A 55209-nucleotide genomic window follows, 5' to 3' on the forward strand; every position below is an offset into this window, starting at 1 on the left:
CCCAGCTCCGCGACGACCTGCGCACTCTGACCGACCTGGGCTACGAAGGCGAGGCCGACACCGTGGTCGTCGCCTTCAAGAAACCGAAGAACGGCGTCTACGGGGCCCGCAAGATCTGGCACGAGCTGCACCGTCGCGGCGTGCGGGTGGCCCGCTGCACGGTCGAACGGTTGATGCGCCAGGCTGGGCTGCGTGGGCTGCTGCGGGACAAGTCGCCGCGGACCACCAGGCCGGCGGCCGAGACCGATCGGCCTCGTGACCTGGTCAAACGGGACTTCACCGCGGCCGGGCCGAACCAGCTGTGGGTCGCCGACCTGACCTACGTGCGTACCAGCGTGGGCTGGGTGTATGCCGCGTTCGTGCTGGACGTGTTCTCCCGGCTGATCGTCGGCTGGCAGGTGTCGACGAGCCTCTACACCGATCTGGCCCTCGACGCGTTGAAGATGGCTATCTGGCGCCGTCAGAACCACGGTGCTGACCTGCGCAAACTCGTCCACCATTCCGACCGGGGCGTCCAATATCGAGCGATCCGCTACACCCAGCGGCTCGCCGAGGCCGGCGCTGTCGCCTCGGTCGGCTCGAAGGGCGACTCGTTCGACAACGCGATGGCCGAGGCGTTCAACTCCTTGTTCAAGACCGAACTCGTCCGTAACAAGGGCCCATGGCGTGGGCTCGACGACCTGGAGATGGCCACCGTCGAGTACATCGACTGGTACAACAACCGGCGCCTGCACGGCGAACTCGGGCACGTCCCACCCGCCGAACACGAGCAACTACACGCGATGACCCAACCGGTCACCGCATCCCTGAAAACCAGCTAACCAACTCTCCATCAAACCCGGGGCTTGACAAACCGAGGGCCGCCACAAGCAAACACGCCAGCACCGCGTGAGTGCTCAGCTCGCGCCGAATCCGTTCCGCCGACGGTGCGGAATGCCCGCACTCAGACCGCCCGTTCGCATGAAAGATCAAGGTGGGGCGGGCGGGACTCGAACCCGCGACCGAGGGATTATGAGTCCCCTGCTCTAACCCACTGAGCTACCGCCCCGTACCGGCGGCGATCCTATCCTGGCTGCTCATGTCCGAGCTACCGATCTTCGTCGCGCGCGCGGTTTCGGACATTTTTCCGGATCACCGGCTGTTTCGGGGCGCGGACCGCCGGGGATGTGCCGGGTATGACCGATGTTCGCGTGCTCTCCCCCGATCGGCTCGAGCTCGGTGAGGGTGGCCGCTGGGTGGGTGACCAGGTTGTTCTGGTCGACATTCCGGCCGGGCGGCTTTTCGGTACGCCGGTGCCCCGCGGCTGCGGACCGCAGGCTCTCACGCTGCTCGCGTCGACCCCTGTGCCGCTCGCCGCTGTGGCCCCCGTACGGGATGCGCCCGGCACCTGGCTCGCCGCGGCCGGGACCGGCTTCTGGCTGCTGGCGCCCGGCGGGGTTGAGCAGTTCGCCGCCGCCACCCCGGTGACCGGGCGGGACTGGCGGATGAACGACGCCGTCGCCGATCCCGCCGGGCGGCTCTGGGCCGGCAGCATGGCCTGTGATCAGTCGCCGGGGGGCGGTGCGCTCTACCGGCTCGATCCGGACGGGCGGGTGCGGATCGTGCTTCGTGGACTGACGATCGGCAACGGGCCGGCGTTCACGCCGGACGGACGGACCATGTTTCTCTCCGACACCCCGCTGGGTCACGTCGACGTGTTTGATGTCGACCCGGCGACCGGGGAGCTCGGCGGGCGCCGGCCCTTCCTGCGGTTCGACGCTGCCGAGGGGGCACCGGACGGGCTCACCGTCGACGCCGACGGCTTCCTGTGGGTGGCGCTCTTCGGTGGCGGCGCCGTGCGGCGGTACCGGCCCGACGGGCAGCTCGACCGCATCGTGCCCGTCCCGGCTCGGCAGCCGACCAGCGTGTGCCTGGCCGGTTCGCGGTTGGTCGTCACGAGTGGCCGCGGCGGGCTCGGCGAGCCCGGCGCGGACGACGGTGCCGTGCTGGTCGCCGACGCCGGCGCCGAGGGGCTGCCGGCGCTGGGGGTCAGGCTGCCGGCGAATTAGCTGCGGCGCCGAGCGAAAGCAGGACCTCGCCGGCGGTGCGCCAGCCGCTGGCCAGGGCGCCCTGGATCGACGGGCTGTCCCGGTGGTCCCCCGCCACGAACAGGCCGTCGCCCAGCGCCACCGGCTTGCGCAGCCGCGCCTGCGGGACGTTCGCCGCGGGCAGCGCGTGCGGGATCGTCACCACGGTCAGCAGCTCCCAGTCGTCGGTCGGTACGCCGTACATCCGGGCCAGTTCCACCCGGATCACCGCCTCGGAGGCGCCGGACGGGGCCGAGACGCCCACCGACGAGGCCGCGATCAGTGACTTGCCGGCCGGGGCGTACTCGGGGGCCGCGTTGGACATCACTACCGTGTTCGCCACGATCTCGCGGCGGTCGCCGTCCAGCAGCAGGGTCGGCTCGTCGATCGGGGCGTGGTCGGCGCCGAAGTAGTACGTCGTCAGGCCGCGCATGTCCGGCGCCGGCAGCTGCGGCAGCAGCGACACCGCGGTCGTCGGGTCTGTCGCCACGATCACCGCGCGGCAGCGCAGCTCGCCGCCGTCCGTCACCACCACGCCCGGACCGACCGACAGCGTCTTGGCCCCGACCAGCAACTGCGGGTACGGCAACGGGCCCGCCACCGCGGCCGGCAGTGCGGCCATCCCGTTCGCCGGCACGCCGATCCGGCCCCGGGCGAACGAGCGCAGCACCATCGCCAGCACGTGGCTGGACGTGTCGAGGGCGCGGTCGGCGAAGACCCCGGACAGGAACGGCCGCAGCACCTCCTCGATCATCCGGTGCGACAGGCCGGCGCGGCGCAACGCCTCCTGGGTCGTCATCTCCGGCGCGTCCAGCAGCCGCCCCGCCGGCAGGGTCGCGTAGCGGGTCGCCAGCGCCGCGAACTTGAGGCGGTCGGCCAGCGAGCCGACGCCGGAGGTCAGGGTGCGGGCCGCCGAGCGGGGCTCGCGCAGCGGGTTCTCCAGGCGGTGCAGCCCCGAGCCGCGGCGCACCAGCACGCCGGAGGTGAAGTAGCGCAGGTCCAGGGCGTCAAGGTCGACCAGCGCGGGGACCCGCGGGTACGCCGTGTTCAGCACCTGGAAGCCGCGGTCGAGCCGCCAGCCGTCCACCACGTCGGTGGCCACCCGGCCGCCGATCCGGTCGGCCGCCTCGACCAGCAGCCAGTTCACCCCGGCGCGGTCCAGCCGCCGGGCAGCGGCGAGTCCGGCGAGTCCGCCGCCGACGATGACGACGTCCACCGATACGGGCTGCGACACGGGCACACCTCACTGAAGGACAAACAACGCAGACCTCAGCCTAACGGTGGTGCGGGCGCCGGGCAGGCGAAGAAATGAATCCCGTCGGCGCCGAGGAGCGACGCACCCGGCACACGCCGGGCATAACACGCCCGCGCGTCCGGAGTGGCGGTTTGATCGGATTCACCTGATCGGATCATCGCCGCGTTGTTCGGATTCGAAATAATTCACCCGGAAAGCGTATCCCTTTCGAGTTAAACCTGGAAACGGTCCACAATTCTGCACAGCCAGACCTTGACAGTGATTATGCTGCCTCCATCTGGGCAGCCATTCCGTATGGGATCGGCACGAGAGGCGGGCCCACGCACCGGCTCACCATCGACCGCGGTCGCTACAGCGCATGATTGGGTCGCACACATGAAGGTCTTGATAGCAGGCGGCGCTGGCTATATCGGCAGCACCGTTGCTTCTGCCTGCGTAGATCAGAACATTATTCCGATCATTTTGGACAACCTTTCCACAGGCCGTTCCGAGTTTGTCAAGGATCGCGACTTCTACTTCGGCGACATCGGCGATCCTCAGGCGGTCGAGCGAGTCTTTCGCGACCACCCGGACATCGATGTCGCCCTGCACGCAGCAGCCCTCATCGCGGTGCCGGAATCGGTATCCAGGCCGATGGAATACTACCGGGAGAATGTCACCAAGACATTGGTGTTCGTCGAATCGCTGATCGCAAACGGCTGTCACCGGCTCATTTTCTCGTCGTCCGCTGCCCTCTACCGGGCGGCAACCGACGGCACCGTCGACGAGACGTCCGATGTCGAACCGCTCAGCCCGTACGCGAGGACCAAGGCCGTCGTCGAGATGATGTTGCAGGACATCGCCCACACGCAGGCCATCCGGGTGCTGTCGCTGCGGTACTTCAACCCCATCGGCGCCGATCCGAAGATGCGCTCAGGGCCGCACCTGCGACATCCCAGCCACGTCCTGGGCAAGCTCATCGAGGCGCACCAGCGCGGCGAGCCGTTCACCGTAACCGGGGACGACTATGCGACCCGCGACGGTTCCGCGATCAGGGACTACATCCACGTGTGGGATCTGGCTACCGCGCACACCGCCGCGGTGCGCAACTACGATCGGGCGGTGCCGGACGCGGGCGGCTATTCGGTCATCAATCTCGGCACCGGCGACGGCACGACGGTGAAGGAATTGGTCAAAGCCTTCGAGCGCGTCACGCGTCAGCCGGTGAATGTGGTCGTAGGGCCCCGGCGGGCCGGCGACAACGGCGGGGCTTTCACCCGCATCGACCGGGCCGCCCGGATGCTGCAATGGCGGCCGAAAAGGTCCCTGGCCGACGGGGTGGAAGATTCCCTCAAGTGGTTCGAATGCAGATCGCAGATGCTTCCTGACCTGGCTTGAAGCTCAGCGCTCTCGCCACACATGACCCTGCACGATCCCCTCAAATTCGGATCCGCCTCGCATAGCCGTGGTCACGGGAGAGTCAATGCGAACGACGTCCGATCCAAGCCACCTCGCCAGGCTCGCAAGTCATTGATCGAGCCGTGCCCAAGAACCGGAACCAGGAGTACGCCACTGTGCGAGAACGATTCCGTAGCGCACTGGACGTGGGAGGCATCGGAATTGCACCGCTCGTCTCGGTCGCCACGATCGGGCTTGCCGCCGCTACCGAGTCATTGACTTGGTACCAGGCCCCAGCCGTCACGGCGGCCATGTGCGCATCCATTTTGATCATTCGCTGCGGTCGCCCCTTCGCCCATTTTCTTCCGCTGGCGAAGCGGCTGGTGCCGGCAATCGCACCACTGATGATCCTGTTGATGACGCTAGCCTCGGACTTCTTCACGCAACGGGTACCCGATCCGTCGCACAAGCTGGCGGTGGTCTGCCTGCTCGGCAGCCTGGGCATAGTCTTGCTGTCCTTCCGTCGGCAGCCGAAACGCAAGGCGGTCCGGATTGCACTCCTCGGCAACTCTGAACTGGTCACGACGCTGGCCAAAGAACTGGCAGTTCGGGCGTCCGCCGGCCATATCGTCGGATATGTCGGTGAGCGCTCAGCAGATCCGCTCCAGAGAAACGATTACCATCTGGGGCCGGAAAGTGAATTGCCCGCCATCATCAACAGGAGCGGGATCGACCTCCTTCTCGTCTCTTCGGAAGAGGCCCGTCGCTCGGTCTTCGAATTGTTCTCCGCCGACTGTCTCGACCTGAAGGTCCGGGTTCTGGAACTGGCCTCGTTCTGCGAGGACACGTTCGGGCTGTCGCCGCTGGCGGCGATCGAGCCGCGCTGGCTCGAATCGGTGTTACACCCGAGCTATCGCCAGGGAACCCCCCGGAGCAAACGAGTCTTCGACGTGGTCGTCAGTCTTGTGGCGGGCCTCATCGCCGTACCCGTACTCCTTCTCCTCGTCATCCTCGTGAAACTGGACGGCGGGCCCATCTTCTACCGGCAGATCCGGGTCGGCGAGCGCGGCCGGCCTTTCGAAATTCTGAAACTGCGTTCCATGCGCTCCACAGACCAGCGCGAGCAGTGGTCGTCCCGGACAGATCCTCGGGTCACCTGGATCGGGCGGTTCACCCGCCGCACCCACCTCGACGAACTACCGCAGATCGTCAACGTGCTGCGTGGCGACATGAGCATCGTCGGTCCACGACCAGAACAACCGGCCCTGGCCGAACGCCTACGGCAGGCCATTCCCTTCTATGACATCCGGCATCTGGTGCGGCCGGGCCTGACCGGCTGGGCCCAAGTACGTGGCGGTTACGCCGGCGCTGAAGGTGAATCCGCATTGAAGGTCTGCTACGACCTCTTCTACATAAAGCATCGTTCATTCTCAGTCGACTGCGTCATTCTGCTGGAGACTGTCCGAACCTTGGTATTCGATCGTCAGTGGCAGAACGCCGGCGCATATCGGGAATTGGCCTTCCCAGGTGGCCTCTGCACGCTGCCCACCCAGACGACTCCCGTCCCCTCCGAACCTAGTCGAGTAGGCGCGCCCCGGTGATTAATCCCCAACTCAAGGACAAACCGAGCACGGCGATTCGAGGCCGCGCTGATACGAGACAAGAGTCGCCGGCGTCGGCACCGGCGCTGGACGGCATCGTCCGCAACTGGAAATTCGTTGCCGTCGTCGTTACGGCATGTGTCGCCGCCACGGCTGGCTATGTATTTGTCGTGCCGCCGAAATGGGAGGCCTCCGCACACATCCTGGTCGCACCCGTACCGGCGGATGCCGACGTGCCGGGATTGGGCCTGGTCAGCGAGTCCGTCGAACCCGCCCGATCGCTACAGACAGCCGTCGCGCTGCTCGACACGCCGGCGGCCGCAGCTGCTACCGCCGCCGAACTGGGCGCCCCCTGGAGCCCGGCATCCGTCGATCGAAGCGTCGTTCTCGAGCCATTGGGACAGAGCTATGTCGTCGAGGTGAAGGCGCAGGCCGATTCGCCTTCTGCCGCCGCCCGTTTGGCGACGACGTTCGTGGAAAGCGCCCTCGCGACGAGAAACTCGGAGATCAAGAAACGGGCGGCCGCCCTGCTCGCCCTGCGCAAGGACCTGCCCGCAGGCACGACGACCACACCGAGTTCGGCCACCGGGGCACGGCTTGCACTGATCGTCCGAACCGGTGATCCCTCGCTGTCGATGGCTCAGCCCGCAAGCCCACCGAGTTCCCCGGCCGGGCTGCCCGCCCAGTACAAGATCGGGCTGTCGGCAATCCTCGGACTCTGCCTCGCCATCGCCGCAGCATGGGCCAGAACTCGCAGAACCAGGCCCGACGAGGTGCTGCGGGTGCCGGCGTGCGTGCCGGACTGCGATGGCTGGGGCAAGTGACAGCGGCACTCCGCAGGCGGTGTGCGCAGCTCCACGGCTGGTCCTTGGTTTCCGCCGTGATCTGCTCGGCGGTGGCCCTCGGGGCGTTGATCGGGTTCGATGAGCGGATTGCGGTCGTTGCACTGGGCGCGGTGGCCCTGGCAACCTGCTGCTTCCTCAATCCGACTGCGGGCCTGCTTTGCTGGCTGCCGGCCGTGTTCGTACCCTACAGCGCAGCCGGTAACGCACTGTTGAAAGCGGGCTTCGTACTGTGCGTCGCCGCGTATGTCTTCGACGCGATCCGGCGCCGATCGGACACGGGCGAACGGATCTATGAGTTCCGGTGGCTGAACGCCCTCGTCGTCGCTATGTACTCATGGTTCGGTGCGACGATGCTGTGGGCGGCCGACCCGGCAGCCGTCGCGCGGGAGTACTGGCCGTGGGTGATATCGCTGACGGTCTTCGCTCTGGTGCTGACCCGCATCACCTCCACCAGACGCCTCCTGCTCCTGGTAGCCACATTCGTCGCGTCCGCGACGCTGGCGGCCGCGACTGGCATGATTGCCCTGCGCTCCACGGCTTCCGCCTCCGCAGACCCGCTGACCAGCACGGACAACCGCGTCTCCGGGGCCGCCGGAGACCCCAACGTGTTGGGTGCCGGACTCGTGGCCGCGACGATCCTGGCGTTCGGTCTGGCGTGTGCGGTCCGCCGTGCCTGGATCCGGTTGACAATTGCGGCGGCGACGCTGGCGCTGGCGCTGGCCGCGGCCGGAACAGCGTCGCGCATGGTGGTGATCTCGGCGGGCGTCGCCTTGATCGCGGCTTTGGTGATCTTCAGGCAGGTGATGGGACGGGTCCTTGCGGCTACGGTGTGCTTAGCCGCATCGGCCGCATTGTGGTTCTACTGCTTCCCGGCGGCGTGGCAGCGGCTGGTGGTCTCCAGCGACGGTGGGTCCGGCCGGACGGATCTGTGGCGGGCAGCGCTCCACCTGACGCTGGAAAGTCCGATCGTGGGTCTGGGAATGGCCCACTTCCAGGTTCATAAACCGGCCGTCGCGCTGGAGATCGGCGAGGTGCAGAACGCCTCCGTCCTGGCAGAACAGCCGCTGGCGGCCCACAACACCTACTTGCAACTCTGGGTGGACAGCGGCGCGATCGGCCTCGTGCTGTTCCTGACGATTGTCGTGTTCTGCATCTGGTGTTCGCTGCGTGCCGGTCGCGACTTCACCACGGCCGGTCGTCACGACCTGGCGGCGTTGAGCCGCAGCGTGGCAGTCTCCGTCATCTCGATGCTCGGCTCGGCCGTATTTCTCACCATGGCGCGGGACTACCGGCTGTGGCTCTTGCTGGCCATCGGACCGGTCCTCCTGTCGCTGGCGCGGGTCGAGACAGCATCGCGCCGCGGACACCGGGCAGAAATGACGCCGCTCGCGGGATCATGCGTCGCATCATGAAAGACACCCAGGTCTTGCCCGCGGACCGCCGGCCGCCGATGTTCCGCGCGACGATTCAGACCTACGGGTCGTACCTCGTCGCGTCTGCGGGTGGTCTGGCGAACGTGGTGCTGACCGCGCGCATGTTGGGCGCCAGTGGCCGCGGTGAGGTTGCCTTTCTCACGAGCGTCGCGGGTATGGTCGCGTTCCTGGCCAGCCTGAGCGCATACGAAGCCATGATCAATATCAGCGGAGCGCTTCCGGAGAGGCGGCCGGCTCTCGCCGGTGCCGGTGTGGTGCTCGCCGGCGTGCTGGGCACGCTCGGCGCGACAGCGGCCTGGATTGTTTTGTGGGCCGTCCCGACCCCGGGAATCCAATTCACCGATACCGACGTCATGATCGCGGTCAGCGCGATCCCGATCTCGATCCTGCAAATCAACTTCCTGAACCTCGCCCGCGCCTCGTACGGCCTGGCGATGGCCAGCCTCGGATGGATCAGCGCGCCGTTGACGACCCTTGCCCTCAACGTGGGTTTTGCGGTGTTGGGCGGCCTGACGATCCGCGTCGCCATCATGGACTGGGTCATCGGTCTCGCCGTCTCCGCCGGGTTGGTCGTAGCCCACGTCGGCCGTGCGTCCGGATTCGCGATTCCTCCGGCTCGGCTCCTCCGGCAGATACTCGGATTCGGACTGCGCAGCCATCTCGGCGGTGTCATGTTGACCGGTACCTACCGCCTCGACACCTGGCTGCTCGGCGCCTACGCCGGCGCCCGCGAGCTGGGCACCTACAGCGTCGCCGTGGCATGGTTCGACGCCATCGTGCACCTGTCCCGGGCGGTGAGCGTGACCTTCCGACCAGACCTGCTGCGGGCCTCGGCCGAGGACGCCGGTCGTCAGTCGGCTCGCATATTTCGCGTCTGCGCCGTCCTCGTACTGATCATCGTTGGTGGCACAGTGCTGGCCGCACCGATCCTCTGTGTCGTCATCTTCGGTCCGGAATTTTCGGACTCCGTGCTCGACCTCCGGATTCTGGCCTTCGGCGCCTTCGGGCTGATGGCGTTGAACATCTTCGGTACCGCACTGATCGCCCAACAGCGGCCGATCCTGGAGTCGATTGCCCACAGTGTCGGATTCGCAGTCGCGATCGTCTTGTACGTGGTGATGATTCCGCCGTTCGGCGCGACCGGCGCGGCTATGGCATCCGCGGTCTCCTACCTGATCTGCGGAATCGTCGCACTGGGCCTCGTCCACCGGACCCTCGGCATGCAATACCGTTCGCTGTTGCCGCGCTCGTCCGACATCGCACATCTGGTGCGGTCGTTGCATGAACGGAAAGGATGACATGCCTCAGAGCAGTGGCACTCCAGCGGTATCGGTGCTGGTGCCCGTCTTCAACGAGGCGTCACATATCGGGACCACACTGGCGATGATGTGTGACCAGGAGGTGTCCGCCGGGCTCGAGATCCTGGTGATCGACGGGGGGTCCACCGACGGAACCCGGGAAATAGTGGGAAACGTCTCGGCCCGGGATCCCAGGATCAGGATCCTGGACAACCCGGCACGGCAGATTCCGATCGCGCTCAACATCGGCTTGCGCGCGGCCCAGGGCAGCTATGTCGCACGGATGGATGCGCACACGCTCTATCCGGCGGGCTACCTGGCCGCCGGGTTGACCCGCCTCAAAGCCGGGGACGTCGAGTGGGTGAGCGGACCGGCGCTCGCGACCGGCGTCGGCCGATGGTCCAGGCGCGTGGCCATGGCACTCAACACACCGATGGGGATCGGCGGTGCCGTATTCCGGCGCCTCGGCCCGGAAAGGGACGTCGACAGCGGGTTCACCGGCATCATGCGCCGGAGAACCCTGGAGAACCTCAATGGGTGGGACGAAGGCTGGCTGGTCAATGAGGACGGTGAACTTGCGGCGCGCGTGCGGGCGGCGGGCGGCCGCATCGTGTGCCTTCCAGAGATGGCTGCGGCGTACACCCCACGAGACAGCCTGTCTTCACTTGCCCGCCAGTATTGGCGTTATGGGCAGTACCGGGCCAAGACCTGTCGTCGCCATCCCACGAGCATGCGACCGTCACATGTCCTGCCACCGGCGTTCACGCTCATCACCGCCTTGGCCTTCCTGCCCGGACCCTACAGTTGGCTGCCGCGGGCCGGCACCGCCGTTTGGATCGCGGCCGCGGTCATGATCGCCGGTCGTGAGGTGAGTCGCGGCCGGCCTCCTGTCGACAGCGCCCTGTTGCCCGCGATCTTCGCCGTCATGCACCTTGCGTGGGGCGCCGGCTTCCTCGCCGGTTGTGCTCGGTTCGGGCCGTCTTTCGGTGCTCTCGCCCACCTGGCGCGAACGGCCACCAACCGCAGCTCTGCGACGTTGAGCGAGGTTCGCGACCGAGATCGGCCCGCCGGCGCTGCGACCACGGACGTTGGCCGGGTCGGGTGACACGTCGGCGGGTCGGCGGGCCAGCAGCTGCAACGCCTGGTCCGTCGCCGGACCGGGTCGACGGTCCGACGCGATCGACCACCGCGAGGTCGACCTGGGCCGGCTGCGCCCGGCGGTGACAGCCCTGCCGTTCCCGCGGGCCGCTGACGGGCGGATCGCCCCGGCCATCGACGCAGGGCCATTGCGTGTTCGTCAGGCAATGGCTTGAGCTGGGGTTATGTAGGGTGACTAGCCTTTGTGGAGGCGGTCGGGGCGGGTGAGATCACTTAGGTGATCATGGAGTTCTTCACGCTCCCAGACCACCTTCGAGGACCTCACCCGCGATGTCAGCATGCCCGATCCCGGCACTGTCCGCAGTCACCACCCCCACCCACACACCACCCCGGCCGATAACCGACAGTGAACAGGCTGGGCTGCTGCACGCGTTGTCAGCGGTGCCGGATCCCCGCAGCCCGCGCGGGCTGCGCTACCCACTTGCCGGACTCCTGAGCGTCGCGGTGTGCGCCGTGATGGCCGGCGCGTCCTCGGTCACCGCGATCGCGGACTGGCTGCACGATCTCGACGACATCGCCCGAGCCCGACTCGGCTTCATTCGCGGCGTCCCCGCCACCAGCACGATGTGGCGGCTACTGGTCCGCTTGGACGCCGACCTGTGTCCACGATCCTCGCGAGCTGGCTCCGCTCCCGGACCCAGCCGGCGGACAAACCCCGGCGACCGCGCTACCGGCAGGTCATCGCCATCGACGGCAAAACCGTGCGGGGCGCCCGCCGGGCCGACGGCACCCAAGTGCATCTGCTGTCCGCACTGGACACCAGCACCGGCATCGTCCTGGCACAGGTCACCGTCAACGCGAAATCCAACGAAATCCCGGCGTTCACCCCACTACTCGACGCCATCGAACAGGTCCTGGGCAGCCTGAAAGACCGAATCTTCGTCGCCGACGCACTCCATACCCAGGTCAACCACGCTAACGACATCGCCGCCCGGGGCGCGCACCTGCTGATCCCGGTCAAGGGCAACCAGCCCACCCTGTTCGCCCAGCTCACCACGCTGCCCTGGGCACAAATCCCCATCGGGCACCAGACCCGCGACCGCAGACACGGCCGCCGTGAAACCCGGACCGTCAAAGCCGTCACCTTGCACACTCCCGGCGGAATTGGCTTCCCGCACGCCAAACAAGCCATCCGGATCACCCGGACCCGCACCAAGCTCACCAGCGGCAAGACCAGCCGCGAAACCGCCTACCTGACCATCACGCTGCCCGCCGACCAAGCACACCTGGTCGACCTGCAAGACTGGATCCGCCGCGAATGGCTGATCGAAAACCTCGTCCATCACGTCCGAGACGTCACGTTCCGTGAAGATTCACATCAAGCTCGGACCGGCAACGGACCCGCCGTCATGGCCACCCTACGTAACACCGCGATCGGATTCCACCGAGCCAGCGGCGACACCAACATCGCCCGCGCCACCCGACGCGCCAACCGCCGCCCCCACGACCTGATCACCGCCGTGACCAGCGGCAACCCTAAAACGCAATGACCCTGGCCATCGACGCATCCCCATGGCTACGGCGAAGAGCCCCCATCGTAGGTCACGCTGGGGCGGCCGCTGATCGGCGACGCCACCGCCGGAATCGCGCACGGGGGCCCCAGAAGAGTTCCGAACTCATCTCGGGTTCGAATATGTCGCGAATGAGGGCGTAGCACTGGTGTCGCCGGCGTTCCGGGAGGCCGGGCATGATGCCGACGACGGGAAACATCGCCTTGACCCCCCACGATGACGGAGAATGGCGCCAATTCGACGCTCGCTCGGCAAAAAGGCGGTGTCTGCGGCTGCGCAGTTGGGCACGCAATCGATCGACGCGGCCAAGACTTTCCCGATACATCCTCGAGGTTTCGTGCTGGCGGTAATGCAAGGTCACTGCGGGGACGTATACGCCCTGCGCGCCGACCTCGGCGAGCTTCATCCACAGGTCCCAGTCTTCGAACCCGGAGCCCATGTCCCAGCCGCCCACTGCGGTCAGCGCGCTGCGCCGGATCATGGTGGTGCCGACAACCTCGTTGATGTACGTTATCCGCCACGGGTCCAGGCTACGAGCACCCGGTACACGGCAGCTGAAAGCGCCGAAGCAGGCGTAGTCCCCCCAGGCAAGGTCCGCTTGTGGCTGCGCGTCCAAAACGTCCGCGAGGTGCTTCAGCGCTCCCGGCGCGAGTCGGTCGTCAGAGTCGAGCGGATGGACGTATCGCGCACTCGTATGCGTGACGCCGGCCATCCGCGCAGCCGACAGTCCCTGGTTCGGCTGTGTGACGATTCGGACACCGGCTTCACGTAAATCAGCCAGAATGCCGAGCGTTCGCCCGTCAGTCGAGCCGTCGTCCACGACGACGGTCTCGCATTGCTCCTGTTCCCGCACCGACTCGAGGGTCTCAAGAAGAAAACGGCCGTCGTTGTAGCACGGAATGACTACCGCTACCCGGGGGTTCTCACGCGTGACGGCGCTCATGCCTCGGCCCCCTGTCGGGTGCCGGCCGCGAGGAAGGCAGCCGCCGAAGCGGAGGTCTCCTCGAGGGTTCGCATCTCCGCGAGTTCCCGCCCTCGCTTCACCATTGCGAACACACGGTCGCCGTCGGCGACCAGTCGGTCGATCGATTCGGCAAGCGCAGCCGGATCGCCTGACGGCACCAGAATGCCGGCCCGGCCGTTGTCGAGCACCGTGCCGACCCCGCCGACGTCGGTCGCCACGATCGGGACGGCGTTCGCTTGGGCCTCGAAGAGAACCTGCGGCAAAGCTTCGGTGACCGAAGCAAGGACGAACAGATCCGAGCGACGGTAGTACTCCATCAGCTCCTGGCCGATCGGCACAAATCCCGGAAGCGAGACGACATTCCCGATTCCGAGCTCAGCCACCCGCTCGCGGACTGCACACCGCAACTCGCCATCCCCTACCCAGGTGAGCCGGAATCGATCAGGACAACGAGCGTGCAACATCGCGAGCGCGTCGAGCAGCAGCATCGGATTCTTCTCCGGTGCCAGCCGGCCCACGGCCAGGAGCTCGATCGGACCGGTCAGCTCACGCCGTGGGCCGGCCGGCCTGAGATCGCGGCGCCGGACCAGCGAAATGCTCATCTGATACAGACCGGCCCGCGGTCCTCCGTAGGCTTTCTCGATGCCTGCACCGACGACCGTCGTCGCCAGCTTCCGCGACAGCAGCCGCCAGGATGCGTCCAGCAACCTCACTGCGAGCGGGAGTCCGGCGCGGCGGGCTCCCTGCTTCATTCGGCTCGCGAAATAGGCAAGGGTTTCCTGCCGAACGCCGAGCGTCACCCTCCGGCGTCGGACAGCCGCAAGGACGACGAGCAGGAGTCCATAGGGATGCGGCCCGAAAACCCAAACGTGATCGATATTGTCGAGATGCCGCCACATTGCGCGGGCGGTCGCGAGGGCGTTGACCGCCAAGGCCCTGGGCGACACTGCTGAATAGTAAGGCAGGTCAGCGACAGCAGGACTGCCGGGAAGCCGGAAATCGGCGCCGGCGTCGCTCGACTGCCTGGCAAATATCGTCAGGCCGGCAAAACCTGATCCGACCTCGCAGACGAAGGACAGAAACGCCAGGCTGGCACCGTTGGTCCGCACGGCGCCGACCTCGTCCCCATGGTTTACGTCGACCACCGTGTCGACGTAAACGCCGAGCCGCCCGCGGCCCGAATGTGTCCGAACAACGGCGTCACGCACGGTGATTTCGTTACCCAAGATGCCCTCGCGCTTACTGAATCATTCTCATTTGTATTGAGTGAACCGCTTGACTCGCGGAACGGTTCGATTCAATTGCATTCCGAGGAAAGGCGACACGGAAATCCCGCCGGCCCACCCGACCGGGGTACGGGTAGGCCACGCTTACGGACGATCAACGTCACCGTCGTCCAACGCGCCTTCACGGACGGGTGACGGAGGATGCCGCGGTGATTCGGCCCAGCTGAGCATGCAGGCTCACCCCGCGCACGCAAACCCGTTCCGCCCCGGATCGACGGCGTCCACTGCAACAGGACGGCAACGGGCGTGGACCCGGCCGCGCACCACCCGACCATGAATCTCTCTCATATGCACGGCCGACACGAGGCCGTACAAATGGGGGAGAATCGAATTGCGTTGTCGGAAGCTGCACAAATACCGCCCGGCGCTGGCGGCCCTGCTCGCAATGGCGAGCACAGTCACCATGGTGCCCCGTGATGCCGCCGCGGCAACCGGCAGCGCCACCTTGGCGACCGCAGCAGATCCCCTCGCCGGTGGGCGTCTCTACGCCGCTACGAGCCCGTTCAACCAGGTCATCCCCGTGAACCCCCAGCTGGACTCGCGCTCCGCGGCCTACGTACAACTGCTGGGCCGCAGCAAGAAGGAGAAGGGATTTGTACTGTCGGTCAAAGAATGGACCGTACCGGCCTACTTCGCTAAGCCGGACACAGCACGCCACGACGTCCGGATTGCCGGACAGCCACCGGGCGCGCACTACGACCGCACCTTCGTTCACGACGTCAACCGCATCATGCGCGGCGTCCCGATCCCGGACAACGCTCTTCCCGACCCGATGGAAGACGCCCACCTGACGGTGATCGACCCCGCCACCAGCTGCGAATACGACCTCTACGGTGCCGAACGTACCGCCGACGGCTGGACCGCCGCATGGGCCAACGTCACCACCACGCCGACAACCGGCATCTACCCCTCCGGCCTGTCGAGCCGAGCCACCGGATTCTCACCACTCGCCGGCATGATCTGGCCTGCCGAACTGCGCAGCGGCCGCATCGACCACGCACTCATCTTCGCCTACCCGTACACCCGATCCGGCGGACCGGTCAACCCGGCAACGGCCAGCGACGGCAAATCGACCCTGGCCGCCGCAATGCCGCAGGGCGCCAGGGTCCAGCTCGACCCCGCCCTGGACCTCAGCACCCTGAGACTGACCGCCTACGAACGCACCATCGCCCAAGCCCTGCAACGCTACGGAATGTACCTCGGCGACACCGGCGGCGCGCTCGCCCTCTACGCGGTCAGCCCGCAGAGCTTCGCCACGAACCCGTACGCGGGACTGCTGCCCGACGACCCCCACGTCTTCCTCAACAAGATCCCGGTAAACCGGTTCCGGGTACTCAAGACCGGCCTGCAGAAGCCACACACCCCGCTGGCCGTCGTACCCTCAGCGTGCGCCAAGATCGACGTCCTCGGCTGATTCGTCAGAGCGTGTCGGACAGGTAACAGCAGCGGAGCTCCGGTTCAGAGGGTGGTCACTCCAAGACGCCCGTTGAACCTGGAGCTCCGCTGTGCAGTCGCGGGTGGGGCCGCCGCCGACCTGGTTCGCTTGGGCATCGCTTCCTCACCTTCGACACAACGACGCCGACGACGTGCGGGGTGACCACTCAGACCGGTGGGCAGTGCAGCCGCCCTGTGGACGGCCTGATCTTCGGCTGCGGGCGGTCCAACCACACGTGGGCGAAGTTTTTCTCCCGCTTCGGGTGGCGCCGCCAGCCCGACCCGAACGTGTCGAACGGTCGGCCCGGTCGGTTGATCGCCGGAGCCGACGGCGTCGAGATGGTCACCGTGAAGATCGCCGAGGACTGGAAGAGCACGGCGGCATTCTGGCTCGCCCTCACGGCAACGACGTGCGCCATCGTGAGCGCAACGGTCGATGCCACCAACTTCGCGCAGGACCGGCAGACGCCGAAGCCGCCGGTCGCGGTGACGGAGCGCTGATCGTAGGACCGCAAGACCGGACAGGGCGCGCGGCAGTGTGAGCTTGCAACTCGCAGATGTCGGGACAACGTGCCGGAGGCGACCGGGTCAGCGACGGGTGCACGCCGCCAGAAGGAGTTCGGAGACCAGTTCGACATCGTCCGATGCGATGTCTCCGCCGCCAACGGAGTGGATCCAGCGCAGCGCCTGATCGCGACGGCGCACCAACCAGAGATCCACGTGAAGCGCGATATCGTCAGCAATCGACGAATCAACGGAGCTGATCTGGTCGAGCGCCACGGGTCGGGTGGCCTCATCGAGGTTAGACGAACGATGTCGAGCAGGTCGGTCCCTGCTTGTCGACCGAGCGGTTCATCACCGCCTGAAGCTTCATGGCCACCAACGGCCCCGGCTCTGCCACGAGCGTGGTGACTTCGAATCGCTCGCCGTTTGCTCGCACGACCTCAAGTGTGACGTCGGTGGCCGTGTCATTGGCCCACGCGTGAGCCGAGGCGTGCAAACGGTCACCGGGATCGTCGCTGGGCATGTCGAGCTCGACTTGACGTACCTCGAGGACGTCGACCTTCACCGCGCCGTACGGAGTGGTCAGGAGGACGGCTGCGGGCTGAATCGGCTCGGCGCCGTCGGCAGCACGCAGCACCTCAAGCTGAGGTACCTCGCCGAGCAGTCGGTCCACCACATCGAGGTCAACGGTGGCGCGGTAGGGATTCGACAGCCGCGACAAGACGGCGACGCCTCCGACTACCACCGGAGGTTGACCGATCAGTGTCCGGACCTTGATCACTCCTTGTACGACGGTGATCATCGCGTCGCCGAGGAACGTAACGCGCTTACCAGACACGGCTCCACCGTTCGTCGGGCGTCCAGGCGTCGAGGATCTCTCGACCGCGGCCGACATCCTGCGCGAGATCGAGCGCGACGAACAGAGGGTGCGCCAGCGCCCACTCCATCGGGTTCGTGTCAAGGTCGACACGACGCTGCACAACGGCGGGCACCGGGGCGATCCTGACAGTTGCACGAGCTTGTGATGGTCGACCGGCGGCGCCAAGCAGCGTCGTGGCGCGATGCTGAACCGCCTGATCGGGAACATAGAAGTCGAGCACCTGCCCCGACCGGAACGCCAGCGGCGCACCGTATGCGGCCGCAGCAGCCGAGTCCGTCAGCGCCCAGCCGGGTTCATGCTCAACATCTACCAGTCCAAGACGCAGCGCCTGGGGCAGAGGGCCTTCACCCGGCGAGGGCAACTGAGCGAGGTACGTGCGCGGGGTCGCCCAGCGATCGGCAACACGCCAGAACAAGCGAGAATCCGTAACCGCATTGTTGGCGTCCACTAGCTCCTCACGGCGAAGCATGGAGAGGACTTCGGAGACTGTGCTGGCCGAGCGCCCAAGTTGACGCGCCAGCTCACGCACTGCCGTCCCACGTTCGGGCTGCATCAGGACGGCGGAAGCAACCTCCAGCCCAGCCTTTCCGCTCAGCGCACTCGTTCGCTGAGATCGCTCCTGGAGCGGCTCAACTTCGGCATCGATCACCATGCCATCAGTACGGAGAGCGAGCCGACCCCGCAGATCGTAATAGCCGGCCTGTCGTGTGGTCAGGATCCTGCGAGCCGTCTCGGTCACCCGATCGGCGACGATCAGTAATGCGCCGGCCGGCGGTGCATGCGTCCGGAGGGCCTGCTCCGCGACGGAGTCAGTCACCAGGGCACGTCGTTTCAACTGAAGTGCTAGGCGCACTCCGCTGGTGTCGAGCACCACGTCGGCACCGACGTCGGACGTACCTGTGGGCACCTGAGCGTCGATCCCTATCTGGGCAAACGCGTCAATCACGAGCGCTGCGGTGTCCATGTACGCCATCATCGCGGCTGTTCGGTGTTCGGTCAATACCGAACACCGAACAGCTGTTCACCAGCCCGGTTGCGGTCGAGCTGGGTTTGCAGTAATCACCACGGCCAGTCAGGCGATGTGTCCGAGGATGTCGATGGGAACCAGTAACCGGGGAAAACCGTGGCTGGTACAAGAAAGGGACCACCGAAGTGGCCCCTGACCTGCGAAAAGGCTCCCCCGATTGGACTCGAACCAATAACCTGCCGGTTAACAGCCGGCTGCTCTGCCAATTGAGCTACAGGGGATCGAACCACCACCCCAACGCCCCGCTCGCGCGGCTCGTCGTGGTGACCGGAACGACAATACATGACCGCGGGGGTCTGGCGAAAACGGGTGACCCGGCGCGCCGGGCGGAGCGCAACACGGATGAAACACAGACCGGGGGCATGAGTGCGCGGCAGGATGGGTAAGCACCTGACAGACGCACGAGCGTCACCGAACGGAAGGAGCCGCCATGCGCGGAAAGCTCATGTTCATCACGGGTCTCGCGGCGGGCTTCGTCCTGGGCAGTCGTGCCGGCCGGGAGAAGTACGAAGAGATCACGGCCAACGCCAAGAAGGTGTGGGAGCACCCGACGGTCCAGGAGGCCGCCGGTGTCGCCCAGGCGCAGGCCAACAAGCTTTACACCGAGGGCAAGGACAAGATCAACCACTCCAAGCTCGGTGAGAAGCTGCAGTCGGCCAGCACCACCGGCACCTCCGACAGCACCCTGACGAGCTCCACCGCCGGCACGTCGGCGTCGAACGGCACCGGCACCACGTACTGAGGCGCCGGCAAGAATGCCCGGCCCACCACGGTGGGCCGGGCATTACCGTGTCAGGACGAGGACGAGAACGCCGCGTCGAAGGCGGCGCTGGGTGCGTCGAAGGCCAGCCGGCGGACGAACTGGAGCGCCTCCGGGGCGCCGACCAGGCGGTCCATCCCGGCGTCCTCCCACTCGATGGAGAGCGGGCCGGCGTAGCCGATCGCGTTCAGCGCCCGGAAGCAGTCTTCCCAGGGCACGTCGCCGTGCCCGGTCGAGACGAAGTCCCAGCCCCGGCGCAGGTCGGCCCAGGGCAGGTGGGAGGCCATCCGGCCGCGGCGGCCGTCACCGGTGCGGACCTTCGCGTCCTTGCAGTCGACGTGGTAGATCCGGTCGGCGAACTCGAGGATGAAGTTGACCGGGTCGAGGTCCTGCCAGACGAAGTGTGACGGATCCCAGTTCAGCCCGAACGCCGGCCGGTGCCCGATCGCGTCGAGGGTGCGGCGGGTGGTCCAGTAGTCGTACGCGATCTCGCTGGGGTGCACCTCGTGGGCGAACCGGACGCCCTCGGCGTCGAAGACGTCCAGGATCGGGTTCCAGCGGTCGGCGAAGTCCTGGTAGCCGCGTTCGATCATGGCCGGCGGCACCGGCGGGAACATCGCCACGGTGTGCCAGATCGACGAGCCGGTGAAGCCGATCACGGTGTCCACCCCGAGGCGCGCGGCGGCCCGGGCGGTGTCCTTCATCCGCTCGGCGGCCCGCTGCCGTACCCCCTCGGCCTCGCCGTCGCCCCAGATCGCCGCGGGCAGGATGTCCTGGTGCCGCTCGTCGATCGGGTGGTCGCAGACCGCCTGGCCGACCAGGTGGTTGGAGATCGCGAAGACCTTCAGGTTGTGCTTGGCCAGCTGCTCGCGCTTGCGGTCGAGGTAGTCGTCCTCGGCCAGCGCCCGGTCCACCTCGAAGTGGTCACCCCAGCAGGCGATCTCCAGGCCGTCGTAGCCCCATTCCGAGGCCAGCCGGCAGACCTCCTCGAACGGCAGGTCGGCCCACTGGCCGGTGAAGAGCGTGATGGGTCGCGCCATGTCATCTCCCTGTTCGCTGCACGAAAAGGGGTTCCGGTGGCCCGCGCCAGGGTGACGGGCCGGTCGGCGCCGCCCGGACGGGACGTCGCGGCCGGGCCGGGTTTGCGCCTCCCCGCCCGGCCCGCCCGTCGCGGCGGTGCCTGCACCGACTCTAGAGCCGCGGCCGCGGCCGCGAAAGCCCCGCGATCAGTGTGCGGCGCAGGCCTCGGCGGGCGGTGACAGGCCGAGCTCACCCAGGGCGCTCTTCAGGTACGCGAGATCGGCGCTGGCGCCCCCGGCGGCGGACTCGACGGCCAGGTGTTCGGTGCCGGGATGGGCTCCGGTCAGCAGATGCCGCAGGGCCACCTGCCAGACCTCCGTGGTGACCGTCAGCGGCGGCTCCGGCGTGGCGTGCAGCGGCACGTCGCAACGCACCCGCCACGGCCCCGGCGGGAAGTCGCCCAGCGCCTGCGCCAGGTCCGCCATGTAGGCGCCGGCGGGGTTGGTGACCGGGTGCGGGTGACCCGGTTCGACGTACCCCCGGAGCGCCTCCGCGGCCGCGACCGGATCCGCGGCCTCGAGTGCCGCGGCGACCCGGACCCGGATGATCGAGATGCCGGCGGCCGCCAGCCGGTCCAGCGCCGCGGCCGGCTCCGCCCAGGTGCAGGCGAGACTGCCCAGGTCGAGGCTGACGCCGAGGCGGTCGCGGTCGAGCCGGCCGAAGGCCGCGACGATCGACTCGGCGTCGTCGAGCACCGAGCCGGGCTCGGGCTGGAAGGCGACCCGGACCGCCCGGCCGGTGTGCCACGCCACCTCGGCGAGCCCGCCGGAGAGCTTCGACAGGATCCGCGCGGCGGCCTTCTGCTTGGCCTCGTCCCAGCCCTCCCGCGGGCCCAGGCCGGTCGTGGTGACCATGCCCCGCACCGCGTCCTCGGGCAGCAGGTCGGTCAGGATGCGGGCCAGGTCCAGGGTGTATTCCAGCCGGGCCGGATCGCTCCAGTCAGGGCAAATCCCGGGGTCCTCGTCGCCGCCCTCGGCGTACGGCACTCCGCTCAGCGTGACGACCTCGAGCCCGCGGGCTTCGAGCTCGGCACGCAGCCGGGTACGGGAGCGACCGTCGATCGCGAGGGCGGCGGCGAGGGTGGGCGGGAGCCAGAGGCTCACCCCGAGGGTGTCCACCGCCAGCCGGTCACGGACGGCGGCATACGCGTCGAGGTGCTCGACGACGGCCGGGAGATCCCGGGCGACCCGCTCGTGAGTGCCGTGGCTCAAGTGGACGACCCGGCCCGAGTGGTGGCGCAGACGCATCAGAATCCCTCCTGGAGCGGGGCGTCACCGGTGCATTCGCACGTGCATCGGTTCGTGCAGCGTCCAGTATGGACCATCTCGGCGCTGGTTTCCGACGCTGCCGTGGCGGACCGACGGGGTGCCATGACGCCTCCATCCGTGGGTTTGTCTGCCCTCGGATACGAGACTCGACCGCCTGCCGGATCAGCGCCGTACCGGCCGTGCGACGCCGTGACCGGCACAGACATGATCCACAAAGGGCGGTGGCATCGGCCCACGCCGATGCCACCGCCCATCGTGACCAGCCTGCGGGCATTCCGCGGGGCAAGTCGACACACCCACGAAGAGAGCGTTATCTGTTCACCAAATGCACACTCGGACACGCACGAGACGATCACACGTGCGGATGTCCCGCGGCTGTCCGGCATCGGCCGGGAACCCGGTCGGTCGATGCCGGACAGCCGCTCCGCCGTACGCCCGACGAGCCGGGGCGCAACCGGCTCGTCCCTCGCGGCGTGCGGCGGAGGTACGGCTCAGACGGCTGCCAGCGCCGTCTCCACGTCCACCCAGGCGGACGCGGCCGCCGAGCGTTCCACCGCGTCCAGCACGAGCTGCACCTGCAGCGCGTCGGCGAACGACGGCGTCGGGTCCTGACCGGCGGCGATAGCCTCGATCAGGTCGCGGAACTCGTGGGTGAACGTGTGCTCGTAACCGATCGGGTGACCCGCCGGCCACCACGCCGCCATGTAGGGGTGGTCCGGCTCGGTCACCAGGATCCGGCTGAACCCCTGCTCCGTGGTGGGCAGCGCGGCGTCGTAGAACTCGAGCTCGTTCATCCGCTCGAAGTCGAACACCAGCGAGCCCAGCGACCCGTTCAGCTCCACCCGCAGCCCGTTCTTGCGGCCGGTCGCGAACCGGGTCGCCTCGTACGTGGCGACCGCTCCCCCGTCGAGCCGGGCCAGGAACAGCGCGGCGTCGTCGACGGTGACCGGCCCGCGGCCCGTGCTGCCGTTGCCCTCGGCCGACAACCCGGCGGCCGCGGTGGGCAACGGGCGCTCCCGGACGAAGGTCTCGGTCAACGCGCTGACCCCGGTGATCGACTGACCGGTGACGTACTGGGTCAGGTCGACGATGTGCGCGCCGATGTCACCCAGCGCGCCGGAGCCCGCCACGTCCCGGCGCAGCCGCCAGACCAGCGGGAACTCCGGGTCGACGATCCAGTCCTGCAGGTAGACCGCGCGGACGTGGCGGATGGTGCCGATCCGGCCGTCCGCCACCAGCTTGCGCATCAACGCGACCGCCGGCACCCGGCGATAGTTGAACGCGCACATCGCCCGTACCCCCCGGGAGCGGGCCTGGGCCGCGGCCGCGGCCATCTCCCGGGCCTCGGCCACCGTGTTGGCCAGGGGTTTCTCGCACAGCACGTGCTTGCCGGCGGCCAGCGCGGCCAGCGCGATCTCCCGGTGGGTGTCACCCGGCGTGCAGATGTCGACCAGGTCGATGTCGTCGCGTGCGACGACCGCCCGCCAGTCGGTGGCGTGGCCCTCCCAGCCGAGCTTCGCCGCCGCGGCCGCGACCTTCTCCTCGTCGCGGCCGCAGACGACCGACATCCGTGCCGACAGCGGCAGGTCGAAGGCGCGGTTCACGGTGCGCCATGCCTGAGAGTGCGCGGCGCCCATGAACGCGTAACCGACCATGCCGACCCGCAGCTGCCCCATCTGATCTCCTTCTACAACAAAGTGGACGGACCCGCTCAGAAGCCGAGCTTGGCGTACTTCGCGGCGTTCTCCTTGGTGATCGTCTCGGAGGCGAGCGTGATCTCCTTGGGCACCTGGAGCTCCACCAGGTCGGACATGCCCTTGTTCTGGCCGATCAAGCGGGCCAGCGAGATCGCCGACGACGCCATCGACGGGCTGTAGGTCACGGTCGCCTTCAGCACGCTGTTGTCGGCCGTGATCGCGTCGATGGCCGCCTTGGAGCCGGCGCCGCCGACCATGAAGAACTCCTTGCGGCCCGCCTGGTTGATCGCGGCGAGCACGCCGATGCCCTGGTCGTCGTCGTGGTTCCAGAGCGCGTCCATCTTCGGCAGCGCCTGCAGCAGGTCGGTCGCCGACCGCTGGCCGCCGTCGGCGGTGAAGTCCGCCGGCCGCCGGTTGGCGACCTTGAAGCCGTAGGACTTCAGCGCCTCGACGAAGCCCGCCGAGCGTTCCTGGGTCAGCTCCAGCGAGTCGATGCCGGGGATCTCGCCGATGATCGGGTTGGCGACGCCCTTGGCCTTGAGCTGCTCGCCGATGTAGGTGCCGGCCGCGATGCCCATGCCGAAGTTGTCACCCTTGATCTGCAGCCGGTACGCGGCCCGGTCCGGGAACGCCCGGTCCAGGTTGACCACCGGGATGCCGGCCCGCATCGCCTCCAGGCCGGCGGCGTTCAGCTCCTTGCCGTCGTGCGGCAGCAGCACCAGCACGTTGGGCTTCTGCGCGACCAGGGTGGCCAGCGCGGCCCGCTGGGTGGCGGCGTCCGCGCCGGCCTCGACGGCCCGCAGCTCCACGTCGGAGTACGCGGCGGCCTGGGCCTTGGCGTTGTTGGTGATGGCGGCGATCCAGCCGTGGTCGGCGGCCGGCGCGGAGAAGCCGATGACCACCTTCTGACCCGGGGCGGCGTTCGGGTTCGCCTCCTCGTTGTCGGTGTTGACCTGGGTGTTCTCCTGCGGCGAGTTGCTGGTGCAGGCGGTGAGGAGGGCGCCGGCGCCGACCGCGGCGCCCCCGAAGAGGATGCGGCGACGGGAAAGGTTGGACATGTTTTCTCCAGGGGTGACCGGGCGGCCGTCACCGGTCGCCGTGGGGTGTGTGGGGGTTGGTCAGCTCGAGGAACGACCCAGGAGGTGGGTGAGGGACTTGAAGCGGAACTGCTGGACCAGTACAGCCGCGACGATGATGCCGCCCTTGACCATGTTCTGGGCCTCGGTGGAAAGGTTGTTGATCGCGAAGAGGTTGGTGATGGTGGAGAACACCAGCACGCCGAACAGCGCGCCGATGATGGTGCCGCGGCCGCCGCTGAGCAGCGTGCCACCGATGATCGCCGCGGCGATCGCGTCCAGTTCGTACAGGTTCGCCATGGCGGCCTGGGCGCTGGTCGCCTGGGACGTCAGCATGATCGCCGCGATGCCGCAGCAGAGGCCGGACAACGCGTACAGCAGAACGGTGTGGAATTTGACGTTGATACCGGCCAGCCGGGCGGCCTCCGGGTTGCCGCCGACCGCCACCGTGCGACGGCCGAACGTGGTGCGGTTGAGCAGCACCCAGCCCGCCGCCACCACCAGCGCCAGGATGTAGACCAGCACCGGGATGCCGAGCCACCGGGTGCTGGCGATGGAGTTGATCGTGGTGTCCGCCGACACCTGGGTCTGCTTGCCGGAGATCTGCGCCGCCACGCCGCGGGCCGCGACCATCATGGCCAGGGTCGCGATGAACGGCACCAGCCGCCCGTACGAGATCAGCACGCCGTTGATGAGCCCGACCACGACGCCGACCACGATGGCCGTGAAGATCATGCCGGCGGTGCCGTAGCTCTGCGTCGCCAGCGTCGTCGACCAGACGCCGGCCACCGCGATGATCGCGCCGACCGACAGGTCGATGCCGCCTCCGATGATCACGAAGGTCATGCCGACGGTGACCACGCCGATCGCGGACGCCTGCTGCAGGATCGTGAAGGTGTTGTTCTTGACCCAGGTGGCGTCGCCGTAGAGCTCGGGCCGGGTGACGGCGCCGATGATCACCAGGAAGACCAGCACGCCGATCAGGCCGAGATTGCGGCGCAGCGGCTCAGCGCTGTCCCCCCTGAGCCAGTCGGCCGGCGACCGGCGCCTGCCCGGGGGCGACGGCTCGACCGGCGGGCTCTGCGCCGGCAGGCTCGCCTTGGTGCTCTGATCCGTCATGCCGGCTCCCCTTCCATCAGAGATCCCGCCATGACGAGATCAAGAACAGTGGCTTCGTCGATCTCGCTCGCGGCTGCCTCGTGGATCAGGTGCCCCTCGCGCATGACCAGCACCCGGTCGGCCAGACCGAGCACCTCGGGAACCTCGCTGGAGACCAGCAGCACCCCCACGCCACGGGCCGCGAGGTCGTGGATGACCTGGTACAGCTCGGCCCGGGCGCCGACGTCCACGCCCCGGGTGGGCTCGTCGAGCAGCAGCAGCTTGGTGCCCTCCAGCAGCCACCGGCCGACCACGACCTTCTGCTGGTTGCCACCGGACAGGGTGCGGACCGGACGGCTCACGTCGCGCGGGCGCAGTTCCAGCGCGGCGGCGGTCTCCGCGGCGGCCGTCCGCTCCTTGCCGGCGTCGGTGAACCCGGCACGCGCGTAACCGGAGAAGCTCGCCAGCGTCATGTTCCGGTAGATCGGCTCGTCCAGCAGCAGCGCCTGGCTCTTGCGCTCCTCCGGCGCCATCCCCATACCGGCCCGGACCGCGCCCCGGATCGAGCTGATCCGCTTGCCGTTCAGGGTGACGGTGCCGCTGTCCGCCCGGCGCGCCCCGAAGATCGTCTCCAGCAGTTCCGAGCGCCCCGAGCCGACCAGCCCGGCGATGCCGACGATCTCGCCGGCCTTGACGCTCAGCGAGGCGCCGGAGAACTCACCCTCCCGGCTGAGCCCGTCGACCTCGAGCAGCGGGGTGGTGCCGGTCTTGACCTCACGCGGCGGGAAGACGTACTCGATGGTCCGCCCGGTCATCCGGCTGACCAGCTCGTTGGTCGGGGTGCTGCGCGCGGGCAGGTTCGCCGCGGTGGTCCGGCCGTCCTTGAGCACGGTGACCCGGTCGCCGATGTCGCGGATCTCCTCGAGCCGGTGCGAGATGTAGATGACCGCGATGCCGTGCGAGGTCAGCTCGCGGATGATCCGGAACAGGTTCTCGACCTCGTCGTGGGCGAGCACGGCGCTGGGCTCGTCCATGACGATCAGCCGGGCGTCGTGCGAGAGCGCACGGGCCATGCTGACGATCTGCTTACCGGCCGCGGGCAGGGACCGGACCAGGCGGCGCGGGGAGATGTGCTCGTGCCCGAGCCGGGCCAGGATCTGCTTGGTCCGGTACGCGGTGGAGCGTCGCCGCAGGAACCCGCCGCGGCTCTCCTCGTGGCCGAGGAACGCGTTCTCGGCGACGGAGAGATCGTCGACGAGGTCGAGCTCCTGGTAGATGGTGGCGATACCGGCGCGCATGGCGGCCTGCGGGCTGGCCGGGGCGAAGGGTTCGCCGAGCCAGGAGATGCTGCCCTCGTCGGCGTGGTGCACGCCGGCGAGCACCTTGATGAGAGTGGACTTGCCGGCGCCGTTCTGGCCGAGCAGGCAGTGCACCTCGCCGGCGCGGACTTCGAGTTGGACGCCGTCGAGGGCGCGTACGCCGGGGAAGGTCTTGACGACGTTCTCCAGGCGGAGCACGACGTCGCCGATGCCTTCCCGGTGCGGGGTGCCGCTGGTGGCGTCCTCGGCGTTGCCGTCGCGGGGGCGGGGCACGGTGGTCGCGGGCGGTGCCGGGGCGGGGTTGGTGGTGCCGCTGCCGGCGCCGGCCGGGCGGTCGTCGGCGCGGTCGTCGGCGGCCGCGTGTGCGGCCGGGCGGTCGGCGCCGGCCGGGTCTGCGGCCGGGCCGTCGGCGGGGCGGTCGCCGGCCGCGTGTGCGGCCGGGCCGTCGGCGGGGCGGTCGCCGGCCGCGTGTGCGGCCGGGCCGCCGGTGGGGCGGTCGCCGGCCGCGTGTGCGGCCGGGCGGTCGTCGCGGGCCGGGTCGGGGGCGGTCATGATGCCTGCTCGAAGGCCGTGTCGCTGGCCAGGACCGCCGCGCCGCTCACTCCGGCGCGGGCGCCGAGCTCGCTGAGCACCACCGGGAGATTGCCGGTGGCCAGCGGCAGGGAGCGGCGGTAGACCACGCTGCGGATCTCGGCGAGCAGGATGTGGCCGAGCTGGGCGAGCCCGCCCCCGATGACGATCATCGACGGGTTCGCGAAGCTCACCAGCGTGGCCAGCGTCGCGCCGACCCGGCGGCCGCCGTCGCGGATCAGCCGGATGCAGGTGACGTCGCCCTCCGCGGCGCCGTCGACGACGTCCCGGGCGCCGACCTCGCCGTTGGCCATCAGCCGTTCCGCGAGCGCCGGGGACTCGCCGCTGCGGGCCGCGGCGAGCGCGTCCCGGGCCAGCGCGGCGCCGCTGAACAGCGCCTCGAGGCAGCCGGTGTTGCCGCACGAGCACACCGGACCGTGCGCGTCGACCTGGATGTGGCCGATGTCGCCCGCGCAGCCGTCCACCCCGCGGTAGACCCCGCCGCCGAGGTGGATGCCGCAGCCGATGCCCGTACCGATCTTGACGAAGAGGAAGTCGTCGACGGAGTGCGCGACCCCGCCGTGCCGCTCCCCGATCGCCATGATGTTGACGTCGTTGTCCACCACGGCCGGGCAACCGTGCTCGCGGGCCAGCAGCTCGCGTACCGGATAACGGTCCCAACCCGGCATGATCGGCGGCGAGACGGGCACGCCGTCGCGGAAGCTCACCGGCCCGGGCACCCCGATGCCGACGGCATCAAGCCGATCGAACGCGCCGTCGGTGCGCGCCTTGGCGAGCAACTCGTTGACCCGGTGCAGAATCACCTTCGGCCCGGACCGGATGTCGGCGCTCTCCCGGTAGGCCGCGACGGGCTCGAGCCGCCCGTTGGTCACCTCGACGTCGATCGAACTGGCGCCGAGATCAACGGCAGCGAAGCGCAACCGCGGCTGCAACTCCACCAAAGTGGAACGCCGCCCACCCCGCGAGGCGGCCATCCCGGCCTCGGCGATGTAGCCGGCCGCAACCAGCCGTTCCACCTCGGCGAGCAGACGGGGACGGGTCAGATCAAGCCGATCACCCAGCTCGGCCCGAGAGATCGGACCCTCGTCCCGCAGCAAACGCAACAGGCGCAAGTGGGGAGCATCAACGACATGCACGGGCACCTCCGGCCGTTCACACCGCCGAAACGGGACGGTGTCACGCCCGTCACACTAGGGCCCTTCCGCCGCGCTAGTCCATACCTTCTCGATGATCCCCACAAACTTTTGTCGCCTGATTCAAAAGTCACCGCAGCGGGTGGTCAAATGATCACCCAAGTGTTGACGTTGGCCTCCTACCTCGGTATGGGCGACGGGCCCTCGTGTTGAGCGCGGTCCGCTCTCCTTGCAGGGGGCTGAGAGCGGCCGCTGTCCGGACGGTGGTCCCGATTCCGGAGTTACGGCCGTCGGCGCACGGCAGTGGCCCGGCAGACCGCTCAGCCGACGGTCCGAGCACACGATCCGGCATGTGGTCCGGCACACCGACCGGCATGCGGCTCGGCACGCGGCCGGTCGACCGCTGAGCAAACAGCCCGGCAACGGTTCGGCGCGCTGGTCCGCGAGCGGCGGCACGATGCTCCGCGGCCGACCGGCCTTCCTCGGCAAACGGTCCAGGTCGTCGCTCGGCGGACGACCCGGCCCCTGCGCCTGGCCTGTCCGGCCGTCCGTCCGTCCGTCGGGCATGCGAGCCGAGCGCCGCGCCGCCCTGGCCGCGGTCGTGGACCGGGCCGGCGGCAACCCCCTGGCCGTCGGGTTCCTGTCGTGGACTTGGCGGGTCGGGCCTGCGTCGGAGCCGGAAATGCCGGACGGCCGCGGACCCCGGTGGGGGCGCGGCCGTCGGTGGTGGGGCGTTCTGTCAGTTGGTGCTCAGGCCTTTTTCGCTGCCCTTCTTCAGCTTGCGGTCGTCGCGCAGCTGCAGGAAGGGTTCGTCGTCGGCCGGGTGGCCGGCGGCGATGGCGCGGCCTCGTTCCAGTTCCGCGTCCAGTTCGGCGCCGAGGAGGATGGCGATGTTCGAGATCCAGAGCCAGACCAGGAAGGCGATGACGCCGCCCAGGGTGCCGTAGGTCTTGTTGTAGTCGGCGAAGCTGGCCAGGTAGAGCGCGAAGGCGCCGGAGGCGATCAGCCAGACCACGACCGCGAAGATGCCGCCCGGGCTGACCCAGCGGAAGCCGCCCGTCTTGGCGTTCGGGGAGGCCCAGTAGAGGATCGCGAACATCAGGCTGACCAGGATGATCAGGACCGGCCACTTGGCGATGTTCCAGGTCGTCACGGCCGCCGAGCCCAGACCGATGGTGTCGCCGACCGCCTGGGCCAGGTCGCCGGTGAAGACCACGATGACGGCCGAGAGGATCAGCATGAGGCCGACGACCGCGGTCACGCCGAGGCGGATCGGCAGGGTCTTCCAGATCGGGCGGCCCTCGGGGACGTCGTAGATCGCGTTCGAGGCGCGCATGAAGGCGCCGATGTAGCCCGACGCCGACCAGAAGGCCGTCGCGAGACCGAGGATCGCCGCGAAGCCGGCCGTGCCCGGGTCGGAGACCTGGGTGAGGACCTGGTCGAGCAGGTTCTGGATCTGGTTCGGCGCGATCTCGCCGACCGTGTCCTGCACCGTCTGCTGGCCGTCGTCGCTGAGCATGCCGAGGATCGACACGAGCACCAGCACGCCGGGGAAGATCGACAGGACGCCGTAGTAGGTGAGCGCGGCGGCCCAGTCGGTGACGTTGTCCTCGGAGAACTGCTTCAGCGTGCGCTTGAGGGCGGCGAGAACGCCCTTGCCCTTGAGCTTGGCCGGATTGTCGGGACCCGCGTCGGGGCTGGGCGCCGACAGGTCGGCGTTCTTGTCCTCGCTCGTCTTGGTGGTGGCCACGTCGTGGCGGGACTTCTCGTCGGCCTCGGCCTTCGTGTCGTGATCCTTGTGCAGCTTCATGACGGGGCCCTCCGGGCGCTACGCGTTGTCCGACCGGTCGGCTTCCGCCCTCGTGCCCCGGAGACACACCGCGTCCGGAAGACGACCTCGTCAGGGGTGGTGCCCGCTGTCCCGGCCGGCTAATCACCCGATCTCAGCCACCTTTCAGCTATTTGCACAGGAGTTTGCCCATCCGGCGGCCGGCCACGGTCAGGCCGAGCGCGAACAGCGCGAGCAGGTAGAGCACGTCCAGCGCCTGGAGCCAGCCCACCGAGCCGGTCGTGATCGCCCGGATCAGGTCGACCGAGCGGTACAGCGGTGTCACCTCGACCACCCAGCGCAGCGCCGCCGGATAGGCCTGGGCGGGCACGAACGTGCCGGAGAACAGGAACAGCGCGAACTGGGCCGACGCCATCAGGTCAAAATCCTGCCAGCTGCGCATGAACGTGGACAGCGCCATCCCCGCCCCGCCGAACGCGAAGCCCACCAGGATCGCCGCCGCGAACGCGCCCACCGCCGGCCCGGCCGTGGTCAGCCCCATCGCGACCATCACCACCAGGAACGCGGCCGCGTAGATGTTGCCGCGGATCATCGCCCAGGCCAGCTCGCCCAGCGCGATCTCGATCGGCCGTAGCGGGGTGGCCAGCATCCCGTCGTACAGCTTCATGAACTTCATCTTGCCGAAGAAGTTGAAGGTCGTCTCCGACAGCGCGCCGGTCATCGCCGACGACGCCAGCATCGCCGGGGCGACGAACGCCGCATACCCGATGACCCGGCCGTCGGGCAGCGTCAGGTCACCGACCAGCGCGCCCACCCCGACGCCGATGGAGAACAGGTAGAGGATCGGCTCGAGGAAGCCCGAGGCCATCACCAGCCAGTACGACGTCTGCAGCGACGCCACGTTGCGCTCGACCACGGACGCCGAACGCCGGCCGGCGCCCTCGAACGAGATCAGCCGCGGCAGGACCAGAGTCACCATGTCAGAAGCCCTCTCACACCACGAGCCGGCGGCTGAACTGCCGATATGCCAGGAGCCAGCCGACGCCCGCCCACAGGGACAGGTAGAGCACGTGCCCGACCGGCGACCAGGCCGGCGCGACACCCAGCGTGGCGGCCCGGCTCAGGTCGACGCCGTGCCACAGCGGCAGCACGTACGCGATCCAGCGCAGCGCCCCCGGCAGCGACTCGACCGGGAAGAACACCCCGGAGAACAGCGACATCGGGATCACCCCGAGCCGGAACAGCACCGCCAGGTAGCTGTCGCTGCGGATGGCCGACGAGTAGGCGAAGGTCGGCGTCGCCACCGCCAGGCCGAGCAGCGCCACGATCACCGGGATCGTCAGCGCCCACCAGGAGTGCATCGTGCCGAACGCCGTGGCGATGAGCAGGAACGCCCCGCAGCTGGTCAGCGTGCGGAACACCACGAACGCCAGATGCCCGTCGAGGATGTCGGCGACGCTCAGCGGCGCGGCCGCCTGGCCGTAGTAGAGCCGCCGCCACTCGAAGCCGCCCAGCACCGGCCAGGTCGAGTCGCCGATCGCGACCTGGATGGCGGTGGAGGCGATCAGGCCCGGCACCATCCAGTCCAGATAGGGCACGCCCGCGACGCCGCCGGTGACGTAGGCGCCGACGCCCAGGCCGAAGCCGACCATCGTGAGCAGCGGCAGCACGAACGACGACAGCACGCTGCCGCGCCACACCCGCCGGTAGGCGACCAGGTGGTATTCCAGCACGTAGCGCGTCATCTAGAATCCTGCTCGATCATGGGGGTCGATATGCCGTTCACTTTTCAGGCGCAGCCGGATGCGTCGCTCTTCCGCGCCGCCGCCCGGCGCTCCGCCCGCACCTACGCTGTCTGCCTCGGCGCGTTCTTCATCGTGGCCGCGCTGATCGCCGCCGCCGGCTTCCACAGTTACGGGCTGGCGGCCCTCTACCTGGTGATGGCGGTGGTCTTCGCGCTGCGGGTGCCCGGTCAGATGGCCGAGCGGGGGGTGCGGAACAACGCGGCCACCATCGGGCTGGTGACCGGTTACCGCCTCGACGAGCGGGGCATCGGCATCGCGGCCGGCTTCCAGGAGCACTTCTACGCCTGGTCGGAGGTCGCGGCGGTCGAGGAGTGGCCGGGCCAGTTCGCCGTCTTCGTCGGCCCGCGCTTCGCCTCGACGCCGCACCGGCGCATGGCGGTGCAGCTCGGCCGGCGCATCGTCTCGGTGCCGACCGGCGGGCTGAGCGAGCAGCAGCACGCCGAGCTGCGCGCGCTGCTGCACTCGCGCGGCGCGACCGTGGCGCCCGCCGCCGCGGAGTGAGCGCGCGGCAGCCTCAGTCGACAAGGGTCCGGCCCGTCAGGTGCAGGAAGACGTCCTCCAGGCTGCTGCGGCGGACCAGCACGCTGGCCGGGCTCAGCGCTCGGCGCTGCACCTCGGCCACCGCCTCGTCGCCGTCGGCCACGTAGAGCAGGATGCGGTCGGGCAGCACCTCCAGCCGCTCCCCCACCCCGGCCAGCTTGTCGGCGAAGACCTCCTGGGACTCCGCCTGGAACCGCAGCTCGACCACCTCGCGGGTGGAATAGCGCTCGATCAGCGCGCGGGGTGAGCCCTCGGCGGCGATCCGGCCGCCGTCCATCACCACCAGGCGGTCGCAGAGCTGCTCCGCCTCGTCCATGTAATGCGTGGTCAGGACCAGCGTCACGCCCTGCTGCTTGAGCCGGAACAGCCGCTCCCAGACCAGGTGCCGGGCCTGCGGGTCGAGGCCCGTGGTGGGCTCGTCGAGCAGCACGATCTCGGGCTCGTTGACCAGCGCCCGGGCGATCGTCAGCCGGCGTCTCATGCCGCCGGAGAGCGGCTCGACCTTGCTGTCGGCACGCTCGGTGAGCTGGACGAAGTCGAGCAGCTCGGCGGCGCGCTCCCGGGCGACCCGGCGCGGGATGCCGAAGAACCTCGCGTAGGTGGTGAGGTTTTCCCGCACGGTCAGCTCGAGGTCGAGATTGTCGAGCTGGGGGCAGACGCCCAGCCGGGCGCGGATCGCCGGGCCGTCACGCCGCGGATCCAGGTCGAGGATGCGCAGCACGCCGTCGGTGGGCGGGGAGACACAGCCGATCATGCGCATGGTGGAGCTCTTGCCCGCGCCGTTGGGGCCGAGGAAGCCGAACGCCTCGCCGCGCTCCACGTCGACGTTGATGCCGTCGACGGCCGTGAAGTCACCGAACCGCTTGACCAGCCCGCGGGCGTGAATGAGAGTCACCCGACGGACCCTAGTGAGAGGGTCCGACAAAAACCGCCGGTTTATCAGGCCGGCGGGGTGGTCGCCTCCCGCGCCGAGGCGACCAACTGGTCGGTGACCTCGACGATCGGCTCGGCGTCCACGGCCGTCTTGGCGTCGTACCGGACCGCCCAGGTCAGGCCGTCCACCCCGCTCACCCGGCGGCCGACCACCCGGACCCCGCCGTTGGGCGGCAGCGGATGGTGCGAGGTGTACGCGACCGAGCGGGTCACCCGGGTGCGCACCTGGTCGGGCAGCTCCCCCGGCTCGAGCAGCAGGAAGCCGCGCACCGGCGCGTCGATCTGCACCGTGTAGCCCTCCCGCTCCTGCGCCGTCTCGGCCGGCGTGACCAGCAGCTCGCGGCCGGACCAGGCCACCTTGTGGATCTCGTGCCAGCCCAGCCGCTCGCCGCCGGGCAGCCACAGCCCCCGGTTGGTGGCGATCAGCACCTGATCACCCGGCTCGCCGGCGAAGGCCCACGCCAGAATGCGCTCCTCCGGCTCGAAGGCCGGCCGCAGCGCGGCGGGAAGCTTGGGACGCCGACGGAAGAGACTCACAATCCACCTGCCGCTTGGTCGCGCAACGCGCGCGCGTGCTGTTCGAGCGAGAAGAGTTCCCCGGCCAGGGCCAGGTACTCGTCCTTGTGGGCAACCGGGTTGATCCGCTGCACCTTGGACTTCAGCTCCTTGATCCGGGTGGTGACCGCGCCGACCTGGAGCCGGGCCAGCGTCACCTGGACGTACCGGAGATCGGCCTCGCCGTCCACGTGCAGCGGCACCACCGCCAGCTCGCCGACCAGGGCCTTGCCGCCCAGGTCGTCGCAGGCGTCGCGGACCGATTCGATCCAGCCGGCGCCGCCGGTGGCCGTCGCGGTGCCGCCGGCGGTCGCGATCGCCTTGCGGATGCCCTGGAAGACCGCGTCGCCGTAACACTCCGGGCCGAGCGCGTCGAACATCGGGCCGGCCAGCACCGGATACTGCAGGGCCAGCTTCAGCGCCTCGCGTTCCACCAGGCGCTGCGGGCTGTCCGCGGGGCGGCGCGGGGCCGGCGCGCCGGACTGCTCCGGCGACGAGGCGGCGGCCACCGCCCGCTGCACCGGTTCCAGGTCCATGCCGAGGTCGCCGGCGAGCTTGCGGGCGTACTCGGGGCGCTTCTCCCGGTCTTTGATCTTGGCCACCAGCGGCGCGGCCCGGCGCATCGCCTCGACCCGGCCCTCCACGGTGTCCAGATCGAAGCGGGACAGGGTCTGCCGCAGCGCGAAGTCGACCAGCGGCTCCCGGCTCGCGATCATGTCGCGGACCGCCAGGTCACCGCGGGCCAGCCGCAGCTCGCAGGGGTCCATGTTGTCCGGGCTGACCGCGATGAAGGTGCGCCCGACGAAGCGCTGGTCCTCCTCGAACGCGCGCAGCGCGGCCTTCTGCCCGGCCGCGTCCCCGTCGAAGGTGTAGATGATCTCGCCGGTGAAGCTGTCGCTGTCCATCAGCAGCCGGCGCAGCACCCCGATGTGGTCGATGCCGAACGAGGTGCCGCAGGTCGCCACGGCGGTCGGCTCGCCGGCCTCGTGGCAGGCCATCACGTCGGTGTAACCCTCGACGATGACCGCCCGGCCCTGCTTGGCCATCTCCCGCTTGGCGTGGTCGATGCCGTAGAGCACGTGCGACTTCTTGTAGAGCGGCGACTCGGGGGTGTTCAGATACTTCGGGCCGTCGTCGTCGTCGAACAGCTTGCGCGCGCCGAAGCCGATCACGTCGCCGGTCAGGTCCCGGATCGGCCAGAGCAGGCGGCGTCGGAACCGGTCGATGAGCGAGCCGGAGCGGGCCGGCTTGGCCAGGCCGCCGGCGGTCAGCTCCTCGGCGGTGAAGCCGCGCTGCCGCAGGTGCTTGGTGAGCAGGTCCCAGCCGTCCGGGGCGAAACCGCAGGCGTACCGCTCGGCGGCGTCCCGGCCGAAGCCGCGCTGGGCGAGGAACTCGCGGGCCTTGCGGGCGCCGGGCGTGGTCAGCTGCTCCTGGTAGAACTCGGCGGCGGCCAGGTGCGCGGCGATCAGGCGCTGCTTCTGCCCGGGCTGCTGGCGGGGGCCGTCGTTCTTGAAGCCGGACTCGTCGTACCGCAGCTGGATGCCGGCCCGGCCGGCGAGCCGCTCGACGGACTCGATGAAGGTCAGGTGCTCGGCGTCCATGAGGAACTTGATGGCGTCGCCACCGGCGCCGCAACCGTGGCAGAAATAGACATTTCGGGCAGGCGACACGGTGAACGAGGGGGTCTTCTCGTCGTGGAACGGGCACAGGCCCTTGAGGTTGCCGCCGCCCGCCGAGCGCAACGTCACGGTCTCGTTGATGATGTCCGCGATCGAGGTCCGGTCGCGGACCAGCGCGATGTCCTCGTCCTTGACCCTGCCCGCCACGGCTACATACTGCCTCGCCTCACCGACCGGCTGCCATGAGGGTCCGGTGCCAGGCGACCGCCGCCGGGTCGGTCAGCGACGCGACCTGGTCGATCACCACGCGCAGCCGGGCCGGGTCGGTGTCGGCCGCCTTCCACAGCTCGGCGAACATCGGGTCGAGGTGGTCCGGGGCGCGCTCGCAGAGCACGCGGACCAGGTCGATCAGGATGGCGCGCTGGCGCTCGTACCACTCCTCGGCGGCGCGGGCGCGCATCACGTACCGCAGCGCCATGCCCTTGAGGAGCGCGCACTGGTTACGCACCGTACGCGGCACGATGAGGTCGACCGCGTACCGGCGGACCGGGGTGGTGCCGTGCCGGCTGTTCGTCGCGCCGACCGCCGAGGAGACGAAGCGGCCGGTCAGCACGCTGGTCATCCGTTTGAGGGCGACCTGGGAGCGGTAGCCGCCGTCGTAGTCGGCCACCGCGGTGACGATCTCGTCGGCCAGCAGCAGCCGCAGGGCCTCACCCAGGGTCTCGGCGGTCTCGTCCGAATAGGTGGCGGCCACGTCGGCGCAGAGCGCGGCCCGCTCGTCGGCGTCGTGCAGCAGCGGCGCGAGCGACAGGTAGCGGCCGTGCACCCCGTCCTCGACGTCGTGCACCGAGTAGGCCACGTCGTCGGCCCAGTCCATCACCTGGGCCTCCAGGCAGCGGCGTTCGCCGGCCGGGGCCGGCTGCCGGATCCAGTCGAAGACCGGCTGGTCGTCGGCGTAGACCCCGAACTTGCGCCGGCCGGGGCCGCGCGGCCAGGGGTACTTGCAGCTGGCGTCGAGGGAGGCCCGGGTCAGGTTGAGCCCAGCGCCGTCGACCTTGGCCTCCAGCCGGGTGAGCACCCGCAGGGTCTGCGCGTTGCCCTCGAAACCGCCGCAGGACCGGGCGGCCTCGTCCAGCGCGGCCTCGCCGTTGTGGCCGAACGGCGGGTGCCCGATGTCGTGGGCCAGCCCGGCGACGTCCACCACGTCCGGGTCGCACCCGAGCCGGGTGCCCATCTCGCGGGAGATCTGGGCGACCTCCAGCGAGTGGGTCAACCGGGTACGCAGGAAGTCGTCGGAGCCGGCGGTGTGCACCTGGGTCTTGGCGGCGAGCCGCCGGAAGCCGGCCGAGTGCAGGACCCGGGCCCGGTCGCGCTCGTACTGGGTGCGTCCGTAGCCGCTGTCCTTGGCGGGCTCGCGCACCCAGCGCTGGGCATCGCCGTCCGTCATGTCCCCACCCTAAGGCGTCCGTCCCGCTTGCCGATGCGATTGGTGTGGAGTCCGATTCGCACACCCGTCCCCGGTTCACCATCGTCGCTCGCCTGGTCCTGATGGCGGTCATCGGCGTGGCCTCAGTGGCCCTGGTCGGCGCCGTCGCGGGGTGGGGGTCGGCGAACCAGGCCGAGGCCACCGACGACATCGCGGCGATCAGCGACGGCATGAGCAGCCAGTGGAACGCCGACATGATGCACGACGGCCTGCGCGCCGACGTGATGTCGGCGATGTACGCCACCACCCCGGCCCAGCGGGAGGCCTACGGCGTGGCCGAGGTGGCCGAGCACGCCACGACGCTGGTGACCAAGTACGACGTGGCGGCGACCACCGCGCCGCCCGCGCTCGCCGCCGAGTACGCCCGGGTCCGCCCGGCCGTGGTCGGCTACGGGGAGTCGGCAGAACGCCTGGTGGCGCTGGCCGCGACCGATCGCGAGGCGGCCGTCGCGGGGCTGCCGGAGTTCCTGGAGAGCTTCGGCACGCTGGAGGAGGAGCTCGGCGCCATCGATGACGCCATGCTCCAGGCAGTGCAGGATGCAGCAGAGATGGGTGACGACTCCGGCCGTACCAGTGGGTGGTTGATCCTCGCCGCCGGCCTGACCGGCGCCCTGCTCACGGCCGCGGCCGCGATCTTCACCGTCCGGGCGGTCCGCCGGCCGCTGCGGCAGATGGTCGCCGCGCTGCGCGCGGCCGCCGGCCGGGACCTGACCGTCGAGGTCGAGGTCGTCCGCGCCGACGAACTGGGCGAGATGGCGCAGGCCCTGAACGAGGCGATGGGCGCCATCCGGTCCACCGTGGCGGCCACCGCGACCAGCGTCGGCGCGCTCGGCTCGGCCAGCGGGGACCTGCGTGACCTGGCCGGTCAGCTGGACGCGTCGGCGGAGCAGACCTCGGGCCAGGCAAGGCACGCGGACAGCGCGGCGCAGCAGGTGTCGCACTCGGTCACCGACATGATGACCGCGACCGGCGAGCTCTCCGCCTCCATCCGGGAGATCGCCCAGCAGACCGCGGACGCCGCCACCACCACGGCCACGGCCACCGAGAACGCCGCCACCACGAGCGCCCTGGTCGGCACGCTCAGCGAGGCCAGCCGGGAGATCGGCGACATCGTCCGGCTGATCACCGCGATCGCCGAGCAGACCAACCTGCTGGCGCTGAACGCGACCATCGAGGCCGCCCGGGCCGGCGACATGGGCAAGGGCTTCGCCGTGGTCGCCTCCGAGGTCAAGGACCTGGCCCAGGAGACCGCGCAGGCGACCAGCGACATCACCGGCCGGATCGCCGCGATCCAGGACATGACCACGCGGACGGCCACGGCCATCGGCAGCATCACCGCCGTCATCGCCCGGATCGACGACGGCCAGCGGACCATCGCCGCGGCGGTCGAGGAGCAGTCGGCGACCACCGAGCTGATGGCCCGCAACGTCAGCGAGGTCTCCGCGGCGGCCACCGAGATCAGCGGCACGGTCACGAACATCACCGCCTCCACCGGGGCCACCGCCGACGGCGCCAACACGACCCGGCGCTCGGCCGAGCGGGTCAGCGCCGCGGCCGGCGAGATCCAGGGGCTGATCGGTCAGTTCACCTACTGACCCGGCGGCTTCCGCGAGGACAGCACGCAGAACTCGTTGCCCTCCGGGTCGGCCAGCACCACCCAGGTCACGTCGTGCTGACCGATGTCGACCGGGCGGGCGCCCATGTCCACCAGCCGCTCGACCTCGGCCTCCTGGTCGTCCGGGCGCAGGTCGATGTGCAGCCGGTTCTTCACCCGCTTCGGGTCCGGCACCGGGGTGAACAGCAGGCCGGGCAGGGTGTGCTGGTCGCGCCGGATCTCCACCTCGTCGGGCTCCTCGTGCACGATCCGGTAACCGAGGGCTTCCGCCCACCAGCGGGCCAGCCGTGCCGGATCCTCCGCATCGACAACGACCTGCTCCCACTGACTGGGCATCGGCACACCTCCACGTGACGCCATCGAAAGTGGCGATCATGTTACGCGCACTCGACGGCGGGACCACGACGGAAACAACGCACCGTGCGTGCGACCTCCCCCGGAACGGCGACCGACACTCCCCTGAAAGGCCGATGCCCGTTCCGCCGAGGAGTAGTCCGTGAACGCACTGCGCCGCCTGCTGACCAATCTCGCCGAGTCCGGGCGCACCGGTGCCCTGCACCTCGACGACGACCGCGCCGCCGGGGTGATCTATCTGGTCGCCGGGCGGATCACGCACGCCGAGTCGGCGGCGTGCCCGGGCATCGGCGAGCGGCTGGTCGCCTGCGGGCGGGTGTCCGCCGCGGCGTGGCAGTCGGCGTACGCGGCCGGGCGCGCCACCGGGACGGTCGGCCGGGCCCTGGTGCACGACGGCCACCTGGGTCACCACGAACTGGCCTGCCGGGTGGTCGCCGCGATCACCGCCGCCACCCACGCGCTGCTCCAGATGAGCGACGCCACGCCGATGCGCTTCGTGCCGGGCGAGCGGCACTGGTTCGGCACGGTCGCGCAGATCGAGCTCGGCGCGCTCGGCACCGAGACCGCCAAACGGCTCTTCTCCCGGCCGGCGCCGCACCGGCCCCGGGCCGCCCGGCGGGCCCGGTCCCGCACCTCCACACCGAGATGAGCATCGAAGGCGATGACGCACACCGGGTGCGACCGGAGATCGCAGCGTGGCCGCAGGATGGCCCATTGTGACGGCGCGTACGGCTGAATCCGGGCCCGCCGCGACCAGCACCACCCCGGCCGGCCGTGGCACCGATGCCCGGCAGTCCCGCCAGCGGCCGGGCACGGCGAACGGCGGGAACATCACTCGGCTGAGGAGAGATGTGCCCGGGGTTGAGAACTGTCTGCAGGAGGCCATGGCGATACCTGGCGCGATCGGCGCGAGCATCGTCGACTACACCACCGGCTTCCCGGTCGCGACGACCGGGGCCGCACCCAACGAGGACCACGACGCGGCGGCGGCGGGCACGGCGGACGTCGTGCAGGCCGCACAGAGCAGATCGCTGTTCGTCTCCGCGGTACCGCACGACCTGCTCGAGGACCTGATCATCACGACCGCGGGGGGCTACCACCTGCTCCGGCTGGTCCAGACCGATTTCGACAGCCGGCTGGTGCTCTACGTCTGGCTGGACCGCGTCCGCGGCAACCTCGCCGTGGCCCGGCGCCGCATGCAGACCCTGGCCGACGAGCTCGTGGCCTCCTGATGACCCGAACCGATCCGGCAGGAAGGAGTGGCGGTGAAACCCTCGAGGACCGCGGCACCCGGACGTCTGCTCACGCAGGCGGCGGGCGAGCGGCAGACCGGCGCGATGGTCGTCGGCGGCCAGCCCGGCGGCACGGTCTATCTCATCGAGGGACAGGTGTCCTACGCGGAGTCGGCGGCCGCGCCGGGCGTCGGCGAGCTGCTGACCGCCTCCGGCCGGCTGGCCGCCCGCACCTGGCAGGCCGCGCTGGACGCCGGCACCTCCCGCGCCCGGGTGGGCCAGATCCTGCTCGAGCAGGGGCACCTCACCCAGGGCGAGCTGGAGCTGTGCGTGCTGGGCGCGACCTACGACGCCGCCTACTTCGCCCTCTCCCCCGCCGCGGCGCCGGTCGACTTCCTGGACGGCGCCATCCACTGGCTGGGCCAGGTCGTGCGGGTGGACCCGGCGGCGGTCACCCGCGAGGCCCGCCGCCGCACCCGGCTGCTGGACGAGATCTACCCGCACCCGCAACTGGACACCGCGCCGGTCATCCCGGTGCCGCGCCCGCCGGTCGAACGGGTCACGCTCACCGCGGCGCAGTGGGAGCTGCTGGTGCACGCCGACGGCCAGCGGACCCCGGCGGACCTGGCCCAGCTGCTCGGCCGGGCCGGCTACGCGACGATCCAGGAGCTGCGCCGGCTGGCGGCGCTCGGCCTGATCGAGGCGCCCGAGCCGCGTGCGCGCGACAACGACAACCCCGATTTTGTCCGGCTGCCGCGCGCCAGGGGCACCGCGGTGGACGTGCACCGGCCGGTCCGGTCGCCCGGGGAGGGTCCGACCGTACCCATCCGCACCGGACCGCGACCGGCACCGACCTCGGGTGATCCGCCCGAGCCGGCCGGGGAGACCGACCCGGCCCTGGCTTCCGGCCCGGGTTACCGGCCACCACGGCTGGCCCGGCGCAAGCCGGGGGCGAAGCTCCCGAAGGAGATCGCCGCGGACACCGGTCACGTCCATCCCGGCACCGATGAGGTGCTGCTCAAACGGATCCGCACCGCGCTGCGGGCCCTGCGGTGACCCGCGCACCCCCGCTGGTGCGCCCCGATCAGGAAGGAGAGACCGAGGATGACGGTGGATCCGGCGGTACTGACGGAACTGGGCAACCTGCGCCACCGGGTGCCCGAACTCTCCGGCAGTGTTCTCGCCACCACCGACGGCATGGTGGTCGCGCACGACGCGCACGGCATCGAGCCGGACAGCCTGGCCGCCCTGGCCGCCGCCCACCTCGCGCTGGCCCGGCGCTTCGCGCACGCCGTCAACCACGGTGACCTGCGCGAGTCGGTGGTGGAGTGCGACGGCGGCTACATCACCTCGTACACGGCGGGCCCGAACGCCCTGCTGACCCTGGTCACCACCGGCGACGCCAATTTGGCCATGGTGCACCTCGAGGCGCGCCGGGCCGTCCGGCGGCTGGTGAAGATCCTCGTCCTCGAGGCGCCGGTGGCCCCCCGCCCGGAGATTCCGACCCAGGTGGGGCCGTCCATCCCGCTGGCCCGGCGCACGCCGATGGCCACCCTGCAGAGCACCTTCCGCGGCCGGCAAGCCGGCTGACCGATACTCACGAAAGTAGACACTCATGGCTGACATGGACACCGCCCTCAAAGAGATCATGGAAATCGACGGCGCCGTCGGCGTGGCGCTGGTCGACCACACCAGCGGCATGGCCCTCGGCACGGTCGGCGGCGGCAAGGAACTCGACCTGACGGTCGCGGCGGCCGGCAACACCGACGTGGTCCGCGCCAAGCTGCGGGCGATGGAGATGCTCAACATCACCGAGAAGATCGAGGACATCCTCATCACGCTGGACACCCAGTACCACCTGATCCGGCCGCTGACCAGCCGGTCGGGCAAGGGCCTGTTCCTGTACGTGGCGCTGCGCCGGGACCGGTCGAACCTGGCGATGGCCCGCCACCAGCTCAAGCGCATCGAGAACGACCTCGACGTCTGAGCGGATGCCGCCCGGGCGGGACGGGTGACCCTTCCCGCCCGGGGTAGCCGTCGAGACATCGGGACAGTGCTCGGCAGACGTAAAGTCCCATGCTCGGCAGATTTGAAGTGTGAACCTCGGCAGACGGAAAGCCCCGGCTAGAATACGACCGTGCGGAACGGTGACAAGTATTTCTCCCGTCACGTCGCTGAGTTGATCGACGAGGCGCTGACCGACACCCGTGTTGTCGTCGTCAACGGGCCCCGCCAAGCGGGCAAGAGCACCCTCGCGGAAGCGCGGCTGCGACGGCACGAGAACGGCATCGCCCGCTTTCTCGACAACCCTGGCACTCGCGCGGCGGCGCTCGCCGATCCGATCGGCTTCCTCGACCACGACGGTCTCATGCTCATCGACGAGGTCCAGCGGGTACCTGACCTCTGGCTGGCCATCAAGCACCTGGTCGATCGTGATCCCCGGCCCGGCCGCTTCCTGTTGACCGGGTCGGCTCGGCTCCTCGCGCTGAAGAGCCTTCCGGACGCCTTGCCCGGGAGATCGGAAACAGTCGAACTCTGGCCCCTGTCGCAGGGCGAGATCGACGGCTGCCCGGACGGATTCGTCGACGCGGCGTTTCTCCTGGGTGCTCAGTTGCGGGCGGCGCCCCTCGGCCTCAAACGCAAGGACTACCTGAGACGGGCGATGCGAGGCGGCTATCCCGAGGCCGTTCACCGGGAGTCCGAACGCCGCAGGGATCGCTTCTTCGGCGACTACGTGTCGGACCTGATCGTCCGTGACGTGCAACAGGTCGCGCAATTGAGCCGCACGAGCGACATGCGCACGTTGATCGCGCTGCTGGCCGATCAGGTCGGCGGCCTGTTGAACCTCACCCGGCTCGCGGGAGCGATCGGCGTCTCGGTGCCCACCATCCGCTCGTGGGTGAGCATCCTGGAGACCATATATCTGGTCCGGATCATTCCGGCCTGGTCGGCCAACGCCACCACCCGGGCGACCGCGACCCCCAAAGTCATTTTCGTGGACACGGGTCTCGCCGGCTTTCTCACCTCGGGCGCCGTCACCGACACGAGAGCCGGTGGCCTCATCGAGAATCTCGTCCTCGGCGAACTGGCCCGGCAGCTCACCTGGGCACGGTTCTCGGCGCGCCTCTTCCACTACCGGGACCGTGACCAGTACGAAGTCGACGCCGTGCTGGAGGACAACGCGGGTCAGATCGTCGGCATCGAGGTCAAGGCCGCCGAGACGGTCCGGACCGACGACTTCCGCGGCTTGCGGCTGCTGCAACGACGGCTGGGCGACCGATTCACGGCGGGCTACGTCCTCTATTGCGGCAACGAGTCGCTCAGCTTCGGAGACGGCATGGTCGCGCTTCCCCTGTCGGCGCTGTGGACCACCGAATCACCCCGATGACGCCGCGCGCTCACGCCTAGCGCAGCAGGGAACGGGCCGTCGGCGCCAGCTCCAGCAGCGTCGCCGCCGGGTCGGCGCCGGACACGTACGCGTCCAGGGCCGCCTGGTCGTCGAAGCGCGCGAACCACACGAACGCGTGCTCCCCCGCACGGATCGGCAGGGCGGGAAAGGTGTTCTCCTCGTACGCCGTGGTGAACGCCGCCAGCGGGGGCAGCGCCGGCTCCGGGAGCTTCTCGAACGGGGCGTCCGCGAAGTGCAGGCTCGCCAGGAAGCGGGATCGCGGCAGCTCCGAGCCGCGCGCCGGGGGCAGCGGGAAGCCGTCGCCCAGCGGCCGGAGCAGCAGCACGTCGTCGGAGTCGATCATCGTGGCGTTGGCCGCGTCGCGGTGGGCCGCCCAGACCGGGCCGCCGTAGAAGCGGGCCAGCGCCGCGGCCCGGCTCGGCATGTCGGTGAAGCCGCGCAGCCAGACGAACCGGTCGGGGTCACGCAGGTCGCGGAACTGGCCCAGGACCGCCATGCCGGCGTCCTGCTGGGTCTCCACGAACTCGCGGTCGAACAGCTCGATGAGCTCGTCCCGCCGCCCTGGCTGCAGGGTGTACTGCCGCAACTCCACGATCGGATACGTCATCCGCCGGAATTCTCCATCTCGGCTCCCTCGGGAACGGTGTCGTCGTCGCGGCTCTCCAGCCAGCCGTACGGCAGCGACACCTTGCCCGGTGCGTTGATCCGGCCGCGGGGCTGGCCCAGTGACTCCCGGGGGAACGGCTGGTCGTGTTCCAGCTGGGCCAGCAGGTCGTCCAGCTGGGCCAGGGTGGTCACCATCGCCAGCGAGCGGCGCAGGTCGCCGCCGACCGGGAAGCCCTTCAGGTACCAGGCGACGTGCTTGCGGAAATCCGCGCAGCCGTGCCTTTCGTTCTCCAGCGCCTCGACCAGCAGGTGCGCGTGCCGGGACATGATCGCCGCCACCTCGCCCAGCTTGGGCAGCTCCTGCGAGACCTCGCCGTTGAAGGCCGCCTGCAGGTCCTTGAACAGCCAGGGCCGGCCCAGGCAGCCGCGGCCGACGACCACGCCGTCGACGCCGGTGTGCTCGACCATGCGGAGCGCGTCCGAGGCCTCCCAGATGTCGCCGTTGCCCAGCACCGGCACGTCCAGCGCCTGCTTGAGGGTGGCGATCGCGTCCCAGTCGGCCGTGCCCGAGTAGCGCTGCTCCGCCGTACGGGCGTGCAGCGCGACCGCCGACACCCCGGCCTCCTGCGCGATCAGCCCGGCCTCGACGTAGGTCAGGTGGTCCTCGTCGATGCCCTTGCGCATCTTGATGGTCAGCGGGATGCCCGCCGGGGCCGCCGCCTCGACGGCCTGCCGGACGATGCGGCCGAAGAGCTTGCGGCGCCAGGGCAGCGCGCTGCCGCCGCCGCGGCGGGTGACCTTGGGCACCGGGCAGCCGAAGTTGAGGTCGATGTGGTCGGCCCAGCCCTCCTCGGCGACCATCCGCACGGCCTGAGCGGTCACGTCCGGGTCCACGCCGTAGAGCTGCAGGCTGCGGAACTCCTCGTCGGGCGCGAAGGTGATCATCTTGAGGGTCTTCGGGATCCGCTCGACCAGCGCGCGGGTGGTGATCATCTCGCAGACGTAGACGCCGCCGCCCTGCTCGCGGCAGAGCCGGCGGAACGCGACGTTGGTGATGCCGGCCATCGGGGCCAGCACCACGGGCGGCCACACCTGGTATTTGCCCAGGGTCAAGGGAGCGAGAGTCACGCCGTCGAGCATGACACAGCGGCATCCGGCGGAGTCAAAACGCGGATGTGGATCAGAGTCCGCGTGCACCGCCCGATCGGCCTGCACATCGGCCGACCGGGCGGTTTCGGCTTCTGCCTAGCAGCCGGGCAGCCGCTTGATCAGGTAGTCCTCGATCGCGTCGAGCGACACCCGCTCCTGCTTCATGGTGTCGCGGTCGCGGACCGTCACCGCGTCGTCAGTGAGGGTGTCGAAGTCGACCGTGACGCAGAACGGCGTGCCGATCTCGTCCTGGCGCCGGTAGCGGCGCCCGATCGCCTGCGAGTCGTCGAACTCCACCATCCAGCGCTTGCGCAGCAGGTCGGCCAGGCCGCGGGCCTTCGGCGACAGCTCCGGGTTGCGCGACAGCGGCAGCACGGCGACCTTGATCGGCGCGAGCCGCGGGTCGAAGCGCATGACCGTGCGCTTGTCGACGCCGCCCTTGGTGTTCGGCGCCTCGTCCTCGTCGTACGCCTCGAGCAGGAAGGCCAGCACCGCGCGGGTCAGCCCGGCCGCGGGCTCGATCACGTACGGCACCCAGCGCTCCTGCTTCTCCTGGTCGAAGAAGCTCAGGTCCACCCCGGAGTGCTTGGAGTGGGTGGTCAGGTCGAAGTCCGTCCGGTTGGCGATGCCCTCGAGCTCGGCGAAGTCGGTGCCGCCGAACTGGAAGCGGTACTCGATGTCGACGGTCCGCTTCGAGTAGTGCGAGAGCTTCTCCTTCGGGTGCTCGAAGAAGCGCAGGTTGCTCTCGGACAATCCAAGATCGCGGTACCAGTTCCAGCGCTGCTGCAGCCAGTACTCGTGCCATTGCTCGTCCGAGCCCGGCGGGACGAAGAACTCCATCTCCATCTGCTCGAACTCGCGGGTCCGGAAGATGAAGTTGCCCGGGGTGATCTCGTTGCGGAACGACTTGCCGACCTGCGCGATGCCGAACGGCGGCTTCTTACGGGCCGCGGTCGCCACGTTGTTGTAGTTGACGAAGATGCCCTGGGCGGTCTCGGGGCGCAGGTAGTGCAGCCCCTCGGCGCTCTCGGTCGGGCCCAGGTACGTCTTCATCAGGCCGTTGAACATCTTCGGCTCGGTGAAGGTGCCCTTGTTGCCGCAGTTGGGGCAGTTGAGCTCCTGCAGCGACCCGGGCGGCGTGCCGTGCTTGTGCTCCCACGCCTCTTCCAGGTGGTCGGCGCGGAACCGCTTGTGGCACGACTGGCACTCGGTCAGCGGGTCGACGAAGGCCTCCAGGTGACCGGAGGCGGCCCACACGTCACGGGCCAGGATGACCGCGGAGTCCAGGCCGACGATGTCGTCACGCTGCTGGACCATCGTCTTCCACCACTGCTGGCGGACGTTCTCCTTGAGCGCGACGCCGAGCGGACCGTAGTCCCACGCCGAGCGGGTGCCCCCGTAGATCTCGCTGGAGGGGAAGACGAATCCCCGGCGTTTGGCCAGGCTGACGACGGCGTCGATGCGTTCGGCGGGCATGTTCCTCCTACGCCGGCTGGTTGTCGGCGGGGACGTCGGGATCGGACAAAAGGAGGAGATTACTCCTCGATGCTGCACACCTCGAAGCCGCCCGTGTCCCGGCTCTGCCCGAGGAAGGCCCGCAGGTCGGCGGTGTCGCCGTCGGCGTAGGTGACCGCGACCGGCGCGGCCAGCTGGGTCAGGTCGACGTTGCCGACCTCCCAGCTGGTGATCAGCTCGGCGGTGGAGACCCGGCTGGTGAACTGCGCCTCGGTCTCCTTCTGCCGGGCCTCGTCGCAGAGCTGGTCGTAGGCCTGCGACCACTCGCGGTCGCGCAGTGCGTCCAGGTAGTCGCCGACGACCACCTCGGCCTGCTCGTTGAGCGCGCTGGTCATCACCCGGCCGAGCCCGACGGCCGCGGCGACCCCGCCGCCGCAGACCAGCACGAGCACGCCCGCGCCGACCCCGAGGCCGAGGCCGAGGCGACGGCCGCGGCCCTCGACGGGCGGGGCGGGGAAGGGCGGGTACACACCCGGGCCCTGCGGCGGCGGTGGCGGCTGCTGCCCGAGAAGGGTCATGGGAGCAAGCGTACGGCTCAGCGCCAGGGTTCCGCGGCCCGGTCGCTGGCCGCGACGACGACCTCGGCACCGGGCTCGGCGCTCGCCAGGGTCTCGAACGCGGACGGCTCGTCCACCGACTCCGACAGCAGCGGGGTCGCGTGCACCTTCACGTCGAAGCCGCCGAGGGCGCGCCGGTAGGCTCCGACGGACTCCCACTCGGTGACCAGGGTCCAGTAGGCGGGGTCGTCCAGCGCGCGGGTCAGCCGGCCGGAAAGATAGCCGGGCCGTTCGGCGAGGGCGGCCAGGGCGGCGTGCGCCCGTTCGGTGAACGAGGCCTGTGTGTCGGGCGGGACGACAAAGCGGTTGAGCACCAGCATGGGCTGAGCCTACGCACCGACCGGAGAGGCCGACGTGACCCCACCACCGCCCGACAACCTGCTGCGCCGGCTGGCGAGCGTCAACCCGACGACAGCCTTCCTGGTGGCGCTCGCGGTGCTGCTGGCCGGCCTGTTCCTGCCCGGCATCATCGGCGCCGCGCTGCTGTTCCTGCTGGTCGTGGCGCTGGTGGCGCTGACCTTCACGACCTGGCCGGTGCAGTCGCCGGGGGTCCGGGCGGTCCGCCTCACGATGCTGGCGCTGTTGTTCGCCGCCGCCCTGGCGAAGGCGCTCTGAGCACGCTCCGGGACACATGCGCTTTTGACAATCATTACCAATACGGCGCACAGTAGATGACATGATGCGCCGCCTGCTCGCCACCACCGCCGCCGCCCTGCTGACCGTGGCGAGCGCGGGCTGCGGCGCGAAGGCGAGCGGGTTCTCCTCGGACGGACGCCTCGACGTGGTGACCGCGTTCTATCCGCTGCAGTTCCTCAGCGAGCGGATCGGCGCGGAGGCGGTCACGGTCACCCAGCTGACCAAGCCGGGCGCCGAGCCGCACGACGTCGAGCTCAACCCCCGCCAGGTCGCCGACATCAGCGACGCCGGCCTGGTCGTCTACCTCAAGGGCTTCCAGCCGGCCGTCGACGAGGCGGTCGCCCAGGAGGCCACGGACCGGGCGCTGGACGTGGGCTCGGCGGTGCCGCTGCTGGCCGCGGCCGAGGAGGACGACGAGCACGTGCCGGGCGAGCCGGAGCACGCCGAGGGCGCGACCGACCCGCACGTCTGGCTGGACCCGGTGCGCTTCGCCACCATCGCGGACCGGCTCGCCGAGCGCCTGGCGCAGGCCGACCCGGCCCGCGCCGCGGGCTACACCGAGCGGGCGAAGACCCTGCACACCGAGCTGACCGCGCTCGACGCCGAATACTCCGCCGCGCTGCGCACCTGCGCGCGCCGCGAGCTGGTCACCAGCCACACCGCGTTCCGTTATCTCGCCGCGCGCTACGACCTCACCGAGGTCGGCATCACCGGCATCTCGCCGGAGTCCGAGCCCTCGCCGCAGCGGCTCGCCCAGGTGGCCGAGCAGGCCCGGGCCACCGGCACCACCACGATCTTCTTCGAGACGCTGGTCAGCCCCAAGGTCGCCGAGACCATCGCCCGCGAGGTCGGTGCGAAGACCGCCGTCCTCGATCCGCTCGAAGGGCTCAGCGAGCCGGGCACGGACTACTTCTCCGTCATGCGCAGCAACCTGACCGCCCTCACCACGGCCCTGGGATGTCCGTCATGAGCGTCATCACCGTCTCGCACGCCGCCGTCTCGTACGGCGGTCGCGCCGTGCTGCAGGACATCAACCTGGACGTGCAGCCCGGCCAGGTCGTCGCGATCCTGGGCGCCAACGGCTCCGGCAAGTCGACGCTGATCCGCACCGTGCTCGGCCTGGTGCCGATGGAGGCCGGCGAGATCACCCTCTTCGGCACCCCGCAGCGCCGGTTCCGGCAGTGGGCCCGGATCGGTTACGTCCCGCAGCGGATGGGCGCCGGCAGCGGCGTGCCCGCCACCGTCGGCGAGGTCGTGGCGTCGGGACGGCTGGCCCGCCGGGGCATCTTCCGCCCGTCCGGCGCGGCCGACCGGGAGGCCGTGCGCACCGCGCTGGCGGACGTCGGCCTGCTGGGCCGGATCGCCGACCCGGTCGCCACCCTCTCCGGCGGTCAGCAGCAGCGCACCCTGATCGCCCGGGCCCTGGCCGGCCGCCCGGACCTGCTGGTCCTGGACGAGCCCACGGCCGGCGTCGACGCGGCCAGCCAGGACGCGTTCGCCGCGGCGCTCGGCCGGTTCGCCGGGGCCGGCGGCACGATCGTGCTGGTGGCCCACGAGCTCGGCCCGATCGAGCCGCTGATCGACAAGGCCGTGGTGGTGCACCACGGCCGGATCGCGTACGAGGGTGCGGTGCCCGAGCCCGCCGGCCACCACGCCGAGCCCGGCCACGACCATGTCCACCCGCACGCCGAGGCCGAGCAGGCCACGATCTGCGTCGCCCCTACGGATCGGATGCCGGCCGGCTAGCGTCATGGACCTTTTCCAGTACGACTTCATGGTGCGCGCCCTGATCGGCGCGCTGATCATCGGGCTGATCGCGCCGGCGCTCGGCATCTACCTGGTGCAGCGGCGGCTGTCGCTGATCGGTGACGGCATCGGGCACGTCGCGCTCACCGGCGTCGGCGTGGGCCTGCTGCTGCACCAGTCCCCCGTGCTCACCGCGGTGGTGGTCTCGGTGCTCGGCGCCGTCGGCGTGGAGCTGGTGCGCGAGCGGGGCCGCACCTCCGGGGACCTCGCCCTGGCGCTGCTCTTCTACGGCGGCATCGCGGGCGGGGTGGTGCTGGTCGGGCTCTCCGACGACAGCAGCAACGCCAACCTGATGCAGTTCCTGTTCGGCTCGCTGACCACCACCTCGCGGGAGGACCTGGCCGTCATCGCCGTGCTCGGCGTCGCGGTGCTGGTGGCGATGCTGGGGCTGCGGCAGGCGCTGTTCGCGGTCTGCAACGACGAGGAGTACGCGCGGGTGTCCGGGCTGCCGGTCCGTACCCTCAATCTGCTGATGGCCGTGACCACCGCCGTGACCGTCACGATCGCGATGCGCACCGTCGGGTTGTTGCTGGTCAGCGCGCTCATGGTGGTGCCGGTCGCGGCCGCCCAGCAGGTCACCCGCGGGTTCCGCAGCACGATGGTCACGGCCATGGTGATCGGGATGAGCGCCGCCGCCGCCGGCGTGTGGCTGGCCGGCGAGGTGGACACCGCGCCGGGTGCCACGATCGTCATCCTGGCCATCGCGGCGTTCCTCGCCATCGCGGTCGGCGCGGGCGCCTGGCGGGTGCTGCGCCGCCGGGTGATCCCGGCCGGCCAGCAGCAGGCCGAGCCGCCGGAGGTCGTGCTGCGCGAGGCTGAGCTCCGATGAGCAGTAACGTCATTCCGGTGACGACGAGCGGCTACGAGGCGTACGAGGCGGCCGGCGAACTGCTGCGCGCGTTGTCCGCGCCGATCCGGGTGGCGATCGTCGCCGAGCTCGGCGCGGGCGAACGCTGCGTGCACGAGCTGGTCGAGAAGCTGGGCGCGCCGCAGCCGCTGGTCTCGCAGCATCTGCGGGTGTTGCGCGGCGCGGGCGTGGTGCGAGGTGCACGACGCGGTCGCGAGATCGCATACTCACTCGTGGACGAACACGTCGCCCACATCGTCGCCGACGCTGTCAGCCATGCGCGGGAGGCATCATGACCGACGACACCACCGTGGTGCGCAACACCAAGCAGCGCAGTGCCGTCAGCGCCGTCCTCGCCGACGCCGAGGGCTTCAACAGCGCCCAGGACCTGCACGCCATCCTGCGGGAACGCGGCGAGCGGGTGGGCCTGACCACCGTCTACCGCACCCTGCAGGGGCTGGCCGACGCCGGCGAGATCGACGTGATGCGCCCGCCCGGCGGCGAGCACCTCTACCGCCGGTGCAGCCAGGGTCACCACCACCATCTGGTCTGCCGCTCCTGCGGGCGGGCCGTCGAGGTGGAGGGGCCGGCCGTGGAGACCTGGGCCGAGAAGGTCGCCGGCCGGCACGGCTTCGTGGACGTCTCGCACACCATGGAGATCTTCGGAACCTGCCCGGAGTGCGCGGCCAAGCGTTCCTAGGCCGGCCGTGGGACGCTGTGGCGCGTGAAGATGTACGCCGATCGGCTGCCCACCGCCGTCCGCCAGCTGCTCACCGATCTCCTGGTGGTGTTCTGGGTCTACGCCTGGATCCGGGCCGGGTTCTGGGTCAACGACATGGTCGAGAAGCTGGGCGTGCCCGGCCAGAAACTGCAGGAGGCCGGCACCGGTATCGCCGGCAACCTGGGTGACATCGGCGGCAAGGTGGGCCGGGTGCCGCTGGTCGGCGACGAGCTGACCGCGCCGTTCAACAGCGCCGCCGATGCCGCCAACTCGCTGGCCGACGCCGGCCGGCAGCAGCAGGAGGTCGTCGGCAACCTGGCGCTGGCCATGGCCCTGCTGATCGTCGCGGTGCCGCTGACGCTGGTGCTGTTCGGCTGGCTGCCGCTGCGGCTGCGCTGGATGCGCCGGGCCGCGGTGGCCGTCAAGGTCCGCAACGAGCCGGCCGGCCAGGACCTGCTGGCGTTGCGGGCCCTGGCCACCCGGCCGCTGAACGAGCTGGCGAAGCTGGGTCCGGACATCGCCCAGTCCTGGCGCAACGGCGACGCCGCGGCGGTGCAGGCGCTGGCCGCCCTGGAGCTGCGGGACCTCGGGCTCAAGCCCGCGAGGTCTCGTTAGGCTCGGCCGCCTGCGCGGCGAACTCCTCGTCGTCGTCCTCGTCGTCCTCGTCGACCCAGTTCCGGCGCGCCCACGGCACGGCGGCCCAGAAGGTCAGGAAGAACCCGGCGGCGATGCCGGTCAGCACCAGGGCCACCCAGATGTTGGTCAGGTAGTCGGTGATCAGCAGCACGCTGCTGACCATCGCGATCAGCATGAACGCCAGGCCGCCGGTGGCCATCTTGTGCGCGTAGCGGACCAGCTCCGGCTTGCGGCCCTGGCGGAACAACGCACGGTGGAACGCCACCGGCGAGATGATCATCGCGGTGGCCGCGGCCGCGGCCAGCAGGGCGACGATGTACGTGTCCTTCTGGAAGTCCGTCGTCTTCGGGAAGCCGTTGCTGAACGGCAGGGTCAGCAGGAACGCGAAGAGGATCTGCACGCCCGTCTGCGCCACCCGCAGTTCCTGCAGCAGGTCCGCGAAATTCCGGTCCCACCGCTGCTTCTCCGACTCGTGCTTGTTCCGTCGCTGCTCGGCGGCCATCGAACCTCCTTCTCGGTGGCCGCAGGGTTTCCCATCGGTGAACGGCGTCAAACGCCGATGCGGGCCAGCGCCACGTCGGCCAGTGCCCGCGGCGCCTCCTCGGGCACCCAGTGGCCGATCCCGCGCAGTGTCACGAACCGGTAGTCGGCGGTCACCCAGGTGGCGGTGGCCAGCGCCGCCGGCTTGCCGACGACCGGGTCGCCGTCGCTCCACACGTACGTGGTCGGCACGGTGATCTTGCCGACACCGGCGAGCTGACCGCGGGAGAGCGCCCGGTACCAGTTCAGCGCGGCGGTGAGCCGGCCGGGCTCGCGCATCGCCGTGGCGTACTGGGCGGCCCGGGCGCCGATCGGGCGCATCATCCGGCGCAGCGCGGTGCCGTCGGCGCCGAGCAGCAGCCGCTCGGCGGCCCGGGACCGGAACACCCCCATGTAGGCGAACCGCAGCTTCTGCGACGGCTGGTTGTGCAGGGCGACGCCGAGCCCGCGCGGGTGCGGCACCGAGACGGCGGTGAGCGTGCGCACCCGGTCGGGGTGCTCGGCGGCCAGCAACCAGCCCACCTGCGCGCCCCAGTCGTGCCCGATGACGTGCGCCTTCTCGACGCCGAGCGCGTCCAGCACGGCCACGGCGTCGGCGGTCGGCTCCGCCAGCCGGTAGTCGGCGACCGCGCCGGGCCGGGCGCCGGGTGAGTAGCCACGCTGGTCCAGGGCGTACGTCCGCAGGCCGGCGGCGTGCAGCCGGGGCAGGATCAGGTCGAACTCCCGATGGTCCTGCGGGAAGCCGTGCAGCAAAAGCACCGGGGCGCCGTCGTCCGGGCCGCCGGCGTACACGTCGAAGGTGAACCCTCTGGCCTGGATCTGCATGTGACGCCTCCTACGCTGTCCCGTACAGCCGTACGGGTGTTAAGTTCATCGAAACACATGCAATCCGACAGGGGAGCGCGCAGCGCTGAGAGTGCGGGTGACACCGCAGACCCTCGAACCTGATCTGGGTAATGCCAGCGCAGGGAGCTCGGTCTTTCTCCAGCCGCGCCGTGTCCGGGAGACGTCCCCGGCCGCGGTGCAGCGTCTCCTCCCGGTACGAGCTGGGAGGCACCACTCATGAACCACCGCTGGCGCACCATAGACATCGTCATCGCCTCGATCATCGCGGTCGCTTTCGGCGTCATCTTCTGGGCCTGGGGCCTGCTCTGGAACGGCCCGGCGGACGCCATCCCGCTGCCCGGCCGGGCCATCCTGTACGGCGTCTGGCTGGTGCCGGCCGTGCTCGGCGCCCTGGTCATCCGCAAGCCCGGCGCCGCCTTCTACACGCTGACGCTGGCCGCGCTGGTGTCGGTGGCGCTGGGCACGAGCTGGGGCTGGACCCTGGTGCTGCAGGGCCCGCTGGAGGCGGCCGCGGCCGAGCTGGTCTTCGCCGTGTTCGCGTACAAGGTGTGGAACCTGCCGGTCGCCCTGGCGGCGGCCGCCGCGGCCGGCTTCGCCGCGTCCGTCTACGACGCCTTCGTCTGGTACGGCGGGACGTCCTGGGCCACCCTGCGGCTGCCCTACATCGCGATCACCGTGGTCAGCTCCGTGCTGGTGGCGGGCCTGGGCAGCATCCTGCTGGTCCGGGCGCTGGCACAGACCGGCGTACTGGACCGGTTCGCCTCCGGCCGCGAACGCGCCGCCGTCTAATTATGGGCTCAGTGGTCCTGCGGGGGTTCGGGTGGCGGCATGCCGGGCGCAAGGCGTGGGCGGTGCGCGGGGTCGACCTGCGCATCGCGCACGGCGAACGGGTGCTGCTGCTCGGGCCCTCCGGGGCCGGCAAGTCCACCCTGCTCGCCGCGCTCGCCGGCCTGCTGCCCGACGACTCGGGTGAGGCCGAGGGCACGGTCGAGATCGACGGGCTCGACCCGCGCAAGGCCCGCGAGCGGGTCGGCATCGTGTTCCAGGACCCGCAGACCCAGCTGGTCATGGCGCGCAGCGGCGACGACGTGGCGTTCGGGCTGGAGAACCGCGGCGTGCCGGCCGCCGAGATCTGGCCCCGGGTCGACGAGGCGCTGCACCGGGTCGGCTTCGGCTACGGCCGGGACCGGCCCACCGGCGCGCTGTCCGGCGGGGAGCAACAGCGGCTGGCGCTGGCCGGCACCCTCGCGCTGCGGCCCGGCCTGCTGCTGCTCGACGAGCCGACCGCGAACCTGGACCCGGCCGGCGCCGCGCTGATCCGGTCGGCCATCGCCCGGGCGCTCGACCAGGAC

At 69.9% G+C, this 55209-nt stretch carries 56 protein-coding genes, 2 tRNA genes, 2 pseudogenes and 1 riboswitch (1 of these 61 only partly in view); of the genes and pseudogenes, 30 read left to right on the forward strand and 30 right to left on the reverse strand.

The window, feature by feature from the left end:
• The coding region (locus tag ACIBQZ_RS26605) for an IS3 family transposase (RefSeq protein ID WP_396091507.1) at positions 1–821 on the forward strand (821 nt) is incomplete at its 5' end.
• Between the two features lie 153 nt (positions 822–974).
• Here the strand turns inward: ACIBQZ_RS26605 and ACIBQZ_RS26610 are convergent.
• Positions 975–1048 (reverse strand) — tRNA-Ile (locus ACIBQZ_RS26610).
• 127 nt (positions 1049–1175) lie between these two features.
• Between ACIBQZ_RS26610 and ACIBQZ_RS26615 the strand changes: the two genes are divergently transcribed.
• Positions 1176–2048: an SMP-30/gluconolactonase/LRE family protein gene (locus tag ACIBQZ_RS26615; RefSeq protein WP_396091508.1), complete on the forward strand. Its 873-nt coding sequence runs from the start codon at positions 1176–1178 to the stop codon at positions 2046–2048.
• Here ACIBQZ_RS26615 and ACIBQZ_RS26620 read toward each other — a convergent pair.
• Entirely contained in the window at positions 2029–3300 is a 1272-nt protein-coding gene (locus tag ACIBQZ_RS26620; RefSeq protein WP_396091509.1) for an NAD(P)/FAD-dependent oxidoreductase, read from the reverse strand. The two genes, ACIBQZ_RS26615 and ACIBQZ_RS26620, sit on opposite strands and share 20 nt — an antisense overlap.
• A 396-nt stretch (positions 3301–3696) precedes the next feature.
• Here ACIBQZ_RS26620 and galE point away from each other — a divergent pair, with 396 nt between their 5' ends.
• The 8 genes and pseudogenes from galE (at position 3697) to ACIBQZ_RS26660 (ending at position 12523) form a co-directional block, all read left to right on the forward strand.
• On the forward strand, positions 3697–4698 hold the full coding sequence (galE, locus tag ACIBQZ_RS26625; protein WP_396091510.1) for a UDP-glucose 4-epimerase GalE: 1002 nt from the start codon (positions 3697–3699) through the stop codon (positions 4696–4698).
• 143 nt (positions 4699–4841) lie between these two features.
• Positions 4842–6299 carry an exopolysaccharide biosynthesis polyprenyl glycosylphosphotransferase gene (locus tag ACIBQZ_RS26630; protein ID WP_396091511.1) on the forward strand — a complete coding sequence of 486 codons (1458 nt, stop codon included), beginning with the start codon at positions 4842–4844 and terminating at the stop codon, positions 6297–6299.
• A complete protein-coding gene (locus tag ACIBQZ_RS26635; RefSeq protein WP_396091512.1) occupies positions 6296–7123 on the forward strand; it encodes a Wzz/FepE/Etk N-terminal domain-containing protein in 828 nt (275 codons plus the stop codon). The genes ACIBQZ_RS26630 and ACIBQZ_RS26635 overlap by 4 nt, the downstream gene beginning before the upstream one ends.
• A gap of 44 nt (positions 7124–7167) precedes the next feature.
• On the forward strand, positions 7168–8556 hold the full coding sequence (locus tag ACIBQZ_RS26640; RefSeq protein ID WP_396091513.1) for an O-antigen ligase family protein: 1389 nt from the start codon (positions 7168–7170) through the stop codon (positions 8554–8556).
• Positions 8553–9875 carry a polysaccharide biosynthesis C-terminal domain-containing protein gene (locus ACIBQZ_RS26645; protein WP_396091514.1) on the forward strand — a complete coding sequence of 441 codons (1323 nt, stop codon included), beginning with the start codon at positions 8553–8555 and terminating at the stop codon, positions 9873–9875. The genes ACIBQZ_RS26640 and ACIBQZ_RS26645 overlap by 4 nt, the downstream gene beginning before the upstream one ends.
• Positions 9859–10980 (forward strand): glycosyltransferase family 2 protein, encoded by a 1122-nt coding sequence (locus tag ACIBQZ_RS26650; protein WP_396091515.1) that lies wholly within the window; start codon positions 9859–9861, stop codon positions 10978–10980. Before ACIBQZ_RS26645 ends, ACIBQZ_RS26650 begins: the two co-directional genes overlap by 17 nt.
• Before the next feature lie 323 nt (positions 10981–11303).
• Positions 11304–11570: pseudogene (locus ACIBQZ_RS26655) on the forward strand (transposase family protein); the annotation flags it as partial.
• Positions 11571–11632: 62 nt separating this feature from the next.
• Positions 11633–12523 carry an ISAs1 family transposase gene (locus ACIBQZ_RS26660; RefSeq protein WP_396091516.1) on the forward strand — a complete coding sequence of 297 codons (891 nt, stop codon included), beginning with the start codon at positions 11633–11635 and terminating at the stop codon, positions 12521–12523.
• A gap of 52 nt (positions 12524–12575) precedes the next feature.
• On the opposite strand, the gene ACIBQZ_RS26665 is transcribed toward ACIBQZ_RS26660, so the two are convergent.
• Both ACIBQZ_RS26665 and ACIBQZ_RS26670 read right to left on the reverse strand, forming a co-directional pair.
• Positions 12576–13487 carry a glycosyltransferase family 2 protein gene (locus ACIBQZ_RS26665; RefSeq protein ID WP_396091517.1) on the reverse strand — a complete coding sequence of 304 codons (912 nt, stop codon included), beginning with the start codon at positions 13485–13487 and terminating at the stop codon, positions 12576–12578.
• Complete coding sequence (locus ACIBQZ_RS26670; protein WP_396091518.1) at positions 13484–14734, reverse strand: glycosyltransferase; 1251 nt, start codon at positions 14732–14734, stop codon at positions 13484–13486. The genes ACIBQZ_RS26665 and ACIBQZ_RS26670 overlap by 4 nt, the downstream gene beginning before the upstream one ends.
• A 445-nt stretch (positions 14735–15179) precedes the next feature.
• Here ACIBQZ_RS26670 and ACIBQZ_RS26675 point away from each other — a divergent pair, with 445 nt between their 5' ends.
• Positions 15180–16208, forward strand: coding sequence for a hypothetical protein (locus ACIBQZ_RS26675; RefSeq protein WP_396091519.1), 1029 nt, complete (start codon positions 15180–15182; stop codon positions 16206–16208).
• Between the two features lie 215 nt (positions 16209–16423).
• The gene (locus tag ACIBQZ_RS26680) at positions 16424–16729 is read left to right on the forward strand and encodes a hypothetical protein (protein ID WP_396091520.1); all 306 of its coding nucleotides are present in this window, start codon (positions 16424–16426) and stop codon (positions 16727–16729) included.
• An 87-nt stretch (positions 16730–16816) separates the two neighbouring features.
• Here ACIBQZ_RS26680 and ACIBQZ_RS26685 read toward each other — a convergent pair whose 3' ends face one another.
• The 4 genes from ACIBQZ_RS26685 to ACIBQZ_RS26700 form a co-directional block, all read right to left on the reverse strand.
• Positions 16817–17008 (reverse strand): hypothetical protein, encoded by a 192-nt coding sequence (locus ACIBQZ_RS26685; RefSeq protein ID WP_396091521.1) that lies wholly within the window; start codon positions 17006–17008, stop codon positions 16817–16819.
• 22 nt (positions 17009–17030) lie between these two features.
• A complete protein-coding gene (locus tag ACIBQZ_RS26690) occupies positions 17031–17570 on the reverse strand; it encodes a hypothetical protein (protein ID WP_396091522.1) in 540 nt (179 codons plus the stop codon).
• Positions 17560–18576: a hypothetical protein gene (locus ACIBQZ_RS26695; RefSeq protein ID WP_396091523.1), complete on the reverse strand. Its 1017-nt coding sequence runs from the start codon at positions 18574–18576 to the stop codon at positions 17560–17562. The genes ACIBQZ_RS26690 and ACIBQZ_RS26695 overlap by 11 nt, the downstream gene beginning before the upstream one ends.
• A gap of 211 nt (positions 18577–18787) precedes the next feature.
• Positions 18788–18860, reverse strand: a tRNA-Asn gene (locus ACIBQZ_RS26700).
• Between the two features lie 209 nt (positions 18861–19069).
• On the opposite strand from ACIBQZ_RS26700, the gene ACIBQZ_RS26705 reads away from it, so the two are divergent.
• Positions 19070–19381, forward strand: a complete 312-nt coding sequence (locus ACIBQZ_RS26705; protein ID WP_396091524.1) for a hypothetical protein — start codon at positions 19070–19072, stop codon at positions 19379–19381.
• Between the two features lie 50 nt (positions 19382–19431).
• Here the strand turns inward: ACIBQZ_RS26705 and ACIBQZ_RS26710 are convergent, their stop codons facing one another.
• From ACIBQZ_RS26710 to ACIBQZ_RS26755, 10 genes are all read right to left on the reverse strand, one after another.
• Positions 19432–20439, reverse strand: a complete 1008-nt coding sequence (locus ACIBQZ_RS26710; protein WP_396091525.1) for a sugar phosphate isomerase/epimerase family protein — start codon at positions 20437–20439, stop codon at positions 19432–19434.
• A 186-nt stretch (positions 20440–20625) separates the two neighbouring features.
• Entirely contained in the window at positions 20626–21726 is a 1101-nt protein-coding gene (locus ACIBQZ_RS26715; protein ID WP_396091526.1) for a xylose isomerase, read from the reverse strand.
• Positions 21727–22238: 512 nt separating this feature from the next.
• Positions 22239–23423, reverse strand: coding sequence for a Gfo/Idh/MocA family protein (locus tag ACIBQZ_RS26720; RefSeq protein ID WP_396091527.1), 1185 nt, complete (start codon positions 23421–23423; stop codon positions 22239–22241).
• A gap of 35 nt (positions 23424–23458) precedes the next feature.
• Positions 23459–24502 (reverse strand): substrate-binding domain-containing protein, encoded by a 1044-nt coding sequence (locus ACIBQZ_RS26725; RefSeq protein WP_396091528.1) that lies wholly within the window; start codon positions 24500–24502, stop codon positions 23459–23461.
• Between the two features lie 60 nt (positions 24503–24562).
• On the reverse strand, positions 24563–25639 hold the full coding sequence (locus ACIBQZ_RS26730; protein ID WP_396091529.1) for an ABC transporter permease: 1077 nt from the start codon (positions 25637–25639) through the stop codon (positions 24563–24565).
• The gene (locus ACIBQZ_RS26735; RefSeq protein WP_396091530.1) at positions 25636–27489 is read right to left on the reverse strand and encodes an ATP-binding cassette domain-containing protein; all 1854 of its coding nucleotides are present in this window, start codon (positions 27487–27489) and stop codon (positions 25636–25638) included. The genes ACIBQZ_RS26730 and ACIBQZ_RS26735 overlap by 4 nt, the downstream gene beginning before the upstream one ends.
• Entirely contained in the window at positions 27486–28664 is a 1179-nt protein-coding gene (locus ACIBQZ_RS26740) for an ROK family protein (RefSeq protein ID WP_396091531.1), read from the reverse strand. The genes ACIBQZ_RS26735 and ACIBQZ_RS26740 overlap by 4 nt, the downstream gene beginning before the upstream one ends.
• Before the next feature lie 736 nt (positions 28665–29400).
• Complete coding sequence (locus ACIBQZ_RS26745) at positions 29401–30471, reverse strand: YihY/virulence factor BrkB family protein (protein WP_396091532.1); 1071 nt, start codon at positions 30469–30471, stop codon at positions 29401–29403.
• A gap of 148 nt (positions 30472–30619) precedes the next feature.
• Entirely contained in the window at positions 30620–31429 is an 810-nt protein-coding gene (locus ACIBQZ_RS26750; RefSeq protein WP_396091533.1) for an ABC transporter permease, read from the reverse strand.
• A gap of 13 nt (positions 31430–31442) precedes the next feature.
• A complete protein-coding gene (locus ACIBQZ_RS26755) occupies positions 31443–32195 on the reverse strand; it encodes an ABC transporter permease (protein WP_396091534.1) in 753 nt (250 codons plus the stop codon).
• 30 nt (positions 32196–32225) lie between these two features.
• Between ACIBQZ_RS26755 and ACIBQZ_RS26760 the strand changes: the two genes are divergently transcribed.
• Entirely contained in the window at positions 32226–32756 is a 531-nt protein-coding gene (locus tag ACIBQZ_RS26760; RefSeq protein ID WP_396091535.1) for a hypothetical protein, read from the forward strand.
• Positions 32757–32769: 13 nt separating this feature from the next.
• Here the strand turns inward: ACIBQZ_RS26760 and ACIBQZ_RS26765 are convergent, their stop codons facing one another.
• Genes ACIBQZ_RS26765 through ACIBQZ_RS26780 form a run of 4 tightly spaced genes read right to left on the reverse strand, consistent with a single transcriptional unit; the run spans position 32770 to position 37349 of the window.
• The gene (locus tag ACIBQZ_RS26765) at positions 32770–33690 is read right to left on the reverse strand and encodes an ABC transporter ATP-binding protein (protein ID WP_396091536.1); all 921 of its coding nucleotides are present in this window, start codon (positions 33688–33690) and stop codon (positions 32770–32772) included.
• A gap of 44 nt (positions 33691–33734) precedes the next feature.
• Entirely contained in the window at positions 33735–34265 is a 531-nt protein-coding gene (locus ACIBQZ_RS26770) for a hypothetical protein (protein ID WP_396091537.1), read from the reverse strand.
• A complete protein-coding gene (gene dnaG, locus ACIBQZ_RS26775; RefSeq protein WP_396091538.1) occupies positions 34262–36109 on the reverse strand; it encodes a DNA primase in 1848 nt (615 codons plus the stop codon). The genes ACIBQZ_RS26770 and dnaG overlap by 4 nt, the downstream gene beginning before the upstream one ends.
• Positions 36110–36128: 19 nt before the next feature.
• Positions 36129–37349, reverse strand: a complete 1221-nt coding sequence (locus tag ACIBQZ_RS26780) for a deoxyguanosinetriphosphate triphosphohydrolase (protein WP_396091539.1) — start codon at positions 37347–37349, stop codon at positions 36129–36131.
• A 44-nt stretch (positions 37350–37393) separates the two neighbouring features.
• Between ACIBQZ_RS26780 and ACIBQZ_RS26785 the strand changes: the two genes are divergently transcribed.
• A complete protein-coding gene (locus ACIBQZ_RS26785) occupies positions 37394–38983 on the forward strand; it encodes a methyl-accepting chemotaxis protein (RefSeq protein WP_396091540.1) in 1590 nt (529 codons plus the stop codon).
• Here ACIBQZ_RS26785 and ACIBQZ_RS26790 read toward each other — a convergent pair.
• On the reverse strand, positions 38977–39339 hold the full coding sequence (locus tag ACIBQZ_RS26790) for a VOC family protein (RefSeq protein ID WP_396091541.1): 363 nt from the start codon (positions 39337–39339) through the stop codon (positions 38977–38979). The two genes, ACIBQZ_RS26785 and ACIBQZ_RS26790, sit on opposite strands and share 7 nt — an antisense overlap.
• Before the next feature lie 160 nt (positions 39340–39499).
• Between ACIBQZ_RS26790 and ACIBQZ_RS26795 the strand changes: the two genes are divergently transcribed.
• The 6 genes and pseudogenes from ACIBQZ_RS26795 to ACIBQZ_RS26820 all read left to right on the forward strand — a co-directional run.
• A complete protein-coding gene (locus tag ACIBQZ_RS26795) occupies positions 39500–40006 on the forward strand; it encodes a DUF4388 domain-containing protein (protein ID WP_396091542.1) in 507 nt (168 codons plus the stop codon).
• A 235-nt stretch (positions 40007–40241) separates the two neighbouring features.
• Entirely contained in the window at positions 40242–40589 is a 348-nt protein-coding gene (locus tag ACIBQZ_RS26800; RefSeq protein WP_396091543.1) for a hypothetical protein, read from the forward strand.
• A gap of 33 nt (positions 40590–40622) precedes the next feature.
• Positions 40623–41645 carry a DUF4388 domain-containing protein gene (locus ACIBQZ_RS26805; RefSeq protein ID WP_396091544.1) on the forward strand — a complete coding sequence of 341 codons (1023 nt, stop codon included), beginning with the start codon at positions 40623–40625 and terminating at the stop codon, positions 41643–41645.
• Between the two features lie 48 nt (positions 41646–41693).
• The gene (locus ACIBQZ_RS26810; RefSeq protein ID WP_396091545.1) at positions 41694–42179 is read left to right on the forward strand and encodes a roadblock/LC7 domain-containing protein; all 486 of its coding nucleotides are present in this window, start codon (positions 41694–41696) and stop codon (positions 42177–42179) included.
• Positions 42180–42204: 25 nt separating this feature from the next.
• Positions 42205–42576 carry a hypothetical protein gene (locus ACIBQZ_RS26815; protein ID WP_396091546.1) on the forward strand — a complete coding sequence of 124 codons (372 nt, stop codon included), beginning with the start codon at positions 42205–42207 and terminating at the stop codon, positions 42574–42576.
• Between the two features lie 150 nt (positions 42577–42726).
• Positions 42727–43791: pseudogene (locus tag ACIBQZ_RS26820) on the forward strand (ATP-binding protein); the annotation flags it as partial.
• 202 nt (positions 43792–43993) lie between these two features.
• Here ACIBQZ_RS26820 and ACIBQZ_RS26825 read toward each other — a convergent pair.
• The 5 genes from ACIBQZ_RS26825 to ACIBQZ_RS26845 form a co-directional block, all read right to left on the reverse strand.
• Positions 43994–44605 (reverse strand): NIPSNAP family protein, encoded by a 612-nt coding sequence (locus tag ACIBQZ_RS26825; protein WP_396091547.1) that lies wholly within the window; start codon positions 44603–44605, stop codon positions 43994–43996.
• Positions 44602–45744, reverse strand: a complete 1143-nt coding sequence (dusB, locus tag ACIBQZ_RS26830) for a tRNA dihydrouridine synthase DusB (RefSeq protein ID WP_396091548.1) — start codon at positions 45742–45744, stop codon at positions 44602–44604. Before dusB ends, ACIBQZ_RS26825 begins: the two co-directional genes overlap by 4 nt.
• Before the next feature lie 105 nt (positions 45745–45849).
• A complete protein-coding gene (locus ACIBQZ_RS26835) occupies positions 45850–47229 on the reverse strand; it encodes a glycine--tRNA ligase (protein WP_396091549.1) in 1380 nt (459 codons plus the stop codon).
• 59 nt (positions 47230–47288) lie between these two features.
• Entirely contained in the window at positions 47289–47786 is a 498-nt protein-coding gene (locus ACIBQZ_RS26840) for a hypothetical protein (RefSeq protein ID WP_396091550.1), read from the reverse strand.
• Positions 47787–47803: 17 nt separating this feature from the next.
• Positions 47804–48145 carry an antibiotic biosynthesis monooxygenase family protein gene (locus ACIBQZ_RS26845; RefSeq protein WP_396091551.1) on the reverse strand — a complete coding sequence of 114 codons (342 nt, stop codon included), beginning with the start codon at positions 48143–48145 and terminating at the stop codon, positions 47804–47806.
• 34 nt (positions 48146–48179) lie between these two features.
• Between ACIBQZ_RS26845 and ACIBQZ_RS26850 the strand changes: the two genes are divergently transcribed.
• From ACIBQZ_RS26850 to ACIBQZ_RS26880, 7 genes are all read left to right on the forward strand, one after another.
• Complete coding sequence (locus ACIBQZ_RS26850; protein ID WP_396091552.1) at positions 48180–48440, forward strand: DUF6703 family protein; 261 nt, start codon at positions 48180–48182, stop codon at positions 48438–48440.
• A 61-nt stretch (positions 48441–48501) separates the two neighbouring features.
• Positions 48502–49431, forward strand: a complete 930-nt coding sequence (locus ACIBQZ_RS26855) for a metal ABC transporter substrate-binding protein (protein ID WP_396091553.1) — start codon at positions 48502–48504, stop codon at positions 49429–49431.
• Complete coding sequence (locus ACIBQZ_RS26860) at positions 49428–50207, forward strand: metal ABC transporter ATP-binding protein (protein ID WP_396091554.1); 780 nt, start codon at positions 49428–49430, stop codon at positions 50205–50207. Before ACIBQZ_RS26855 ends, ACIBQZ_RS26860 begins: the two co-directional genes overlap by 4 nt.
• 4 nt (positions 50208–50211) lie before the next feature.
• A complete protein-coding gene (locus ACIBQZ_RS26865; protein WP_396091555.1) occupies positions 50212–51096 on the forward strand; it encodes a metal ABC transporter permease in 885 nt (294 codons plus the stop codon).
• Entirely contained in the window at positions 51093–51410 is a 318-nt protein-coding gene (locus tag ACIBQZ_RS26870) for an ArsR/SmtB family transcription factor (RefSeq protein WP_396091556.1), read from the forward strand. The genes ACIBQZ_RS26865 and ACIBQZ_RS26870 overlap by 4 nt, the downstream gene beginning before the upstream one ends.
• Positions 51407–51814 (forward strand): Fur family transcriptional regulator, encoded by a 408-nt coding sequence (locus ACIBQZ_RS26875; protein WP_396091557.1) that lies wholly within the window; start codon positions 51407–51409, stop codon positions 51812–51814. The genes ACIBQZ_RS26870 and ACIBQZ_RS26875 overlap by 4 nt, the downstream gene beginning before the upstream one ends.
• Positions 51815–51844: 30 nt before the next feature.
• On the forward strand, positions 51845–52450 hold the full coding sequence (locus tag ACIBQZ_RS26880; protein ID WP_396091664.1) for a hypothetical protein: 606 nt from the start codon (positions 51845–51847) through the stop codon (positions 52448–52450).
• Here ACIBQZ_RS26880 and ACIBQZ_RS26885 read toward each other — a convergent pair.
• Positions 52428–52973, reverse strand: coding sequence for a DUF6328 family protein (locus ACIBQZ_RS26885; protein ID WP_396091558.1), 546 nt, complete (start codon positions 52971–52973; stop codon positions 52428–52430). The genes ACIBQZ_RS26880 and ACIBQZ_RS26885 overlap by 23 nt on opposite strands.
• Before the next feature lie 47 nt (positions 52974–53020).
• Complete coding sequence (locus ACIBQZ_RS26890; protein WP_396091559.1) at positions 53021–53836, reverse strand: alpha/beta fold hydrolase; 816 nt, start codon at positions 53834–53836, stop codon at positions 53021–53023.
• Between the two features lie 59 nt (positions 53837–53895).
• Positions 53896–54000: riboswitch (TPP riboswitch) on the forward strand.
• A 73-nt stretch (positions 54001–54073) separates the two neighbouring features.
• Between ACIBQZ_RS26890 and ACIBQZ_RS26895 the strand changes: the two genes are divergently transcribed.
• Entirely contained in the window at positions 54074–54646 is a 573-nt protein-coding gene (locus ACIBQZ_RS26895; RefSeq protein ID WP_396091560.1) for an ECF transporter S component, read from the forward strand.
• 2 nt (positions 54647–54648) lie between these two features.
• Positions 54649–55209, forward strand: the start of a protein-coding gene (locus tag ACIBQZ_RS26900) for an ABC transporter ATP-binding protein (protein WP_396091561.1). Its footprint extends 837 nt past the window's final position; the window shows 561 of its 1398 coding nt (coding positions 1–561); it begins with the start codon at positions 54649–54651; the stop codon falls past the right edge of the window.

The organism is Actinoplanes sp. NPDC049599, from assembly GCF_044465625.1.
Classification (GTDB): Bacteria; Actinomycetota; Actinomycetes; order Mycobacteriales; family Micromonosporaceae; genus Actinoplanes.

Bases quoted from the DNA above. Each gene is read 5' to 3' on its own strand.
- ACIBQZ_RS26615 (WP_396091508.1), top strand. From the start codon at position 1,176: ATGACCGATGTTCGCGTGCTCTCCCCCGATCGGCTCGAGCTCGGTGAG.
- galE (WP_396091510.1), top strand. From the start codon at position 3,697: ATGAAGGTCTTGATAGCAGGCGGCGCTGGCTATATCGGCAGCACCGTT.
- ACIBQZ_RS26645 (WP_396091514.1), top strand. From the start codon at position 8,553: ATGAAAGACACCCAGGTCTTGCCCGCGGACCGCCGGCCGCCGATGTTC.
- ACIBQZ_RS26650 (WP_396091515.1), top strand. From the start codon at position 9,859: ATGAACGGAAAGGATGACATGCCTCAGAGCAGTGGCACTCCAGCGGTA.
- ACIBQZ_RS26665 (WP_396091517.1), bottom strand. From the start codon at position 13,487: ATGAGCGCCGTCACGCGTGAGAACCCCCGGGTAGCGGTAGTCATTCCG.
- ACIBQZ_RS26675 (WP_396091519.1), top strand. From the start codon at position 15,180: ATGGCGAGCACAGTCACCATGGTGCCCCGTGATGCCGCCGCGGCAACC.
- ACIBQZ_RS26695 (WP_396091523.1), bottom strand. From the start codon at position 18,576: ATGGACACCGCAGCGCTCGTGATTGACGCGTTTGCCCAGATAGGGATC.
- ACIBQZ_RS26705 (WP_396091524.1), top strand. From the start codon at position 19,070: ATGCGCGGAAAGCTCATGTTCATCACGGGTCTCGCGGCGGGCTTCGTC.
- ACIBQZ_RS26710 (WP_396091525.1), bottom strand. From the start codon at position 20,439: ATGGCGCGACCCATCACGCTCTTCACCGGCCAGTGGGCCGACCTGCCG.
- ACIBQZ_RS26715 (WP_396091526.1), bottom strand. From the start codon at position 21,726: ATGCGTCTGCGCCACCACTCGGGCCGGGTCGTCCACTTGAGCCACGGC.
- ACIBQZ_RS26720 (WP_396091527.1), bottom strand. From the start codon at position 23,423: ATGGGGCAGCTGCGGGTCGGCATGGTCGGTTACGCGTTCATGGGCGCC.
- ACIBQZ_RS26725 (WP_396091528.1), bottom strand. From the start codon at position 24,502: ATGTCCAACCTTTCCCGTCGCCGCATCCTCTTCGGGGGCGCCGCGGTC.
- ACIBQZ_RS26730 (WP_396091529.1), bottom strand. From the start codon at position 25,639: ATGACGGATCAGAGCACCAAGGCGAGCCTGCCGGCGCAGAGCCCGCCG.
- ACIBQZ_RS26735 (WP_396091530.1), bottom strand. From the start codon at position 27,489: ATGACCGCCCCCGACCCGGCCCGCGACGACCGCCCGGCCGCACACGCG.
- ACIBQZ_RS26745 (WP_396091532.1), bottom strand. From the start codon at position 30,471: ATGAAGCTGCACAAGGATCACGACACGAAGGCCGAGGCCGACGAGAAG.
- ACIBQZ_RS26750 (WP_396091533.1), bottom strand. From the start codon at position 31,429: ATGGTGACTCTGGTCCTGCCGCGGCTGATCTCGTTCGAGGGCGCCGGC.
- ACIBQZ_RS26755 (WP_396091534.1), bottom strand. From the start codon at position 32,195: ATGACGCGCTACGTGCTGGAATACCACCTGGTCGCCTACCGGCGGGTG.
- ACIBQZ_RS26760 (WP_396091535.1), top strand. From the start codon at position 32,226: ATGCCGTTCACTTTTCAGGCGCAGCCGGATGCGTCGCTCTTCCGCGCC.
- ACIBQZ_RS26780 (WP_396091539.1), bottom strand. From the start codon at position 37,349: ATGACGGACGGCGATGCCCAGCGCTGGGTGCGCGAGCCCGCCAAGGAC.
- ACIBQZ_RS26790 (WP_396091541.1), bottom strand. From the start codon at position 39,339: ATGCCCAGTCAGTGGGAGCAGGTCGTTGTCGATGCGGAGGATCCGGCA.
- ACIBQZ_RS26800 (WP_396091543.1), top strand. From the start codon at position 40,242: ATGGCGATACCTGGCGCGATCGGCGCGAGCATCGTCGACTACACCACC.
- ACIBQZ_RS26810 (WP_396091545.1), top strand. From the start codon at position 41,694: ATGACGGTGGATCCGGCGGTACTGACGGAACTGGGCAACCTGCGCCAC.
- ACIBQZ_RS26815 (WP_396091546.1), top strand. From the start codon at position 42,205: ATGGCTGACATGGACACCGCCCTCAAAGAGATCATGGAAATCGACGGC.
- ACIBQZ_RS26825 (WP_396091547.1), bottom strand. From the start codon at position 44,605: ATGACGTATCCGATCGTGGAGTTGCGGCAGTACACCCTGCAGCCAGGG.
- dusB (WP_396091548.1), bottom strand. From the start codon at position 45,744: ATGCTCGACGGCGTGACTCTCGCTCCCTTGACCCTGGGCAAATACCAG.
- ACIBQZ_RS26835 (WP_396091549.1), bottom strand. From the start codon at position 47,229: ATGCCCGCCGAACGCATCGACGCCGTCGTCAGCCTGGCCAAACGCCGG.
- ACIBQZ_RS26840 (WP_396091550.1), bottom strand. From the start codon at position 47,786: ATGACCCTTCTCGGGCAGCAGCCGCCACCGCCGCCGCAGGGCCCGGGT.
- ACIBQZ_RS26845 (WP_396091551.1), bottom strand. From the start codon at position 48,145: ATGCTGGTGCTCAACCGCTTTGTCGTCCCGCCCGACACACAGGCCTCG.
- ACIBQZ_RS26855 (WP_396091553.1), top strand. From the start codon at position 48,502: ATGATGCGCCGCCTGCTCGCCACCACCGCCGCCGCCCTGCTGACCGTG.
- ACIBQZ_RS26860 (WP_396091554.1), top strand. From the start codon at position 49,428: ATGAGCGTCATCACCGTCTCGCACGCCGCCGTCTCGTACGGCGGTCGC.
- ACIBQZ_RS26865 (WP_396091555.1), top strand. From the start codon at position 50,212: ATGGACCTTTTCCAGTACGACTTCATGGTGCGCGCCCTGATCGGCGCG.
- ACIBQZ_RS26870 (WP_396091556.1), top strand. From the start codon at position 51,093: ATGAGCAGTAACGTCATTCCGGTGACGACGAGCGGCTACGAGGCGTAC.
- ACIBQZ_RS26875 (WP_396091557.1), top strand. From the start codon at position 51,407: ATGACCGACGACACCACCGTGGTGCGCAACACCAAGCAGCGCAGTGCC.
- ACIBQZ_RS26880 (WP_396091664.1), top strand. From the start codon at position 51,845: ATGTACGCCGATCGGCTGCCCACCGCCGTCCGCCAGCTGCTCACCGAT.
- ACIBQZ_RS26885 (WP_396091558.1), bottom strand. From the start codon at position 52,973: ATGGCCGCCGAGCAGCGACGGAACAAGCACGAGTCGGAGAAGCAGCGG.
- ACIBQZ_RS26890 (WP_396091559.1), bottom strand. From the start codon at position 53,836: ATGCAGATCCAGGCCAGAGGGTTCACCTTCGACGTGTACGCCGGCGGC.
- ACIBQZ_RS26895 (WP_396091560.1), top strand. From the start codon at position 54,074: ATGAACCACCGCTGGCGCACCATAGACATCGTCATCGCCTCGATCATC.